Source organism: Xanthomonas sp. LF02-5 (assembly GCF_034105325.1).
Lineage (GTDB): Bacteria > Pseudomonadota > Gammaproteobacteria > Xanthomonadales > Xanthomonadaceae > Xanthomonas_A > Xanthomonas_A sontii.
Map to the genome: position 1 here is coordinate 361,490 of NZ_JAXGGF010000002.1, position 57,671 is coordinate 419,160.

The window sequence follows — 57,671 nt, forward strand, 5'->3', positions numbered from 1 at the left end:
GAACTCTTTCGGTGCCGGCAATGCCTGCGCCCGCACGCTGGCCGCGGTGGCCAGGCCGATGCAGGCCAGCATCGCGGCCACTGCGTATGTGTATGCCTTCACTGCTGCAATCCCCTGGAGTGATCCCCTCACCCGGGTCCCATCCTACCCCGCCACGGCCGGCGTGGACGAGAACGGGTGCAAAAATCGCCGCTGATACAATCGGGGCGATCGCGCGCGGCAGGCGCTGCGCGCCCGCCAGCCTTCCATTTCCGGGCAAGCCATGAACCGCATCGCCGATCCGCGTCCGTCGTCCTCCCTCGCCGCAGCGGCCGCCGACGGCGTGGACACCCGCTATACGCTGGAAGACAAGTACACCCGCACCGATGGCCGCATCTATCTGTCCGGGGTGCAGGCGCTGGTGCGGCTGCCATTGATGCAGCAACTGCGCGACCGCGCCGCCGGGCTGAACACCGGCGGCTTCGTCAGCGGTTACCGCGGCAGCCCGCTGGGCGGTTTCGACCTGGAACTGTGGCGCGCGCGCAAGCATCTGGACGCGGCCAACGTGGTGTTCAAGCCCGGACTCAACGAGGACCTGGGCGCGACCATGGTCTGGGGCACGCAGCAGACCAACCTGTTCCCCGGCGCGCGCGTGGATGGCGTGTATGCCATGTGGTACGGCAAGGGCCCGGGCGTGGACCGCTGCGGCGACGTGTTCAAGCACGGCAACGCCGCCGGCACCTCGCGCCATGGCGGCGTGCTGGCGCTGGCCGCCGACGACCACGCGTGCCGCAGCTCGACCCTGCCGCACGGCTCGGAAGACGAGTTCGTCAGCGCGATGATGCCGGTGCTCAATCCGGCCGGGGTGCAGGACATCCTCGACATGGGCCTGCTCGGCTGGGCGATGAGCCGCTACACGGGGCGCTGGATCGGCTTCAAGACCATCGCCGAGACGGTGGAATCCTCGGCCTCAGTGCAGGTGGATCCGTTCGCGCGGCAGATCGTGCTGCCGGAGGATTTCGACCTGCCGCCGGGCGGCCTCAACATCCGCTGGCCGGATCCGCCGCTGGACCAGGAAATGCGCCTGCATCGCTACGCGGTGCGCGCGGCGCAGGCCTTCGCCCGCGCCAACGGCATCGACCGCACGGTGATGGATGCGCCGCAGGCGCGGCTGGGCATCGTCACCACCGGCAAGAGCTACCTGGACGTGCTGCAGGCGCTGGAATACCTGGGCCTGGACGCGGACGCCTGCGCGCGCATCGGCATCCGCGTGTACAAGGTCGGCATGACCTGGCCGCTGGAGCCGCTGGGCATCGCCGCGTTCGCGCGCGGGCTGCAGGACATCGTCGTGGTGGAGGAGAAGAAGGCCTTCATCGAGCGGCAGATGAAGGAACAGTTCTACAACTGGCCGGCCAGCGCCGGCCCGCGCCCGAGCATCGTCGGCAAGTACGACGAGGCCGGCGAATGGATCCTGCCGTCCACCGGCGAACTGACCCCGGCCACCATCGCCGGGGTGATCGGCCGGCGCATCCTGCGCCTGCCGCAGTCGGCCGCGGTGAACACCGACTCGATCGAACAGCGGCTGCGCTGGATGGAAGCCAAGGAAGCCGAGATGGCGCTGCCGCGCGCCAACTTCCCGCGCGTGCCGCACTATTGCTCGGGCTGCCCGCACAACACCTCCACGGTGGTGCCGGAGGGCTCGCGCGCGCTCGGCGGCATCGGCTGCCACTACATGGTGACGTGGATGGACCGCGCCACCGACACCTTCACGCACATGGGCGGCGAAGGCGTCACCTGGGCCGGGCAGGCGCCGTTCACCGACACCCCGCACGTGTTCCAGAACCTGGGCGACGGCACCTATTTCCACAGCGGCTCGCTGGCGATCCGCCAGTCGATCGCCGCCGGCGTCAACATCACCTACAAGATCCTCTACAACGACGCGGTGGCGATGACCGGCGGGCAGCCGGTGGACGGCACCCTCAGCGTGCCCGACATCGCCCGGCAGATGCGCGCCGAGGGCGTGCACACCATCGCCCTGGTCAGCGACGACATCGGCAAGTGGACGCGACGCCGCGAGCTGTTCCCCAGCGAGGTGGACTTCCACGACCGCAGCGAGCTGGACGCGGTGCAGCGGCGGCTGCGCGAGGTCAAGGGCACCAGCGTGCTGATCTACGACCAGACCTGCGCCACCGAGAAGCGGCGCCGGCGCAAGCGCGGCAAGCTGCCCGATCCGCCCAAGCGCGTGCTGGTCAACTCGCTGGTCTGCGAAGGCTGCGGCGACTGCGGCGAGAAGAGCTTCTGCGTGTCGGTGCTGCCGAAGGAGACCGAATACGGGCGCAAGCGCCAGATCGACCAGTCCAGCTGCAACAAGGACTACTCCTGCGTGTCCGGGTTCTGCCCCAGCTTCGTCACCGTGCACGGCGGGCAGCCGCGCAAGGGCCGCAAGGCCGACGCTGCGGCGCTGCTGGAGCAATTGCCGACACCAAGCTTCCGCAGCGACCTGAGCCAGCCCTGGAACATCCTCATCACCGGCGTCGGCGGCACCGGCGTGGTCACCATCGGCGCGCTGCTGGGCATGGCCGGGCACCTGGAGGGCAAGGGTGCCAGCGTGCTCGACCAGACCGGCCTGGCACAGAAGGGCGGCGCGGTCACCACGCATATCCGCATTGCGCGCCAGCCCGAATACCTGCACGCGGTGCGCATCGCCGCCGGCGAGGCCGACCTGGTGCTGGGGTGCGACATGGTGGTGGTCAACGACTACTGGGCGCTGTCCAAGGTGCGCGGCGATCGCTCGCAGGTGGTGCTGAACAGCTACGAGGCGATGCCGGGCACCTTCACCACGCACCCGGACATGCAGTTCCCGGCCGCCGAGATCATTGCCGGCGTGCGCCTGGCGCTGGGCGGGCGCGATCCGCTGTTGCTCGACGCCACACAGCTGGCCACCGCGCTGCTCGGCGACGCCATCGCCAGCAACCTGTTCATGCTCGGCTACGCCTGGCAGCAGGGCCTTGTGCCCTTGTCGCACGCGGCGCTGATGCGCGCGATCGAACTCAACGGCGCGGCGGTGGCGATGAACCAGCAGGCCTTCGCCTGGGGCCGCCTGGCGGCGCTGGACCTGCCGGCGGTGCGACGCGCGGCGGGTCTCGCCGATCCGGCCGCGGACGAACGCGAACGCCTGGCGCCGGGGCTGCAGCAGCTGCCACCCGGCGAGTGGGAAGGCCACGAGGCCGGCGCCAGCGCCGCGCCGCGCAATCCCGCCAATCCGCGTCCGGCGCGCGAGCTGCCGGCCGCCGCCGACAGCGGCGAGGCCGGCCACGCGCCGCTGGACGACAGCCGCCTGTCGCGCTCGCTGCACGAGTTGGTCGCGCGCCGCCACGCCTTCCTGGTCGACTACCAGGACGCCACCTACGCCGCGCGCTACACCGCGCTGGTGGAGCGCGTGCGCGCTGCCGAGCAGCGCGTGGCGCCGACCTCGACCGCGCTGACCGAAGCGGTGGCGCGCTACGCGTTCAAGCTGATGGCCTACAAGGACGAGTACGAGGTGGCGCGGCTGTACACCAGCGGCGCGTTCGCGCAGCAGTTGCAGGCGCAGTTCGAGGGCGACTACCGCGTGCGCTTCCACCTGGCGCCGCCGCTGCTGGCGAAGAAGGACGCGCAAGGCCGGCTGCGCAAGCGCGAATACGGCCCGTGGATGTTCACCGCGTTCAAGTGGCTGGCCAAGCTGCGCCGCCTGCGCGGTGGCGCCCTCGACGTGTTCGGCTACAGCGCCGAGCGGCGCGGCGAACGGCAGTTGATCGCCGACTACCTCGCCACCGTGGACGAACTGCTGCAGCGGCTGCAGGCGGACAACCTGGCGCTGGCGGTGCAGATCGCCAGCATTCCGGAGCACATCCGCGGCTACGGCCACGTCAAGGAAGCGCACCTGCACGAGGCCAAGCAACAGGAAGCGCGGCTGCTGGCGACCTGGCGCAATCCGAAGGCGCTGCATATCGTGCAGGCGGCCTGAGCGGGAGACGAACGCCTGCCGCCGTGCAGCGGCGGCGCAGTGGCGGCATCGGGGGCGTCTGACCGAACGCGGCGCGGCTGGCGCTGCGCCTGCAGCCTTCCCGCGTTCCCTGGCGTCCATGCATCTGCCGCAGAAGCGGCTGCAGCCGCGACCCGACTCCAGCCGCACGCAGGACAGCAGCATCGCCCAGGGCGCCCAGCCTTGGGCATCATCCGCACGTTGCGTGGATCGCCAGCGATCCACGGCCGCATCACCCTCGAAGGAACATCGCGTGAAGCGTTTGCTCAAACTCGCATGCGTGGCGCTGGTGGGCGCCATCCTGCTGTTCTACCTGCTGGCGGAGCACGCCGGCCCCTGGATCATGCCGCGGTTCATCACGATCCGTGTCGTGGCGGGACCCGATCGGCCACTCTCGGGCGCGAGGATCCGCGTCCAGCAGGACGTGTGGTCGATTCCGTGTCTGAGCTACATGGGGATCTCCGGCGCGAGTTGCGCGTCGGGCAAATGGACGGTCTTCCATGGCCGCCTGGATCGCAACGGCGAAGCGCGGGTGTTGGTCTTTCAGGCAGCCGGGCTGCGGGCGGATTCGTATATCGCCTGCATCAATGGGAACCAGTACGAGGGCTACTTCGCCTACACAGAGTGGCCAGAGCAACAGGACGTGCAGCGTCTCACCCTGGACTACAAGCGCCTGGAGCAGCAACGAACAGGTTGCATGAACGGCTATGGAGAAGAACGGCTGGCGGCGCCGGCCTGGTGGGATGCCGCCTTGAAGGAAGACGCGGAGGCGGAGGCGGACGATTCGTCGCAATCGACGTCTCAACAACCTCCGGATAGCTCACCGACATCGGACGGACCGTAGGAACCAGGCTGCAGGAGCGGCTTCAGCCGCGACCTGCCATGTCACCAGGTGGCGATGCAGCCTATGCCCAACGGTTTGCAGCGCACTACTACCATGCAGATGGATCCCGGTCGATCGCGATGCTGCCGATGACGGAAGGGTCTGCGCGTCGGGATTGAAGTCCCTCCCACACGGTCGCTTGCGTACACTTCGCATACGACACAGCGGCCCTGGGCGAGCGGCCGCTGTGTCGTATCAGGATGCGATTCGATCGAGTGCCAGGTGGCAACTCGACCGAGTGCCATTCAACGCAACGAACGTCGAATCAGACCCGCGGATCAGGCGGGTTGCCGCGGCCCGGGCGATCGTAGCGATCCGAATCGAAGGCCTCGCGTACGGCCGCCTTGGCCTGTGCCCAGCTCAGCCGCGAGCGATCCTTGGCGCGCTCCCAGCCGCTTTCCAGGTCCGTGTCCAGGCGGTCGTCCCAGACCCGGTCGCGGTAGCGGCTGCGCGCCTGCACGCCGTAGCGGTAGGCCGGGCGGTAGTCGTCGTAGCTGCTGTCGGTCTCGCGGTAGTCCACGGTGTCGAAGCGATCGGCGTAGTAGCGGTCGCTGTCCTCGTAGGTGCGGTAAGTGGCGTCGGCACGCTCCCAGGAATCGCGCGCGGCCAGCCGCGCCTCGTCCCACTCCAGGCGCGAGTCGCCGCGGCGCGTGCCCCAGTCGTGAGACAGTTCGCGCTCGTGTTCGTCCCAGGTGCGCGAGGGATACTGCTCGCGCGCCTGCAGGCCGAGCCCATAGGCCGCGGCGTAGTCGCGGTCGTAGTCGTAATCGGCCTTGGCGTAGTCGCGGTTGCGGTATTCCTCGCGCCAATAGGCGTCCTCGCCGGTGGGATCGATGCGCTCGGCCACGCCCTTGCCCGCGGCTGCGCCGGCGACCACGCCCACCGCCGCGCCGATCAAGGTGCCGAGCGGCCCGAACACGGTGCCGGCCAGCGCGCCCGCGGCCACGCCGCCAGCGGTGCCGCCGATGCCGACCCCGACCGGATGCGAACCCGGGGTGCCGGAAATCGGATCGCGATTGAGATCGCGGGCTTTGTCGTTGTTGTCCATGGGTATGCTCCGTGGCGAAGGAAGGAAGCACCGGCTGCAGGCCCGTTCGGCGGCGGCGGGTGTCGGCGCACAGTCGCAAGCGCGCGGTGAATCCGCCGTGGCACGGCGGTGAACCCGTGATGAGGGAGAGAGTGCGGCTTCGTCACCTGGACACAACGCCTACTGCGTCGCCCACCATGCAGCGCAGGCATGCAACCGGCCAAGACAGTGCTGCATCAAGCACGTCGGCGTATTCGGTACGACCACGCACTCCGCGTCGCTGACGCATGCACAGTCACGACATGGCTGACGCAGTCAGATTGGGCGCCCACGGCGTATCCGCCTGCGCGATCGCGCTCCCGCACGGCGCCAAGGCATCGCCGGGTGGCACTGCTGCCTCAGCCGCGCCGCCAGACCAGGCAGCGGTTGTTGGCCGGCATCGCCACGTCTTCCTGCAGCGCCAGTCCCTGCGCCTGCGCCAGCGCGTCCACCGCCTCGGCATCGCGGATGCCGCTGGCCGGGTCGCGCGCCTTCAGCCACGCATCGAAGTCGCGATTGCTGTCGCTGGTGAAGGCGCCGCCGTAGTTGAAGGGGCCGTAGACCACCAGCATGCCGTCAGCGCTGTTTGCCAGCAGTTGGCCGACGCCGGCGAAGAACGCCTGCACAGCGTCCCAGCCCATGATGTGCAAGGTGTTGGAAGTGAACACCGCATCGTAGCCGGTGCGCGGCCACGGCCCCTCGCGCACGTCCAGGGCCAGCGCCGGCGGCGTGTTCGACAGCGCCGCCACCTCCAGCCACTGCGCGATGCCGGGCAGGTGCTCGGCGCGCTCGCTGCATTGCCAGGTCAGCTGCGGCAGCGCCGCGGCGAAATGCACCGCGTGCTGGCCGGTGCCGCTACCGATCTCCAGCACCTGGCGACGATCGGCGAACTGCCGCTGCAGCACCTGCAGGATCGGATCGCGGTTGCGGTCGCAGGACGGGGCGTAGGGTCGATCGCTCATCGTGGCGTGCACCTGTGTGTGCCATTGCGCGCCACGACGGCACGCACCAGTGCGAATGGCAGCGGACGGCTCATCCGCGCGAGCGCACGAAGATGCGCTTGCCGCCGCCCTCGTTGCCACGCTCCTCCAGTTCGAAGTGCGACGACAGCCGGCGCAGCAGGTCGCTGAGCTTCTTGTGCCCGTACAGGCGCGGATCGAAATCCGGCCGCACCTTGTTCAGATAGCTGCCGACGCTGCCGAGCCCGGCCCAGCCCTGGTCGTCGGAGGCCTCCTCGATGGCCTGGCGCAGCAGGGTCAGCGGCGCCTGCTTGGTCTCGGTGGCGGCGGGCACGGGCTCGGGCTTGGCCGGCGTCGCGGCCGGCTTCTTGCGGCCCTTGGCCGCCGGCTTGGCAGCCGCAGCGGCGGGCTTGGCCGGCTCCGCCGAGCTGGCCTCGCTGCGCAGCACTTCGGTGTAGATGAACTTGTCGCAGGCCTGCACGAACGCATCCGGGGTCTTGCGCTCGCCGAAGCCGTATACGGTCGGTCCTTCCTCGCGCAGGCGCTGCGCCAGGCGGGTGAAGTCGCTGTCGCTGGAGACCAGGCAGAAGCCGTCGAAGCGGCCGGTGTAGAGCAGGTCCATCGCATCGATGATCAGCGAGCTGTCGGTGGCGTTCTTGCCGCTGGTGTAGGCGAACTGCTGCACCGGGCTGATCGAGTGCTTCAGCAGCGCCTGCTTCCACTGGGTCATGCGCGTGCTGGTGAAATCGCCATAGATGCGCTTGACGCTGGCCAGGCCGTACTTGGCGACTTCGGCGAGCAGGCCTTCGATCACCGACGGCTGCGCGTTGTCGGCATCGATCAGCACCGCCAGCCGTGGCTGGTCGTCGTCGCTGTCGGAACGGTGGCGGGTTTTCATGGCGTGCACCTGCGGCAAGGAAAGATCGGGAGAAGCGTGGCGGCGGCCACCACTGTGCCAGCGCGCGCTGCCCACAGCCAGCGCAACGCGGCGACCGCCATGGCTCATCGCCCTGCCGGCAACGCCTCGTAGGCCTGGCGCACCGCCGCCTCGCCGTAGCGGCGCTCCAGCCGGCGCACGATGAAGTGGCCGCGCGCCATCGCCTGGAAGTGCGAGATGAACACCGTGTTGAGCAGCGCGCCGCTGGCCGCGCCGACCAGCGGCACCGCCTGCGCCGCCAGCTTCTCGCTGACCGTGACCGAGAACTTGGCGGCGATGCGCGACAGCAGAGACACCAGCACCGGCGCGCCCTTGCTGCCCAGGCCGTGCGCGGCGATGTACTGCGCCGCGGCGCTGAGCTGCTGCGCCATCGCCGCGCGCACCGCGAAGTAGCCCGATTCGCTGCCGTCGTCGCGGTGGCTGCGGCCGCCATGCGCCAGCACCTCCAGACACGCGAGGGCGGTCGCCGGGTCGTCCAGGCGCTCGCCCTCGGCGCGGGCGATGTCGGCGATCGAACGCAGCATCAGGGTCGTGGTCAGCGGCAGTTCCACCACCAGCCCGGGCAGGCCGAAGAAGCCGCCGGCCGCACCGGTCGCCGCCACCGCGGCGCCATGCAGGCGCGGCCGTGCGCGTTCCGGCGCCTGCCCACGCAGGGTCAGCAGCGCCGAGCGCAACGCCACCCGCAGCGCACGCTGGCTGACCGCATCGATGCGCGAGGACAGCAGTTTCGGCAGGCGCTTGTTGATCAGCGCCTCGATCGGCGCGCCCACCGCATTGGCGATCTTCGCCGCCAGGCCGGGGTGTTCCAGCAGGGCGCGCGCCTGGGCCAGGTCGCGGTGGTCGGCGGCATCCATCACGGGGACGGGCAATAGCGAGGTCATGGCCGAAGCTCGTGGCGAGGGAGGCCACAGCATGCACCGGGCCGCCCCGGCATGGTGTCGAGGGACGATGACCGGTGCGGGACGTTAAGGAATCGCGCGGCCGGAACGCGTGATCGGGATTGAGGCAGGCCCCTGCCGCACACCGCGCCTGCGTCTGGCCCACGCGGCGCCGGGCGCGGTCCAGACAGGACGGCCGGTCCACCACCAGGCCAAGCGTGGCGCCCTGGCCCCGGCGACATCGCGCCGGTCCACCGAACTGGCCATGGCCCAAGGTGGCAGGATCGGCGCTGCAGAGGCAGCCGTCATAGCGGCGGTTGCATGCCCCGCGACGCATGCTGTAAACCCGCTTCTCGTATCGCAGGCAACGACTGGCCGGCCAGACCAGCTACCCCTGCACGCACTGAGCCAGGTAGTCGCGCAGGCGCTCCTGCAGATGGGGCACGGCCTGGGGATGGGCGAGAAATTCGGCCACGGGCATCAGCAGCCACCCCCGGCCTTCATCGCCGAAGCGGATGCTGGCGATCTCGACACACCTCAGGCGGCCAACGAACAACCAGCTCGGCAGGGACCCGGGCTGCAGGGACGGATAGCAGCGGCCCCAGGTCAGCCTGTCTTCCTCCAGCACTAGGCCGAACTCCTCCTGCAGTTCGCGCAGAGCGCAGCGCTCGGGGCTCTCGTCGTCCTCGCGGCCGCCGCCAGGCAGGTCCCAGAGTCCCGGCCAGGGAATCTCCGGCTTCACATCGCGCTGGTACACCAGCAGCGCGTCGTCGCACAGCAGCGCCAGCTTGGCGCCGTTGAACGGTTGCATGGCGTCCTCCGCGGTAGGTAAAGGGCCAGTCTGGACGCGATGCACGCCTCGATGTGCGCCAGGCCACTTCGCGCGCGTCTCAACATATCCCACACGCCTAGATCCGCTCCAGCGCGCGCTGGTGGGTGCGCGGTCCGAACCGGCCCACCACCGTGGCGGCCATCAGCAGGCTGGCGGCGATGCAGGCGAGCACGCCGCGGTGGCCGGTGCGCTCCAGCAGCATGCCGATCAGCAGGCTGCTGGCGGCCGTGGACAGGCGGCTGAAGGAGTAGCAGAAGCCGACCGCGCGGGCGCGCAGCGCGGTGGGAAACAGTTCGGCCTGGTAGCCGTGATAGGCGAAGCTCATCCACGCATTGCAGAAGGTGACCGCCGCGCCGCAGGCGATCAGCAGCAGCGGCTGGCTCTGCCAGGCGAACAGCAGGCCGAACAGCATCGCGCCCAGCGCCGACACCACCACCTGCCACTTGTTCTCCCAGCGCTGCGCAACGCCGATCAGCAGCAGCGGCGCCAGTGGATACGCCAACGAGATGGCGAAGGCGTAGCCCAGGCCGTGCACGCTGTCGGCGCCCTGCCGCGCCAGCAGCGCCGGCAACCAGTTGCCGAAACCGAAGAAGCCGATCGCCTGGAAGATGTGGAAGCTCACCAGCATCGCCATGCGGCGCCGGTACGGGGGCTGCCACAGCGCGGACAGTTGCGGCGTCGGCGCGGCCGGCGCCGAGGCCGGCTCGGGCGCGGGCAAAGGCCGCCCCAGGTCGGCGGTACAGCGCGCTTCCAGCCGCTGCAGCACCGCGTCGGCCTCGGCGTGGCGGCCCTGGGTGGCCAGCCAGCGTGGCGACTCCGGCAAACGGCTGCGCAGCCACCACACCGACAGCGCGAAGCCACCGCTGAGCAGCGCCACCCAGCGCCAGCCGCTCAAGCCCAGCGGCGCGTGCGGCACCAGCGCCCAGGCGCTCAACGCCACCGCCGGCACCGCCAGGAACTGCAGGCAGAACGCCAGCGCGAACGCAGCGCCGCGCATCTGCCGCGGCACCATTTCCGACAGATAGGTATCGATGGTGACCAGTTCCACACCCAGGCCGATGCCGACCACGCCGCGCCACAGGATCACCCCCAGCGCGCTGTGCTGCAGGCCCATCGCCACCGTGGCCACGCAGTACCAGAGCAGCGCGAAGGAGAACACCGCGCGGCGCCCGAAACGATCGACCAGCGGGCTGAGCAGGCTCGCGCCGAGGAACAGGCCCAGGAACGTCGCCGAGGCGAACGCGGCCTGGTCGGCGATGCCGAACACGCCGGCCGCGCCCTCGGCGAAGATGCCGTCGCGCAGCAGGCCGGGGCTGAGGTACGCGGTCTGGAACAGGTCGTACAGTTCGAAGAAGCCGCCCAGCGCCAGCAGCGCGACCAGGCGCCACAGGCTGCGGGTGGGCGGCAGGCGTTCCAGGCGCGCCGCCACCAGGGCGACGGGATCGGAAGCGGCAACGGCGGCATCGCGCATGCGGGTGGGTCCTGGGGGGAGGAAACGCGCCGCCGCATGCTGCCCGATCCGCCGCCGCGCGCGCCACCGCGTCGGGTCGAAACTGCCGACCGCGCCGGATCGGCGTTCAGCCGGATGTCGGCTTCGACGCGACCGGCCGCTGCGGGCGCCGATTACGCGTCAGCGCAGGAACAGGATGTCCAGGTCGCGGTCGGGCACGAAGTCGCGCTGGCGAAATTCGAAAGTGAGCGCATCGGTGCGCTGCAGGTCGCCGTCGAAGCACAGGCTAAGCAGGTCGCCGGGGGCGCGCTTCTTCAGGGTCAGGTGGAAGTCCTGGATCGGCCCCTTCCAGTTGGCGCCGGTGCGCAGCACGTAGCGCAGGTTGCTCCACTGCAGGCCGTTGGCGCCGGCGCGGCGACGCAGGCGCTGCTGGGTGGCGGCGTCCAGGCAGGTGGATTTGGCGTACTCGCCGATCAGGTCGCTAGCCGGCATCGGCACGCCGGTGGCGACGCTGGGCACGTAGCTGTGGCGGATCGCCACCGTGCCGCCGGCGGGAAAGCGCTGCTGCCAGACGAAGTACTCGCTGAGGGTGAAGCGCGGCTGCCCATCCGTATCGAACCAGCGCGCGGGCAGCGGCTTGCGGCCGGCCGGGACGGTGCCGCCCTCGACATACTCGGCCAGGTCGTCCGGCGTCCAGCCGCTGGCCGCCCAGGCGCGCGAGATGTCGCTGCCGTCCAGCTTCGCCACCAGCTTGCGCTCAGTGCGCACCGGCTTGCCGTCCACCCACAGCCTGAAGTCGGTGAGCGCGCTGTGGTCGGCCATGCCGAAGTACATCGGCGGCATCGGGAAGGCGATCGGCACCAGCAGCTCGCGCGTGCTGGTGTTGGTGAACACGTAGTCCACCTGCACCCGCTCCTCGCTGATGAACAGGTCTTCCTTGCTCATGCGGATGTCCGGCTGGCGGATCAGTTCGATGGAGCCATTGGCGTCGCCGATGCTGCTGTCGTTGGCGAAGGCGGCAGCGGCCGCGAGCAGCAAGGACGACAACAGCAGGGGCAGCAGGCGGCGCGGCGAGACGTTGGCGGTCATGGAGTCGGCGGTCGGCGAGGGAAGGCGCCGCGGCCGCAGCACGGCAGCGGGGAACGGGCGCGCGCCATGGTAACCGCGGCGGCATGGCCTGCCGCATCGCGCCCTGCCGCTGCGTTTGCTACGGTAGCCGGCGCCGCCACGGGGGGAAGGCCATCGCCATGTTCAGAGCATTCGCAACGCTGGCGCTGCTGGCGTCCGCCGGGCTGGCCGCGGCGCAGGCGCCAGGCCAGCGCAGCTACGCCAATCCGATCGACCTGGATTACCGCTACAACTTCGAGCAACTCAACGAAGGCATTTCCTACCGCACCGGCGCCGATCCGGTGTTCGTGCGCTTCGGCGACGCCTACTATCTGTTCCAGACCCTGGCCGACGGCTACTGGCGCTCCAGCAACCTGCTCGACTGGCAGTTCGTGACGCCCAGCCGCTGGCCGTTCGAGAGCATCGTCGCGCCGGCGGTGGTGGCCGACGGCGACCGCCTGGTGATCATGCAGTCGGCCTTCGAACCGCGCCCGCTGCTGCAGACCCGCGACCCGGCCAGCGGCAAGCTCGACTTCCTGACCCGGCTGCTGCCCAAGCTGCCGCGCGCCCAGCCGATCGGCACCGAGATGAAGGGCCGCCCGCTCAGCGACGTGCCGCCCGGCCCCTGGGACCCGGACCTGTTCATCGACGACGACGGCCAGTGGTACCTGTACTGGGGCTCGTCGGACCGCTATCCGCTGTATGGCATCGCCATGGATCGCAACGCGCAGGGGTTCGCCTTCCGCGGCATGCCGACGCCCTTGCTCGCGCTGGACCCGGCGCAGCACGGCTGGGAGCGCTTCGGCCCCGACCACCGCGGTGCCCGCTTCCCCGACGGCAGCCCGATCGGCAGCTACCTGGAAGGCGCGTGGATGACCAAGACCGGCGGCCGCTACTACCTGCAGTACGGCGCGCCCGGCAGCGAGTACAACGCCTACGCCAACGGCGTGTACGTCGGCGAGCACCCGCTCGGCCCCTTCGTCTACGCACCCTACAACCCGGTGGCGTACAAGCCCGGCGGCTTCATGCAGGGCGCCGGCCACGGCTCCACCTTCCAGGACGCGCACGGTAACTGGTGGAACAGCGGCACCGCCTGGATTGGCGCCAACTGGACCTTCGAACGGCGCATCGTGCTGTTCCCCGCCGCGTTCGCCGCCGACGGACAGATGCGCGTGTCCACCCGCTTCGGCGATTTCCCGCACTGGATGCCGGACGGCCCGGTGGCCGACCCGGAGGCGCTGTTCACCGGCTGGATGCTGTTGTCCTACCGCAAGCCGGCCACCGCCTCGTCCACCCTGGACGGCTTCGCCGCCGACCGCGCCACCGACGAGGACCCGCGCAGCTACTGGGTGGCCGCACGCAACACGCCCGGCGAGACCCTCACCGTGGACCTGGGCGGGGAACGCAGCGTGCGCGCGGTGCAGGTCAACTTCGCCGACTACCGTGCCGGCCGCTACGGCGATGCGCCTGACATCTACACCGCGTTCCGGCTGCAGCACTCGCGCGACGGCCGCCACTGGCTGCCGCTGGCCGAGGTCGGCGACGGCGCCGACCGCCGCGACCGGCCCAACGCCTACCTGCAATTGCCCGCGCCGGTGCGCACCCGCTACATCCGCTACGTGCACGGCCACGTCGGCGCCGCCCACCTGGCGATCAGCGACCTGCGCGTGTTCGGCAACGCCGACGGCGCCCCGCCGACGGCGCCGACCGGCGTTGTCGCGCAGCGCGATGCCGACCGCCGCAATGCCCGCGTGCACTGGCAGGCGGTGCCCGGTGCCGTCGGCTACAACGTGCGCTGGGGCCTGCGTGCCGACCGCCTCACCCTCACCTACCAGGTGTTCGCCGACCGCGGCACCGACCTGGAGATCCGGGCGCTGAACCGCGACCAGGACTACGTGTTCGCCGTCGAAGCCTTCGACGAGCGCGGTGTCTCCCCGCTGAGCGCCCGCATCGCCGTGCCATGAAGCCATCACCGCCTTCCCGTATGCTTGGCCCCACCTCGACCGCGCACCGGCGATGCGGCGCGCGGCAGGATCGGCTGCCGATCGAAGGAGAAGGACGATGCACCAGCACCAGGGAACCCAGCACCAGCGCCGGCTGCGCGCCTGGCTGATCGCCGCGATGGTCGCCGGCGTGTGCGGCAGTGCCGCCGCGCAGCAGACCGACCCGCGCGATGCGCAACTGCAGCAACAGCAGCGCCTGCTGCAGCAGCAGGCCCAACAGATCCAGCAGATGCAGCAGCAACTGCAGCAGATGCCGCCGGCCGGCGCCGACGCCGCTGCACCGCGCGATGGCCTGTCCGCCACCTACCACGACTGCCGCAAGCAGGCGCAGGGCCTGGACGAGAGCCGCCGCTGCATCCAGCGCGAACAGCGCGTGCAGCAGGAGCGCCTGGACCGCGCCTACGACAAGCTGCGCTACCGCATCAGCGGTACCGACCGGTCCCGCCTGATGGACGCGCAGTCCACCTGGCAACAGTCCAACGACCAGGCCGCACAGCTCGACCGCGCGTTCGGTGCACGCGGCCAGGAGGCGGGCCTGCAAAGCGCCGAAGCCACCCTGCGCCGGATCAGCTCCCGCGCCGACGAACTGGAAGGGTATACGCGCGGCGGGCGTTGAGGGCAGCGACAGGCAAGCTGTCGGACGATACGCGGCAGCGTGTTGCGGTGCCGAGCGGGCGATTGTCCCCGGCAGCAGCGCACGGTTGAGGTCTTTCAAAGGCGTTGCACGGCGGCCGGAGATGGCAGGCATGGAACAACGGGATCGGATTCGTAAGCGGAGCACGTCGCCACAACTGCCGCACCCTGGCCTTGTCTCATCGTTCAAATGGGCGCACGCGCGCTGGCTCGGCACCCGGTGCCTCGGGGCCCTGTCCGCGATCGTGCTAAGTGGCGCAGTCGCGGCGGCTCCGTCCTTGCCGTCGGGCGCGGAGTTGTTGGCGTTGCAGAAGGACGCGCTGCGTCCGACATATTCGCAGTGTCTCTCCAAGGCGATGCAGCAGGAGGCACGGGAACGCTGCGTGGACGAGGAGTTCGCCTACCAGGACGGCGAGTTGAACAGGATCTACCGCGCCCGCATGGCGGCCCTGCTCTCCGCGAAAGAGCGATCGACGTTGCAAGCCGCGCAGCGCCAGTGGATCGCGCAGATCTACCAGAACCGCTGCAAGCTGCCAGAGCAGGCAAGCCCGGCGATGCGCCTGGATGCCAAGCAATGCAGACTGGCCACGACGATTAGCCGACTGCGCCAACTGAACGATCCGCAGTTCGTCGCTTCGATCAGTGCCGCCAGGCCGATCACGCCGTCGCCCGATGCAGGCTCGGTGGCGAAGGTGTTCACTGCGACTGGGCTGCCGGATGCGGCGGGACAGGTCGCGTTTTCCCTGGGAGATCTAAGCCTGCAGGTCGCAGACGCGCATTGTCGCGACACCGGCGGGCTACTCCTGCGCTGCGCGCCCGCGACGGTCGTGGTGCAGCGTCAAACAGGTAAACAGTCCATCCCTGTCCCTTCGCTGGTCTTTTTGAACAAGACAGCGGATCAGCAGGACTATGTCGCCGCCTATCGCGGCCCCATCGCCCAACAGGGCGAAGAGAGCGAGGGCCTGCGCTATACCGCGATCGTCTCGGACATCAATGGTGACGGTTACGACGATCTGCTGTTGTGGACCGACTTTTCCGGCCGCCTCGGCGCGCCCGCCTATACCTATTATCTATTCGATCCAAAGGCCAAGCGCTTTGTGAAGAGCGAGAAGCTCGCACAGGCGACACGCGGCCTCGCACTCTCCGGCATCAGCGGCACGACCCTGCACCTGTGGTCGGAAGAAGGACAATGCAAACGCACCATGGTGACGCTCGCACTGCACGGAACGACACCGACGCGGCATTCCAGCAAGACCCTCGATTTCTGCGAGTAGCCAGCCAGTACGCCGCAGCCCTCGCACGCCCCAGAGAGACAAGGACTTCCCATGAGCGACGGATACGGCAAGCAGAACGCAGGATTCGGGCTGACACGCGAACAATCGGTCGACCTGATCGTCCGCAGTTGCCTGGATCACGGTGTCACCGACACGCGGCAGATCGCATATGTGCTGGCAACCGCACAGCACGAATCCAGAGACTTCCAGGCACCTGAAGAGGACTGGGGGCGAAAGCAGGCCGTGACGCTGTCCTATCACGGTGGCGAAGCCTATTACGGCCGCGGCTATGCGCACCTCACCCATGTCGAGTTGTACGAAAAGCTTGGCGAGAAGGCCGGGCTAGGCCGAGAACTCGTGCAATCGCCAGGCCGGGCTGCGGAAGCCGCCATTGCGACGAAGATTCTCGTCGCCGGCATGCGCGATGGCGACTTCGTGCCGGGACAAACCCTGGCCGCCCATATCAACGCCGACAAGCAGGATTATGCCGGCGCACGCGCGATCATCAATCCCCGTGATGCGGCAAGCGTGCAAACCATCGCCGGCTATGCGCGCACGTGGGAAGCTTCGGTACCGGCGCTGGTAGAGCGCGCCCAACGCGAAGGCGTGGCGCCCGCGCAAGCGCCGGCTGCATCCAATCCGCCGGTGTCTGTCGGCAAGGGCGATGCGAATCAAACCGTCTTCGAAGCACAGCAGTATCTGGCGGCGTTGGGGATGACCGATGGCAAGGGCAAGGCCATTTCGGCCGATGGTGATTTCGGCGCCGGGACCGAACATGCGGTCAAGCAGTACGAACGCAGCAAAGGCGTGGCAGAGCCAACCGGCCGCGTCGATGCCGCCATGCTGGCCGAACTGCGCGCAGATACCTTGCAGGCACAGCCGCAATTCAAGCGCCAGACCATGACGGACCTATACGGGCCATTGAAGGACGGGGAGCTCCGCCGAGGCGAGAAGGGTGAACCCGTCTATGAACTGCGCCGGCAGTTGCAGGGCCTGGGCTACATCCAGAATGCGCCTCCGAACTGGAGCGGCGACCGCCTTTACGACGAGCACATCGAAACCGGCGTCCGTGCGTTCCAGAAGGCCAATGGGCTACAGGAGACCGGACGCGCCGATACGGAGACGCGGCGACAGTTGAATGCGTTCGCGGTGAGCCAGCATCTAGCGCCGACCACGGAATTCGACCGTCCGGAAAATTGGCCTCCGCAACCGCCGCCGTATACCAGGGCCGAGTACCAGACCCGCCAGCAGACACCAGGCCAACCCGCCCAATCCGCACCTGCAGCGCAAGAACCATCGCCAGATCGCCGACAAGGCCAGGCACCGACGTCGGCAACGCCTGGTGCCATGCACAGTTCGCTGTATCAAGACTGCTCCAACGGCGTGGACGCACTTGACCGGCAACTGGGCCGCGGGTCCGACACGGCGAGCGCATGCATGAAGGCCAGCCTGGCCGAGCTCGCCACGCGCAGCGGCCTCACCCGGGTCGATCATGTGCTGCTCAGCGAACGCGGTCGTCAGGCCGAACCAGGGCAGTACGTCTTCGTCGTCGAAGGCGATCCACGCAACCCCGCCAGCTTGCGCGCGCACATGCCGACCGACCAGGCGATCAAGACACCAGTGGAGGTGTCCTTCGGTGCCCTCGCGCAATCGCAGCAACGCCAAGCCAGCGTGCAGGCCGAGTTGGGCGGCGAGCAACAGCTCGACGCGCAGGTGCGTCAAGCACAAGGCAGAGGCATGGGCTGACACGTCACCCGCCGATGGCGTCGCGACGTTGGACCCTGCAGTCTCACCACACCTTGGAGAACGTTCCGATGCACGCCTACGACATCGAACCCGGAGATTGGCAGGACGGCGCGCCCGCTCCCGACAGCGACGGCTGGTGCTTCGGCCTGCCGCCGGGCATCGCCGCGGCGCAATGGCCGCTGGATCCGTGGAGCGGCTATCCGATGCAGCACGGCTTCACCCTGCGGCTGCCACCGGACTACCGCGTGCACGGCCCGGACATCGTCGCGGTGTCGTTCTTCGCCACCGCGACGGACCATAACGACGGCGGCCCGGCCGGAACAGTGGACGGGATGCACGCCGCGATCGCCACGCCTGCGCAGGCGCTGGCCGACCCGGCGCTGCAACCGTTCCGCGAACGCGCGCTGCAGGCCCACCCGCGGCTGCGGCGCATGCAGGACCTGCTGGACTGCGCCTATGCGCTGATCCTGCTGCGGCAGGAAGAGGTGGATGGCGCGCCATGCAGGCCGCCGCCGCTGGTGGACAGCCCGTTGCTGCAGCGGACGCCGCCGCCGGAATGGTTGCAGGTCGGAAGCGCGACAGTATGCGAAGCGTGGGACGCGCGCAGCGTGCCGCTGCCGCAGGCGCCGGACCGTTTCGCCCTGCATCGTCCGCTGCGGCTGCGCCTGCGCGAGCACGATCCCAATGCCGGCGTACCGCCGCGCGAGACGTTCGGCGACGCGCCCGATCCCGGCGGCTATCAGCCGTTCTACTACTGGCAGGACGGCGTGGTCAGCCGCGAGCACTACCGCGAACACGACTGGGCCGCCGGCCACGCCATCAACCACCTCGGCGGCACCATGCGCCCGATACAGGGCATCCCGGACTTCAGCCCGTACTACATCGAGTTCGACGAGGCCTTCGGCGGCTACAACTTCGGCGGCGGCGTCGCGCAACTGGACATCCAGGACCTGCGATTGGACTGGGCCTGCGGTTGAGGTCGCCGAGGTGGGCGACGCTTGTGCGGCGGCGCGCTCACTGCCCCGCTGCGCAGCCCCCGCCCTGTTCCGCGCACACCTTCATGGCGCGTTGCAGTTCGGCCTCGCTCAGCTGTGGAGGTGGCCGCGCGACGGCAGCCTGGACCTGGTCGGGGCCGCCGGTCAGCGCGTGCAGGCCCTTGGCCGCCTTGCCGGCCAGGTAGTAGACACCGAGCGCGATGTAGCCGCCGCTCTGGCTGACCTGCTCCACCGAGGGCGGCGGACGCCAGTCCTTGTCGAAGCGGTTGGGTGGCGGCGACACCGGATTCTTGAAGCGGTACAGGTCCAGCGGCTCGCCCTCGTCCGGCGGCAGCGCGCGCACTTCGCCCAGGGTCTGGATGTCGGGCTGCGCGGCGGCATCGGATGTGGACGGCGGTGCGACCGAGGGCGGCGGCGGCGCAGCGGCCGGTGCGGCGGGCGCGGCCTGTTGTGCCTGCACATTCGCGCACGTCGCCAGCAAGGCGATTGCCAGCATCGTGCGCAGGCGCCGGCCGGTCGGATCCGCTGTGTGCATGCTGTCCATGACGCCCGAGCTTACGGACGCGGCACGGCCATCTCTAGCGCATCGGCGCCACCGTTCACGTCGCCGACAGCGGGCGCAGGCACAGCCAGATCGCGCACCAGTGCGCCAGTGCGCCGCCCAGCACGTGCGCATGCCAGATCGCGCGGTTGTAGAGCATCGACTTGCGCACGTAGAACGCCACGCCCACCGTGTAGATCGCCCCGCCGGCAGCGATCAGCCACAGCACCGGCGTATCCAGCCCGGCCACGATCGGCTTGACCGCCGCCATGCCCGCCCAGCCCAGCAGCAGGTAGATCGCCACCCAGAAGCCCTTGGCGATGCCGGGCAGGAACAGCTTGGCGAACACCCCGAACAGCGCCACGCCCCACACCGCCAGGGTCATCGACCAGACCCAGGCGCCGGACAGCGCCAGCACGAAGAACGGCGTGTAGGAGCCGGCGATCATCACGAAGATGCCGGCGTGGTCGAGCTTGCGCAGCACCGGCTGGCGCTGCGGCGGGGCGAAGTTGTACGCCGCCGAGCAGGCGAACATGGTCAGCAGCCCCAGCGCGTAGATGCTGGTGGCCACGATCAGCGCGTCGTTGGCATGGGCGCGCCAGACCAGCAGCGCGCCGCCGACCACGGCCAGCAGCAGGCCGGCGGCATGCACGAGCAGATCGGCGCGGCGCGCGGCGGCGGTGCGGTAGTGCGGGGCTGGCGAGGAAGTCGATGCGGACAAGGCGATCTTCGGCACCCCGGGAAGCGGTGCCTTGGTGCTGGGGGACGCACAGGATACGCGCGTAGCGGCTGATCCCTGCATCGCCACGCGCAGCATCCTGCCAACACCGCGCTGGCGATTACCTGCCGAGCGGATAGCGCGTGTCCAGATCGTCGAGTGCGCGCTTGTTTCCTGCCGGCGAAGGATGGCTATCGGCACCTTCGCGCTCCAGTGCCTGCTCCCATTGCCGCACTTGATCCTTCAGCTTACGCGCATAGGTCTTGAGCTGGGACGGGGTGACGCCGCCCTGCTCCTGCCAAAAGGCGGCTTCGACCGACGTGCGGAACGTGCCATCCGCGTACACCCACAGAGCGCGACCGATGCTGCTGTCGTCGCCACTACGTTTGCCCAACGCCTGCGCGTCTGCGTCGACGCGGATAGTGCCGTGGATTTCGAACGCCAGCCGATGCGCATCGGCAAATGTCACCTTCAGATGCGCATGCAGGTTGCCGGAAGACGGCAGCGCCTTGGTGACATCCTTGATGTAGACGTTGGCGTCGACCGACGCCTTGTTGCTGAAGCCGTTATCCTGCAGAAATTCGGCGGTGACCATGGCATTCGCTCCTGAGTGTGTGAACGGGGTCCGTCATTGCACGACGGGTAGCGAAAGCCTCGCGCCACGCGCGGAACACGGCCATCGGCACAAGCCTGATCTGCGCAGTACGCGCTGCCGAGGACGTGTCATCGGCGCAGACGGCCGCTGTGTCGGTACAGACACGCAGGGCCGGCACGCATCGCCAATAGGCTGCCGCATGCAGTGCGAACAGCGATGCGTTCCGCATGCAATCGCCCAGCCTGAATCCGCTCAGCCTGCCCGTCTCGCCTCGGCGCGCCCGGTCTCATACCCTGAGACGCGATTTCGCTTCCCTGTTCCACTTTGAGAGCCGTGCCGATGCCCGCCCACGCCCTAGCCCCGCGCACCGAGGACGCCGAGCGCGCCCTGTCCACCACCGACGGGATGCCCTCGCGCGATGGCGCCCTGCTCAGCGCGCGGCTGGAGCGCCGTTACCACGACCGCATCACCGGTAGCTTCACCATCCCCGGCCAGGCCGGCCGCTACGCGCCGATCCCGGACGACGTGCCGCCGGCGCTGGCCGCCGCATTGCGCGAACGCGGCATCGCGCAGCTGTACAGCCACCAGGCCGAGGCCTGGGACGCGGCGCAGCGCGGCGAGCACGTGGCCATCGTCACCCCCACCGCCTCGGGCAAGTCGCTGTGCTACACGCTGCCGGTGGTGGCCGCGGCGATGACCGCGCAGGCCAAGGCGCTGTACCTGTTCCCGACCAAGGCGCTGGCGCAGGACCAGGTGGCCGAGCTGCTGGACCTCAACCGTGCCGGCGACCTCGGGGTGAAGGCCTTCACCTTCGACGGCGACACCCCCGGCGATGCGCGCCAGGCGATCCGCCTGCACGGCGACATCGTGGTCAGCAACCCGGACATGCTGCACCAGGCGATCCTGCCGCATCACACCAAGTGGGCGCAGTTCTTCGAGAACCTGCGCTACGTGGTGATCGACGAGATCCACACCTACCGCGGCGTGTTCGGCAGCCACGTCGCCAACGTGCTGCGCCGGCTCAAACGCATCTGCGCGTTCTATGGCGTCACGCCGCAGTTCATCCTGTGCTCGGCCACCATCGGCAACCCGCGCGCTCACGCCGAGGCGCTGATCGAGCAGCGTGTGCACGCGATCACCGACTCCGGCGCGCCCAGCGGCGACAAGCACGTGCTGCTGTGGAACCCGCCGGTGGTCAACGCCGACCTGGGCCTGCGCGCCTCGGCGCGTTCGCAGAGCAACCGCATCGCGCGCATCGCGATCAAGTCCGGGCTCAAGACCCTGGTGTTCGCGCAGACGCGGTTGATGGTGGAGGTGCTGACCAAGTACCTGAAGGACATCTTCGACCACGACCCGCGCAAGCCGCCGCGCATCCGCGCCTACCGCGGCGGCTACCTGCCCAGCGAGCGCCGCGAGGCCGAGCGGGCGATGCGCGCCGGCAGCATCGACGGCATCGTCTCCACCTCGGCGCTGGAGCTGGGCGTGGACATCGGCGCGCTGGACGTGGTGGTGCTCAACGGCTACCCCGGCAGCGTCGCCGCCACCTGGCAGCGCTTCGGCCGCGCCGGACGTCGCCAGCAGCCGGCGCTGGGCGTGCTGGTGGCCAGTTCGCAGCCGCTGGACCAGTACGTGGTGCGGCACCCGGACTTCTTCGCCGATGCCTCGCCGGAACACGCCCGTATCGCCCCGGACCAGCCGCTGATCCTGTTCGACCACATCCGCTGCGCCGCGTTCGAGCTGACCTTCGTCGCCGGCGAGGCGTTCGGCCCGGTGGACCCGGCGGTGTTCCTGGAGGCGCTGGCCGAGAGCGAGGTGGTGCACCAGGAAGGCGACCGCTGGGAGTGGATCGCCGACAGCTACCCGGCCAACGCGGTGAGCCTGCGCTCGGTGGCCGACGGCAACTTTGTGGTGGTGGACAAGACCGACGGCAAGCAGCAGATCATCGCCGAGGTCGACTATTCCGCCGCCGCACTGACCCTGTACGAAGGCGCCATCCACATGGTGCAGAGCACGCCCTACCAGGTGGAAAAGCTCGACTGGGAAGGCCGCAAGGCCTACGTCACCCGCACCCACGTGGACTACTACACCGACAGCATCGACTTCACCAAGCTCAAGGTGCTGGACCGCTTCGACGGCGGCGCGGCCGGGCGCGGCGACGCGCACCACGGCGAGGTGCACGTGGTGCGGCGCGTGGCCGGCTACAAGAAGATCCGCTACTACACCCACGAGAACATCGGCTACGGCCCGGTCAACCTGCCCGACCAGGAACTGCACACCACCGCGGTGTGGTGGCAGTTGCCGCAGGCGACCCTGCTCAAGGCGTTCGGCAGCAAGCAGGACGCGCTGGATGGTTTCCTGGGCGCGGCCTACGCGCTGCACGTGGTGGCCACGGTGGCGGTGATGGCCGACGCACGCGATCTGCAGCAGGCGGTGGGCGACGGCGACGGCGCCTGGTTCGCGGTGGCCGACGCCAAGGGCCGCGGCCAGTTGCGCGGTGGCGACAGCGGCGAGCCGGCCAGCGTCGAACTGCAGCAGTTCGTGCCCACCGTGTACCTGTACGACAACTTCCCCGGCGGCGTCGGCCTCAGCGAGCCGTTGTGGCGGCGCCAGGCCGAACTGGTGCAGCGCGCGCGCGAACTGGTGCAGGGCTGCGACTGCGTGGCCGGCTGCCCGGCCTGCGTCGGCCCGGTGCTGGCCGCGCAGGAGGAAAGCGCGACCACGCCGCGGGCGCTGGCGTTGCGCGTGCTGCGCTTGTTGCTCGACGGCGAGGACGACACGGCGCTGGACGCGCACGGCGCAACCACGATCGCCATCGATGCCGATGCCGATGCGCTGCCGGAGTGGAGCGCATGAGCATCAGCCTCGAACGCCTGCGCGCGCTGCGCCGGCAGGCCGGCGACGCCAGCACCGAGCGCGCGCCGGCGTCCTCCGGCCATCGCATCGCAGCCGACGCGTCTGCCGCGCAACGCGCAGGCACTGCCGCGGCGACGTCCACGCAAGCGCCGCGGCAGGCAGCGCCGCAGCCGCGCGAGATCGTATCGCAGGCAACTGCAACGCCGGCCCCACGCACGCCACCCGCTCCCCCGCGCAGCGGCGGCGCCGATACCGCGGTGGCGCCGCCCATCGCCATCGCCCCGTTCGACCGCGGCGGCACCGATGTGTCCGCGCTGCGGCGCCTGCTCGGCCTGCGCGAGCGTGCGGTCGCGCCCACCGCGGCTGCGTCCGCACGCAAACCGGCCGCGGCGCCGGACCGGCACCTGCCCGGCGTGGAGATCGCACCCGGGCTGCACCTGATCGAGGCGTTCCTGCCGCAGCCGATTCCCGCCGGCGCGCTGTCGCTGGCCTTCGCCCGCCGCGAGGATGCGGTGGACCCCACCGACCTGCTGTTCTTCGACACCGAAACCACCGGCCTGGCCGGCGGCACCGGCACACGCGCCTTCATGATCGGCGCGGCCGACTGGAGCGTGCATCCGGCCGACGGCCCGGGCCTGCGCATCCGCCAGTTGCTGATGGCCACGATGGGCGCGGAGAAGGCGATGCTGGAGGCGTTTCGCGCCTGGCTGCGGCCGGGCACCGTGCTGTCCAGCTACAACGGACGCTGCTACGACGCGCCGTTGCTGAAGACCCGCTACCGGCTGGCGCGCTGCGCCGATCCGCTGTCGGCGCTGGACCACGTGGATCTGCTGCATCCCACCCGCCGCCGTTACCGCGGCACCTGGGAGAACTGCAAGCTCGCCACCATCGAGCGGCAATTGCTGCGCGTGGTGCGCGAGGACGACCTGCCTGGCTCAGAAGCGCCGGCGGCGTGGCTGGGCTACCTGCGCGGCGGCAACGCGCGCAACCTGCGCCGCGTCGCCGCGCACAACCACCAGGACGTGGTCACGCTGGCGCTGCTGCTGCAGCGCCTGGTCGCCGCCGAGGCCGAGGAACGCGCGCTGGCGGCTGCGGCGTCGGCGTAGGCGCTGCGCACGCCGCCGGCGACATCACTCCAGCCGCTGCGCATTGCCCGCGGCGATGGCGGCATCGAACAGGCGGTCGACCTCGCGATCGATCTGCGCGCTCAATTCGCCCTGACGCGCACCCAGTTCGCCCTGCTGACGGCCCAGCGCGGCCTGCTGTGCGCCGAGCGTGCGCATCTTCGCCGACAGCGCGTCCTGGCGCTGCGCAAGCGCTGCCTGTGCATTCGCCTGCGCCTTGGCAGCGACGGCGTCCATGTCGATGCGCGCCAGCGCCCGCGCTGCGGCCTCCTGCGCCAGCTTGCCCTGTTCACGGCCCAGCTCGCCCTGCTCGCGGCCCAGCGCTCCTTGGCGCTTGCCGAGCTCGCCCTGCTGCGCGCCCAGCTTGCCGATCGGCTCGAACAGCGCGTCGAAGCGGGCCAGCAGCGCAGGATCGTGCACCACGTAGCGCTTGCCGCCGCGGCGGAACCACAGACCATCGCCCTGGGTCTCGCGCTTCATGCTGGCGAGCTCGTCGCTGCTGCCGCTCATCGTCGAATGGTTGCCCTTGACCCGGACATACGACTGTTCGAGTTGACCGTTGCGGGTCTTCTGCACCGACCGCGTGCTGATCCGCGAGCCGATGGCCGGCGGCGGCGCCGGGACCGCCGGGACCGCCGGGACCACCATTGCAGGCCGCGCAGGCGGCGCGGGCGGCGGCGGCGGCGGCGGTACTGCGGGCACGTTGGCGGCGCGGGCGGCGGCACCGGCGTCCCCCATGTCGACCGCCTCCGCGGCCTCCGCGGCCTCCGCGGCCGCCGCGTTCGCGGCTTCCATCTCAGGCTCCTGCGCCGCTGCGCTCGCGTCGGCTGCCTGCTTCGCTGCATCTGCAGCCGCCATGGCAGCCTGCGCCTCCGCCGCCGCAAGCGCCGCTTCGCGGGCCGCGTCATCGGCAGTGTATTCGCTCGGTGGCGCCGCGGCCTGCGCCTGGGAGGCCGGAGCCGGCTTGCCGGCGGCAGGCAGCGCATGGCCGGGCTGGGCCACCAGGCGCAGCGGCGCCACGCCGAGCACGGCCACCGCGGTCAGGATCAGGGCCGCGCCCAGGCGCGGAAAAGCGGACGTGGTCTGCAGCATCTGCAATCTCCGTTTCAGGCTCAGGAAGGTCGGCGAAGCGCTGGCCAGGCCGGCGCTGGGCCGCGGTGCCACGCCCAGCTGCACCAGCAGCCGCGCGTAGTCGTGACGGCAATGCCGGTGGCCTGCGACCACCGCGGCGTCGCAGGCCGCCTCGCGGGCCAGGGCGTACTCGCGGTTGGCCAGGTGCACCAGCGGATGGAAGAAGAACAGGTGCTGCGCCACCGCCGGCAGCAGCCCCCACCACAGGTCGCGGCGCTGCAGGTGCACCAGTTCATGGGTCAGCGCCATGTCCAGATCGTCGGCGCGCAGGCTGTCCATGCGCCGCGCCGGCAGCAGCAGCACCGGCTGCCACGGCCCGATCAGTTGCGGCGAATCGGTGCGCGCACACAGCCGCAGCTGCGGCGGCTGGCGCAGGCCGTGGGCCTCGGCCGCCAGGCGCAGCGCACCGAGCAGGGCGGTGTCGGTGCACGGCGCCGCCTCGCGCGCACGCTGGCGGCTGCGACGGTAGGCCAGCACGCTGTGCGCGGCGCAAACCAGCACGCCGGCCAGCCACAGCGCCACCAGCGCCTGCGCCCACGGCCAGGCGGCCAGGGATGTCGTGGCCGGGGGGGCGGCGATCGCCGCGGTGGCAGCGGTGGCGTTGACGTTGATCTGCGCAGGCATCGCAGCGGACACGCGCGGCATCGCAGCGCCTGACGGCGTCGCCGACACCGTGGCGACGGCCGCCGGTGCTGCCGCCACCGGCGCCGGCGCGGCCGGCAGCACCGGCAACTGCACCGCACCGGCCCACAGCAGGCCCAGCACGCTCTGCGCGGCGACCAACCACCACAGCCGGCAACGCGTCGCCGCCGGCAGGGTCGGCAGCCAGCGGCACAGCGCCCAGATCAGCGCGACCAGCACCAGCGTCTGCACGCTGGTCGCCAGCAGCCGCGACAGCAGGCTCTCGAACACGTCCGTCCCCACCAGGCTGTGCATGGCTCAGTCCTCCCGCCGTTGCGATTGCAGTTTGGCCACCAGGGCCTCCAGTTCGGCCAGTTCCGTGTCGCTGACCTCGGCGCGCTGCGACATCCAGGCCACGAACGGCGACACCGAGCCCTGCAGGGTCTTCTCGACGAAGCTGCCGACCGCGCTGCGCACCACGTCGTCCTGGCCGCTGGTGGCGGCATAGCGGTACACGCCCTGCACCTGGCGGCGACGCAGATAGGCCTTGGCGCGCAGGCGCTCCATCATGGTCAGCACGGTCGAGCGCGCCAGCCCGCGCGCCTCGCCGAACCCGGCGGCGACCTCCCCGACACTGGCATCGCCGTGTTCGGCGATGTACTGCAGCAGGGCCAGTTCCTGGTCCCCGATCGATTTGCGGCGCATCCGCCCACTCCGATGACTACACGTGTCGGCAAAACTACCCGTGGCGACACGTGTCGTCAATAGGTCGCAGGTCATGGCCGACGGTCGGTAGGAGATTTGCATCGCAGGATTCCTTTCAGAGGGCGGCGCCTCCGCAAAGGGCTCGCCGGCGATACGCAGAGCGTCTTCTCGTTGTAATGTAGGCTAAAACGTGAAACGCATTAGCGATGTCCACCGATTTGCGTCAGCCATGGGAACGGCGACCTCTGGGGAAGAGGAATGATACGAACCGTCAATATTCAAGATTTCAGAAGCTTCGATCCCGCGTCGAACACTGTGATTTCCTTTGATCCGGACAAGCGCGTCGCTTACTTTTATGGCCTCAATGGCGCGGGAAAATCCGCAATCAGCGAAGTCATACAGCGATGTGGAACGGGCCAAAATCCCGTACCCAACTGCACTTTAAGTGTATTTCCCCAAGACACAAAGTACGAGTATCTGGTTTACAACGACCATTTCGTCGAAACTAATTTTCGCAACCGGAGCGACATGCCTGGGATCTTCACTATTGGTGATCCTGAGTCATCCGCACTGGAGGCCATTGAGGTCTTAGAGCAAGAGATTGCAACGTGGCGTGGGCAACATGACAACTTGGTAAAGCAACAGGAACTTCGCCAGGCGGAGGCAACCAATGCTCATGAAAGCGCGATTCGCGGAGTGTGGAAGAACTACACGGCACTGAAAGACGGCCCATTCAAGCGCTGGCTACCATACGGAAATTCCAAACAGCGCTTCTTTGATGCGCTCCAGGCCAAGGCAAAGTTGGCCTATGATGGGGAGCCGCCGGACCTGGATAAGCTTGAGCAGTTGCTCATCGAGCTTGGCGACAGCAACTCGATGCCCAAGCCTAGGGTTGATGTTGATCTTCCCAACTTCAATCGTATTGAACAGGACGAGATTTGGGCCGAGCCAATCATCGGCTCAAGCGACAGCGCTCTTTCGGCGATGATCAAGGACATCGCTAACTTCGACTGGGTCAGCCAAGGACGATCCTACGTAGAACGAAGCCATGATCTCTGTCCGTTCTGCCAGCAGAGCCTTCCACCGGCGTTCCCACAGGAACTTGCCAAGCTATTCGATGAAAGCTTTGAGAGGCGCGTAGAACGGGCAAGGCAGCTTGCGTCTTCCTATGCTTCCAGTCTCGCTGGCCTTGAGCACGCAATTGCTAGCCTTTTGGAATCGGAAGCTTTTGCCTCTGAGACCGATGCCATTCGATTGGCTTGGGCAAACGCAAGTCGCCTTCTAAGCGAGAACGCCCAACGTATGGCAGCGAAGTCGGGGTCGCCACAGAGTGCTATCGAACTACACTCCACCCAGGCGCCGATGGCGATGCTCGAAGATGCGATCAATGAGGTCTCCAAGCGTGTCGATGAGCACAATCGCCGTTTGAGCCGTCGGCAATCCGAACTGAACCGAATCGAGAATGGATTCTGGGCTCGCCTTCGCGAAGACAATGAAGGCATTCTGACCCTCTACAAGACCACATCAAGAAGTGCTGCGGATGCACTCGAGGCGATCCGCGAATCGAGAGCCAAGCTTCAATGGCAGATCAGCCAAGCAGAGCTGCGGCTAGTTGAGCTTCGTGCGACCAGCGGTGGAACCGAAGAAGCGGTTGTCGCGATCAACACCCGACTGCAATCGCTAGGGGTCGACTCATTCAAGATCGAACGGCGTGAGGACGATCTGTACCAGCTGGTGCGCCCTGGTAAAGGACCGGATACGTACGGCTCACTGAGTGAAGGAGAAAAGACCCTTATCACTTTTCTTTACTTCGTCGAGCTGATCACGGGATCGCCCGCTTCAAGTATGTCCTCCCCCTTGGAAAGGAAGATCGTTGTCATTGATGATCCAATTTCAAGCCTTTCACATAACTTTGTGTACGACATTGCAGCCACGATTTCCCGGGACATTATTGGGCTGAAGAACTCGCAGGAAAAGCGTGTGAAGCAGGTGATTGTGCTTACACATAGCCTATTCTTCCTCAATGAACTCATCAAGGTCAGCAAAAAGGCAGATCCTGCACAGCTGCAGCGCGTCATCAAGAAGCGCTACTCGGCGATCGTGCCAATGAAGATCGACGATCTCAAGAATGACTACGAATCCTGGTGGCAGGTGGTGAAGGATGCCTATCAGGACCTGGTGAGCTCTGCCACAGTCGCCAATGCGATGCGGTGCATCTTGGAACGGTTTTTCTACTTCACCAAACGGCAGGATTCATTCAGTACAGTGATGGATAAACTCGCCGCACAGGATCGCAGCTTCTTTGCCCTAAGCCGCTACCTAGCACATCACTCCCATGGTGATGCCAACACGTTGACAGACTTCGGCGAGTACGACGTCACCTACTGCCTCATCAAGTTCAAAGCGATCTTTGATGAACTGGGCTTCTCTGAACACCATCGTGTGATGGCAGGACTTCCGGACGCGGCTGCAGAGTAGGAGCTACCATCTCTCGCTGCGGCCCGCCGTTCTGGCATCGCTCGAACAATCTCTAGTACCTCATGGCAATCCGCTAGATATCGCGAGAAAGCCTCTATGCGCGAGCATTGCTCCACGCAGCTAGCCAATTTTCTTGACGGTAGCGAGTGGGACGAGTCCCCACCACATCCACTGTAAATGCACTCGGCGTAGAAGCACCCTGGGATCAGACGCTGTCACTGCAGCGGCACCAACACCTATACCCAGGTATCGCATCGCATACGCGCAGCAGGCAGCGCTGTACCAACGCGCAATGGTGCAAGCGCACATGCGATGCAAGAATTACCTGCATCGCTTCACGCCGCTGTATTCACCGCGGGAAGCGCGCTGCCGCAGCTGCGCCGTTCGCCTCCATCGATCCGGAGCGGGCCGCCGCACCTGCCGCGCGCCATCTTCCCTGTTCCGCGCCGCAGCGCCGGCGCACTGTCATCGCAAACGCACAGCCAGCCGGACGCCGCCGCGAACAGGCGGCCCTGCGCTGGGTGCGCGCGTGCGCCACCGCTTCCCACTCCACGCCGGATCCGACCATGCACGCGACCTCCTCCCGTCTCCGCGCCACCGCCTTGCCGATCTCTGCACCGCATCGCCGCATGCGCGCGTGCACGCCGTCGTTGTTGTCCGCGACGCTGACCGCCTGCCTCGCAGCATCCCCGGCGCACGCTGCGGACGCGGCCGCCGGCACCGATGCGGACACCACGCCGACCACGCTGTCCGCGCTGGACGTGGTGGCCTCGCCGCATGCGGCGGCGGTGGCGCCTACGCAAGTGGTCGGCCCGAACCGCTATGTCATCAATGCCGGCGACATGGACGCCGACATCGCCGGCAGCAACGGCCTGGCGCGGCTGAAGACCGTGCCCGGCGCCAGCTACACCACCACCGACGGGCTGGGCCTGGACGTCTCCGCCACCAGCCTGTTCGTGCGCGGGTTCCGCATGAACGAAATGGGCATCAGCTTCGAAGGCGTGCCGTTGAACGACAGCGGCTTCCTGTCGTTGACCGGCACCAGCGTGGTCAACGTGGGCGTGCCGGACGCCATCGGCACCATCACGGTCAGCCCCGGCGCGGCACCGGTGAGCGTGTTCTCCAGCAGTGCCAACGGCGGCGCGCTGGAGTACCGCCTGGGCGAACCGAAGGACACGCCCGGCCTGCGCGTCAAGCAGGGCGTGGGCAGCGACGCGACCCGGGTCACCACGGTCTCCGCGCAGAGCGGGCAACTCGGCGCCAACGGCCCGAAGCTGCAGGTGGACCTGCAACGGCTGGGCGCGGACAAGTACCAGGGCGGCGGCACCCAGCGCTTCCTGCGCGGCGACCTGAAGGCGACGCAGGACGTGGCCTGGGGCACGTTCACCGTGTTCCTGTCGGCCAGCCACGCCGCGATGTGGGGCTACAACAACCTGTCCTTCGACATGCTCGGCAAGCTGGGCTGGCGCGCCGACAGTCTCTATCCCGACTACGCCAGGGCCTATGCCATCGCCTTGCCGCAGAACGCCGGCGCATCCTGCGGCGTCTACCACTGCGGCACGCTGGCCGGGCTGTTGCCGTACGACACCGGCCAGGTCACCGACGACCGCATCGCCTCGCTCGCGCACGACTTCCACATCTCCGACGCGCTCAGCGGACATGTGCAGGTCTACAGCGCGCGCAGCCGCACCCACGCCACGCTGAGCGATCCGACCACGCCCTCGCCCGACGCTGCGCCGTTCTCCGAGCAGGTGCAGGCGCCGCACCTGCAGCGCAGCGGCGCCCTGCTCAGCCTGAGCTACCTGCTCGGCCGGCACACCCTCAGCGCCGGCCTCTGGCAGGAGCACAGCAGCGCCGACGCGGCGACGTCCTGGTACACCGAGCCGCTGCTGGGGCAGGGCCGGCCGCTGCGCACCACCGGGCCGTGGGATGTGTACGGCCCGGCGTTCAAGACCGACAACGTCTCGCAGTGGACCACCCGCGCGCGCCAGGTCTACCTGCACGACGACATCGCGCTGAGCGACACTCTGGTGCTGGGCCTTGGCGCCAAGGCGGTGGATTTCCGCACCAGCGGCGGCGGTGTCGGCGATGCGCCGGACCGGCCGGCGGCCGGCACGCTGCGCGCGAAGAGCGCGTTCCTGCCGCACCTGTCGCTGTTCTGGAGCCCGACCGCGCAGACCGACGGCTTCATCGACCTGGGCAGCGCGATGAACGGCTTCCGCGTCGCCCAGCGCGGCAACATCGGCTATACCGCCTCGGCCTGGACCGTCCCCGACCAGGCCACGTTCGACCGCCTCGCCCGCCACCTGCAGCCGGAACAGGACTGGAACCTCACCCTCGGCGGCACCCATCGCTTCGACCGCGCCACCGTCACCGCGGACGTGTTCTACGGCGACATCCGCCATCGCCTGCTGTCGGCCGCGGTCGGCACCCAGTTCGCGCAGGTCAACACCGTGCAGGTGATGCCGAGGATGCACACCTTCGGCGCCGACCTGGGCGTGACCGCCGACCTCACCCCGCACCTGCAGTTCTACCAAGGCGTGGCGCTGGCGCGCTCGGTCTACGACCGCGACGTGGTCGTCGACGGCAACGTCTATCCGATCCAGGGCAAGGCGCAGCCGGGCTATCCGCAACTGTCGCTGGTCAGCGACCTGTCGGCGCATGTGCGCCACTGGCGCTTCGGCGCCACCAGCACCGAGTACCTGCATCAGCCCTTCACCTACGAGAACGACCTGCGCGTGCCGGCGTTCTGGCAGGTCAACACGTACACGGCGTACACGCTGGGGCCCGACAGCCCGCTACCCGGCCTGGAACTGCGCCTTGACGTCAGCAACCTGCTCGACCGCCACAACATCGGTACCGCCAACATCGCGGGCTCGGCCTTTGCCGGCGACTACCAGACGCTGCAGCGCAGCGCACCGCGGCAACTGCTGTTCAGCACCTCGCTGGCGTTCTGAGCGGGAGGCGCGCATGCATGGGGCAGACGCGGCGTTCACGGCGGTGCCACGCCGGCGCGACTAGAAGTTTCCGCACCGGTCCGCCGACGCATGCCGCGTCCGTTGGACCTCGCCGACACACGCGGCGCCCCACGACCGCAGCGGCTTATGGACAGGACATCGGCATGAGCGACGACACCCGCAACACCGGTTCGCCCGATCGCGACCGCATCAACCTCCACGAAGACGGCGAAGTGCGCGACTGGACGCAGGCACTGGGTGTGTCCGCCGACGAGCTGCGCGCCGCCGTACAGGCCGTGGGCAGCAGCGCCGCGGCGGTCCGCGCGCACCTGCGCACGTGACGCGGGCCGGGCCCGCGCCATGAGCCTCGCCGACTACCGCCGCAAGCGCCGCTTCGACAAGACCCGCGAGCCGGAGCCGGGCAAGCCGGTGCCGGCTGAGCAGCGGCCGATCTTCGTCGTGCAGCTGCACCACGCCAGCCGCCGCCATTACGATTTCCGCCTGCAGGTCGGCGATGCGCTGAAGAGCTGGGCAGTGCCGAAAGGGCCGAGCTACGACCCCAAGGTCAAGCGCATGGCGGTGGAAGTGGAAGACCATCCACTGGACTACGCCACGTTCGAGGGCGAGATCCCGCAGGGCGAATACGGCGGCGGCCACGTCGCCCAGTTCGATCACGGCGTGTGGAGCAGCGCGGACGATCCGGAGGCGCAACTGGCCAAGGGCCATCTGCGTTTCGAACTGTTCGGCGACAAGCTCAAGGGTGGCTGGCACCTGGTACGCTCGGGCAAGCCGGCGCGGCAACCGCAGTGGCTGCTGTTCAAGGAGGACGACGCCTTCGCCAGCGACCTGGAGGCCGACGACCTGCTGGCCGATGTCACTGCGGCGCCGGCGCAGGACGTCAAGCGCGCCGGCGCCGGCAAACCGGACAAGCGCAAGGTCACGGTGGTGGCGCCAGTGCGCAAAGGCCGCCGGACGAACTGGGCCAAGTTGGCCGAGGCGCTGCCGGGCGCGATGCGGGCGGCGGCGCCGGACGGACCGTTCGCGCCGCAGCTGGCCCGGCTGGGCGATGCCCCGCCGCAGGGCGCGCACTGGATCCACGAGATCAAGTGGGACGGCTACCGGATCCTGGCCACTGTCGCCGACGGCGTGGTGCGGCTGTGGTCGCGCAACGCGATCGAGTGGACCGACAAGATTCCCGAGATCCGCGATGCCATCGCCGCGCTGGGCCTGCGCTCGGCGGCGCTGGACGGCGAACTGATCGCCGGCAAGGGCACCAAGGAGGACTTCAACCTGCTGCAGGCGGTGCTGTCCGGCGAGCGCCAGGGCACGCTGGCACTGGCGCTGTTCGACCTGCTGCACCTGGACGGCATCGACATCGCCGCCGCACCGCTGTCCGAGCGCAAGGCGTTGTTGCAGCGGCTGCTGCAGGGCGCCGATACGCACTTGGCCTTCAGCTCGCATATCGACGGCGACGGCGAAGCCGCATTTCAGCTCGCCGGCGCGCAGCACTTCGAGGGCATCGTCTCCAAGCGCGCCGACCGCGGCTACCACGGCGGCCGCAGCGACGACTGGCGCAAAACCAAGCAGCTGCGCTCGGACGAATTCGCGGTGGTCGGCTACACCACACCCAAGGGCAGCCGCAGCGGCTTCGGCTCGCTGCTTCTGGCGCGGCCGGATCCCGAGCATGGCTGGCTGTATGTCGGGCGGGTCGGCTCCGGCTTCTCCGATGCCTTGCTGCGCGAGCTGACCGCGATGATCGGCAAGGCCGGCAGCGCCACGCCCAGCGTGCACGTGCCCACTACCGAGACCGACCTGCGCAGCGCGCGCTGGTTCGCGCCGCGCTTCGTGGTGGAGGTGTTCTACCGCGGCATCGGCGGACAGCAGTTGCTGCGCCAGGCCTCGCTGAAGGCGGTGCGTCCGGACAAGGACATCACCGACTTGGGCGATGCCGACGCACCGGCACCGCGCGCGGCGGCGGCGCGCGCGGCGCCGTCGGCCAGGAAAGCCAAGGCAGACGCAACGGCCAAAACAACGAAGGCGACCAAGGTGGCGAAGGCGGCGAAGTCGAGCGAGAACAAGACCGGCGGTCCCCGGCGCAGCAAGCGCGATGTCGCGGCCACGGGCACCGCGCGCACGCCGCCGACCCTGTCCAGCCCGGGCCGCGTGGTCTTCCCCGACATCGGCGCGACCAAGCGCGAGGTCTGGGACTACTACAGCGCGGTGATGGATCACCTGCTGCCGGAGATCGCCGGCCGCCCGCTGTCGATCATCCGCTGCCCCGCCGGCGCCGAACGCGCGTGCTTCTTCCAGAAGCACCACACCGCCGGGCTGGAACTGGTGTCGTCGGTGCGGTTGAAAGAAGAGAGCGGCACCCAGGCCGAGTACTTGGTGGTCGCGGATGCGGCTGGGATGCTCGAACTGGTGCAGTTCAATGCCCTGGAATTCCATCCCTGGGGCGCCAAGGCACAGCGCCCGGACGTGGCCGACCGCGTGGTGTTCGACCTGGACCCGGGGCCGGATGTGCCCTTCGCCGAGGTCAAGCGCGCGGCCACCGACATCCGCAAGCTGCTCGCGCAGCTGGAACTGGAATCGTTCCTGCGCGTGTCCGGCGGCAAGGGCCTGCACGTGGTGGTGCCGCTGGCGCCGGGCTGCGACTGGGACCTGACCAAGCGCTTCGCCCACGGCTTCGCCGACGCACTGGCGCAGTCGCAACCCGAGCGCTTCCTCGCCACCGCCAGCAAGCGCCTGCGCAACCAGCGCATCTTCGTCGATTACCTGCGCAACGGCCGCGGCGCCACCGCGGTGGCCTCGTATTCGCTGCGCGCCCGCGCCGGCGCCCCGGTGGCGATGCCGCTGGCCTGGAGCGACCTGCCCAAACTGCACCGCGCCGACGCCTTCAAGCTGCGCGACGTCCCCGCCAAGCTGAAACGGCGACGCAAGGATCCGTGGGCCGGCATCGACGCGCTGAAGCAGAACCTGGCGCGCTGGGCCGAAACGGAGTGAGCAAAGCCCCTCTCCCCCCGGGAGAGGGGTTGGGGTGAGGGTCGGCGCGTAGCGACTCGCTGAGATTGAACGCGAGCGACCGCACCCTCATCCGCCCCTGCGGGGCACCTTCTCCCGGTGGGAGAAGGGGGTCAAAAGCCCCTCTCCCGCCGGGAGAGGGGTTGGGGTGAGGGTCCGACGCGAAGCGACGCGCTGAGATCGAACACGAGCGACCGCACCCTCATCCGCCCCTGCGGGGCACCTTCTCCCGATGGGAGAAGGAGGAGCAAAGCCCCTCTCCCCTCGGGAGAGGGGTTGGGGTGAGGGTCCGACCGCCAGCCAACTCACCCCCTACCCCGTCGGCCCACCCATCACCGGCAGGATCGCGCCATTGATGTAGCTGGCGGTGATCGGCGAAGCCAGGAACACATACGCCGGCGACAGCTCCTCCGGCTGCGCCGGGCGTCCCATCGGGTTCTGCTTGCCGAACTCGGCCACGTCCTCGGCGGGCTTGTCGGCCGGATTGAGCGGCGTCCATACCGGCCCCGGCGCGACCGCGTTGACGCGGATGCCGCGCGGCTGCAACTGGCTGGCCAGGGCCATGGTGAAGGCATGGATCGCGCCCTTGGTCGCCGAATAATCCAGCAGCGACTTGCTGCCGAACAACCCGGTCTCCGAGCCGCTGTTGACGATCGCCGAGCCGCGCTTGAGATGCGGCAACGCCGCGCGCGCCATGTGGAAATAGCCGGCGATGTTGGTCTGCAAGGTCTCCTGCAGGTGCGCCTCGCTCAGGTCCTCCAGCGCATCGCAATGCAGCTGGAACGCGGCGTTGTTGACCAGCACGTCGAGCCCACCGAAGGCTTTGACGGTCTGCGCCACCGCGTCCTCGCAGAACGCTGGATCCTTCACGTCGCCGGCGATGGTGATGCAGCGGCGGCCTTCGTTCTCGACGTGCTGGCGGGTGACCTGCGCATCCTCGTGTTCGTCCAGGTACAGCACCGCCACATCCGCGCCCTCGCGCGCGAACAGCACCGCCACCGCGCGGCCGATGCCCGAATCGGCACCGGTCACGATCGCGCTCATGCCACGCAGCTTGCCGCTGCCCACGTACTCCGGCGCCTCGAAGCGCGGCTGCAGCGCCAGCTCGTGCTCGTTGCCCGGCTTGGCCAGGTGCTGCCTGGGCATGCGCTGCGGCTGCTTGCGCGGCCCGGCCTGGCCGGCGTCGCCCGGCTTGGCGCGCTTGGGCTTGGGCTTGGCGTCGCCGGCATCGACCGCGCGCTGCAGTGCGCGTTGCTGCTGCACGGTCTTGGCGCTGGACGACGCCACGGCGCCACCGCGCTTGGACGGGGCGGACTTGGTGGCGGCAGGACGCTTGCGGGAGGCCATCGGCAATACTCCGGATGCGGGAGGAGGACGCAATCGCGCAGTCCCCCTCGAAGGGAAGGAACGGGCGTCGCTCAGGCGCGGTCGGCGAGACCGCTGACGCCGGCGTGCTGGGCGCAGTGCGCGCAGCAGAACATGCGCTCGCCGGCCTGCACGCCGTGGCCGACGATGCGGCACTCGCAGTGGCTGCAGCGCGGGGCGAAGGCGTGGATGGCGCACTCGAACGAATCGAAGGTACCGCTGCGCGCGCCCTGGGTCAGGGTGAAGGCCTGGTCGTAGTCGTTTCCGCAGACATCGCAGGTGGCCATGATCGGCTCCGGTTGCTGGGGGAATCCCGAGTCTGGCCCCGGCGGCGGCCACGACCGGTGAAACCGCCGGCGCGATCTCTTCATGCGGCGCAAACATGCGCCGCGACAGGCTCGCGCCATCGATCAAAGGAGACGCCCCATGATCCGCCACCCGCTCGCCCGCCTCGCCCCGTTCGCCGCCGTGCTGTTGCTCGGCGCCTGCAGCACCACCCAGGTGGCGCAGGTGCAGCCGATCGACGGCGTCATCTCCGGCCAGTGCCATATCGACAAGGTCCGCGGCGCGGTCGGCCTGGCCGCCTCGCGCATGACCGTCGAACGCGCCCGCGTCGACAGCGACAGCCTCAAGGTGCAGGTAGTCAAGAGCAGCGTCAGCGACAACGGCGCCACCTCCAGCGGCGTGGACAGCGCCAACCGCGGCGCGCGCGAGACCGGCGGCGACCGCCTGACCGTCGAGATCGGCCCGACCAACAACATCACTACCGTGTATTGCGGCTGATCCGCGTCGCCGGGCCCGCCCGCCGCGCCCGCGGCGGCGCGGTGCTCAGGCGCGCTTGCGTGCGGGAGTTGCGGTCTTGCGCTTGGCGCGGGTACCGCTGCCCTGCGCGCCCGCCGCAGCGCCCTTGCGCGCAGCACGTGCGCCCTTGCGCAGCGGCGGCGCCTTGGCCGAGCTGCGATCGGCGGCCTTGGCCGCCTTGCGTGCCGCGGTGCGTGCCCGCCCCAGGTACTTCAGCGTGATCAGATCCCACTGCCGTTCGCCGCGCACGCCCTCGCACAGGCCGTGCAGGCGCCCGCAGCGCCAGCCGTCGAATACGCACGGGTCGATATAGGCCTTGCGGCACACCGCCGGGGTGTTGCCGAGCGCCTCGGCCACCTCACGGATCACCGCGTTCTGCGCCTGCGCCAGCGCGCGCTCGCCGCCGGTGTCGGGCAGCGGCAGCGCGGCCAGCCGTTGCAGCGCGGCGCGGGTGCCGCCCCAGGTGCGGAAGTCCTTGGCGGTGAAGCTCTCGCCCATCGCCTCGCGCAGGTAGTCGTTGACCTCGCCGGAGTCCACCGGCTGCAGCTGGCCGTCGTCGTCGCGGTACTGGAACAGCGCCTGCCCCGGCAATTGCTGGCAGCCACGGATCAGCTTGACCAGGTGCACGTCGTCGACCTCGATGTCGTGCTCCTGGCCGCCCTTGCCGCGGAACTGTAGCCGCGCACGGCCGCCCTTCACGAACGCCAGGTGGCGGTTGCGCAGCGTGGTCAGACCGTAGGAGCGGTTGCTGCGCGCGTATTCGGCGTTGCCCACGCGCACCAGGGTCTCGGCCATCAGCGCCACCACCATCGCCAACACCTTGTCGCGCGGGTAGCCGGGCAGCGCCATGTCGCGACGCAGGCGCCGGCGCAGCCGCGGCAGGGCCTGGCCGAAGGCGACGATGCGCTCGAACTTGCCGTCGCCGCGCACCTGCGCCCAGTCGACGTGGTAGCGGTACTGCTTGCGCCGGCGCGCGTCGCGGCCGGTGGCCTGCAGGTGGCCGTTGTCGCGCGTGCAGATCCACACTTCGGTGTAGGCCGGCGGGATCGCCAGTTGGCGGATGCGCTGCAGGGTGGCCGCATCGCGCACCGCGCTGCCGTCCGGCAGACGGTAGCCGAACCCCTTGCCGGCGCGGCGGCGGACGATGCCCGGCTCCTGGTCGCTGACATAGACCAGGCCCGCGCTGCTGGCGGCCTGGCGGGACTGGCGGGCACGCGCCGCCTCGGCCGCGGCGGTGGAACGGGACGCGTTGGACATCGGACCTCCGGAAGCCGGAACCGCGGCCCGCGCCGCCGGTTCCACGAGCATCGATTGTCGGCAGTGCCGCGGCTAGGCCGCGTGAGCGATTGCCGCCTGCGGCATATCGGTCCACCGCTGCGGAAGTACTGCGGTCCTTGTGGGAGGGACTTCAGTCCCGACGCCCGACGCGGTCGGCGCGCCTTGGACATCACGCGTCGCAGCTCAAGTCATTCCCGCAAGGCGTGTCAACGTGCCGGTTAACGCCTGGCGAACGCGCGGTGTCCGATCCTGTCGCCACCGGAACCTGCGCTGCGCCGGCGCCTGCCGTCGCCCGGCGAGACGACGGCAACGCAAAGCGCATCACACGCTCTATGCTTCACCCCTCTTCCCTCCAGCCATAGGAGCCCCGATGAGCAACCTCCTTTCCTCCCGTGCGTCCACGCGTGCCGGCCTGCTCGGCACGGCCTGCCTGGCGCTGGCCCTGGCCGCCTGCGGCGCGCCGCCGCCGGACGAGCAGGAACAGGTGAGCGCCAAGGCCCAGGCCGCCGCGCAGCAGGCCGCCGCGCCGGACCCGGCCAACGCACCGGACGCCCCGCCGGTGGGCACCTGCGATGCCTCGCAGGCGCAGGGCCTGGTCGGCCAGACCTTCGCGCCGGCGCTGCTGGACCAGGCGCGCAGCGACACCGGCGCCAAGACCGCGCGCGTGCTCAAGCCGAACCAGGCAGTGACCATGGAGTTCAACGGCGAACGGCTCAACATCGAGGTCGACGAGAAGAACCAGATCACCGGCGTGCGCTGCGGCTAGGGCCTGTCCTCATTCCCGGGCAGGTCGCGCCACCCTTGCGCGCGCCCGGGGCAAGGAAGTGCGAGGGAGTGGACGTCTGTCCATGACGGGCAATGACACAGTCCCGGGCACGCACAAGGACAGGCCCGGGGGCGCCGCCAGGACGCCCGGCGCGGCGGCGGCGACAGCGCCGCCGCCAGCGCTGAAGTTGCAGGTGTAACGGTGTATTGCGGCACCGCACCAACTATGTTTTAGTCGGGATTCCGGTGACCTCAAGAAGCGCTCCAGGACAGAGCGGGGGCGAGTGTCGCCGCGTTCCTTCGGATCGCTTTCAGAGGCAGACATGGCCCCCCGCAACCGCCACGGGCTCTACGACCCCCAAGACGAGCGCGATGCCTGTGGTTTCGGCATGGTCGCGCAACTCGACGACCAACCTTCGCGGGCGCTGGTGGATACCGCCATCGCCGCCCTGTCGCGCATGACCCATCGCGGCGGTGTCGCCGCCGACGGCCTCACCGGCGACGGCTGCGGCCTGCTGATCCGCAAACCCGAGCCGTTCCTGCGCGCGCTGGCGCGCGAGGCCGGCATCGCGGTCGGCGCGCGCTTCGCTGCCGGCAACGTGTTCCTGCCGCGCGACGATGCCGATGCCGCCGCGCGCTGCCGCCAGGTGCTGGAAGAAGAACTGCGCCGCGTCGACGTGCAGCCATGCGGCTGGCGCCTCACCCCCATCGACGATGCGGTGTGCGGGCAACTGGCCAAGGACACCCTGCCGCGCATCGAGCAGGTGTTCGTCGACGCCGGCGCCGAGCAGAGTGAAGACGCGTTCGCCCTGGCCCTGTTCCTGGCCCGCCGCCGCGCCGAGCAGCGCCTGCGCGAGGTCGCCGATTTCTACGTCACCACGCTCTCGCCCAACGGCATCAGCTACAAGGGCATGGTGCTGCCGGACAAGCTCAGCACCTTCTACCCGGACCTGCAGCGCAACGACCTGGCCTCCAGCGCCATCGTGTTCCACCAGCGCTTCTCCACCAACACGCTGCCGCGCTGGCCGCTGGCGCACCCGTTCCGCCTGCTCGCGCACAACGGCGAGATCAACACCATCGAGGGCAACCGGCACTGGGCGCAGGCGCGCAGCAAGGTATGGAAGACCCCGCGTTTCGACATCGCCGAGCTGGACCCGGTGATCTCGATGCATGGCTCCGATTCGCAGAGCCTGGACAACATGCTCGAGCTGCTGGTCGCCGGCGGCATGGATCTGCTGCAGGCGCTGCGCATCCTGGTGCCGCCGGCCACCCAGTCGCTGGAGTTCAAGGACGCCGACCTGGCCGCCTTCTACGAGTTCTACGGCCTCAACACCGAGCCGTGGGACGGCCCGGCCGGCATCGTCGCCTGCGACGGCCGCTACGCCGCATGCATGCTCGACCGCAACGGCCTGCGCCCGGCGCGCTGGATGCTGACCTCCGACCGGCATTTCCTGGTGGCCTCCGAAGCCGGCGTGTGGGAACTGCCGGCCGAGCGCGTCACCCGCAAGGGCAAGCTCGGCCCCGGCGAGATGATGGCCATCGACCTCAAGCGCGGCGACCTGCTCGATTCGGACGCCATCGACCGCATCAACCGCGGCCGCGCCCCGTACAAGCAATGGCTGCAGCAGGGCGTGACCTACCTGCAGACCGAACTGATCGACCCCTCGCTGGTCGAGGAGCCGTTCGACGAGCGCACCCTGCGCAGCTACCACAAGCTGTTCCAGCTCAGCACCGAGGAAGTGGAGCAGGTGCTGCGGCCGCTGGCCGAGACCGAGCAGGAAGCCACCGGCTCGATGGGCGACGACACGCCGATGGCGGTGCTCAGCCGCCACACGCGGCCGCTGTACGACTACTTCCGCCAGGCCTTCGCCCAGGTCACCAACCCGCCGATCGACCCGCTGCGGGAAGACTGCGTGATGTCGCTGACCACCCAGCTCGGCAAGGAGACCAACATCTTCCATGCCGGCCCGGAGACGGTGAACCACGTCATCCTCAACTCGCCGGTGCTCAGCCAGCGCAAGCTGCGGCAGTTGCTGAAGATGCCGCAGTACCTGACCCGCAACGCGCAGATCGACCTGTCCTACAGCGTCGAGGAAGGCCTGGAGGCCGGGCTCAAGCGCATCTGCGCCGAGGCCGAACAGGCCGCGCGCGACGGCAAGGTCATGCTGCTGCTGACCGACCGCTACCCGGTGCCGGAGCGGCCGATGGCGCATGCGCTGCTGGCCACCGGCGCGGTGCACCACCACCTCTCGCGGGTGGGCCTGCGCTGCGACGTCAACCTGATCATCGAGACCGGCACCGCGCGCGATCCGCACCACATGGCCTGCCTGCTCGGCTTCGGCGCCACCGCGGTGTATCCGTACCTGGCCTACCAGACCCTGTTCGACCTGGGCCGGCGCGGCATCCTGCTGCTCAAGAGCGGCGGCGAGCAGACCCAGATCGGCCGCAAGTACCGCAAGGGCATCTACAAGGGCCTGTCCAAGATCATCTCCAAGATGGGCATCTGCACCATCGCCAGCTATCGCGGCGCGCAGCTGTTCGAGATCGTCGGGCTGGATCCGGACGTGGTGGCGCTGTGCTTCCCGGACACCGCCGCGCGCATCGGCGGCGTCGGCCTGGCGCGGCTGGACACCGAGGCGCGGCAGCTCGCCGCGCGCGCCTGGAACGACCTGCTCAAGCCGGAAGTGGGCGGCCTGCTCAAGTACGTGCACGGCGGCGAGTACCACATGTACAACCCGGACGTGGTGCTGACCCTGCAGCGCGCCACCCGCAGCGGCCTGCAGGCCGACTGGGACGCCTACGCCGCCGCGGTGCACGGGCGCCCGGCCTCGGCCCTGCGCGACCTGCTGCAACTCAAGCGCGCGGCCACGCCGACGCCGCTGGACGAGGTCGCCCCGGCCGAGGACCTGCTGCGCCGCTTCGACACCGCCGCGATCAGCCTCGGCGCGCTGTCGCCGGAGGCGCACGAGGCGCTGGCGATCGCGATGAACCGCCTCGGCGGGCGCAGCAATTCCGGCGAAGGCGGCGAAGACCCGGCGCGCTACGGCACCGAGAAGCGCTCCAAGATCAAGCAGGTGGCCTCCGGCCGCTTCGGCGTCACCCCCGAATACCTAGTCAACGCCGAGGTGCTGCAGATCAAGGTCGCGCAGGGCGCCAAGCCCGGCGAAGGCGGCCAGTTGCCCGGGCACAAGGTCAACGAACTGATCGCGCGGCTGCGCTACGCCAAGCCGGGCATCGGCCTGATCTCGCCGCCGCCGCACCACGACATCTACTCGATCGAAGACCTCGCGCAGCTGATCTACGACCTCAAGCAGGTCAATCCGAGCGCGCTGGTGTCGGTGAAGCTGGTCAGCCATGCCGGCGTGGGCACCATCGCCGCCGGCGTGGTCAAGGCCGGCGCCGACCTGATCACCGTGTCCGGCCACGACGGCGGCACCGGCGCCAGCCCGGTCAGCTCGATCCGCTACGCCGGCGTGCCGTGGGAACTGGGCGTGGCCGAGTCGCACCAGGCGCTGGTCGCCAACGACTTGCGCGCGCGCACCATCCTGCAGACCGACGGCGGCCTGAAGACCGGCCTGGACGTGGTCAAGGCCGCGATCCTGGGTGCGGACAGCTTCGGCTTCGGCACTGGGCCGATGATCGTGCTCGGCTGCAAGTACCTGCGCATCTGCCACCTCAACAACTGCGCCACCGGCGTGGCCACCCAGGACGAGCGCCTGCGCGCCAACCACTTCGTCGGCCTGCCCGAGCGCGTGGAGAACTTCTTCCGCCTGCTGGCCGAGGAAGTGCGGCAATGGCTCGCGTACCTGGGCGTGCGCTCGCTGGACGAGATCGTCGGCCGCACCGAACTGCTGCAGCAACTGGACATCTGCCCGCGCGAAGGCGTGCGCGTGGATCTGTCGCGGCTGCTCAAGGACGTGCGCCACGACGGCGGCCACTGCGCCGCGCAGCGCCTGTACGAATCGCCGGACAGCCTGGCCACGCAGATGGACGGCCTGCTCGCCGACGCCATCGCGCACAAGCGCGGCGGCGACCATCGCTTCCTGATCCACAACACCGACCGCTCGATCGGCGCGCGCCTGTCCGGCGCCATCGCCCGCGTCCACGGCAACCACGGCATGGACGATGCACCGCTGACCCTGCGCTTCCGCGGCTCGGCCGGGCAGAGCTTCGGCGCGTTCAACGCCGGCGGCCTGCACCTGGAGCTGGAAGGCGAGGCCAACGACTACGTCGGCAAGGGCATGGCCGGCGGCCGCCTGGTGGTACGTCCGCCGCGCGGCGCGCGTTTCGAGGCGCGCAGCACCGCGATCATCGGCAACACCTGCCTGTACGGCGCCACCGGTGGCGAACTGTACGCCGCCGGCCGCGCCGGCGAGCGCTTCGCGGTGCGCAACTCCGGCGCGCTGGCGGTGATCGAGGGCGCCGGCGACCACTGCTGCGAATACATGACCGACGGCATCGTGCTGGTGCTGGGCAAGGTCGGCCTGAACTTCGGTGCCGGCTTCACCGGCGGCCTGGCCTACGTGCTCGACGTGGACCGCGACTTCGTCGACCGCTACAACCACGAACTGATCGACATCCACCGCATCTCCGCCGAAGGCTTCGAGAGCCACCGCCAGCACCTGCACAAGCTGATCAGCCGCCACCGCGAACTGACCGGCAGCATCTGGGCGCAGCAGATCCTCGACGAGTTCCGCGACTACGTCGGCAAGTTCTGGCTGGTCAAACCGAAGGCGGCGAGCATCGAGTCGTTGACCGAGTCGCTGAGGCGCGCCGCCTAGTGGCGGCGCGTCGGGAATCGGGAATGGAGAATCGGGAATGGTAAAAGCCCGGCTCTCCCAGTTTCCGATCGCGCGCGCAGATTCGCTTTTGCCATTCCCCATTCCCCATTCGCGATTCCCAGCCCTATGAGCCGCAAGCACGCCTTCCAGTTCCTCGACCTGCCGCGGCAGATGCCGCAACGCATTCCGGTGGAACTGCGCACCTCCGGCGACTGGAACGAGCTGTACGGCAAGTTCGACAAGGCCGATGCGCAATACCAGGCCGGGCGCTGCCTGGATTGCGGCAACCCGTACTGCAGCTGGAAGTGCCCGGTGCACAACGCCATCCCGCAGTGGCTGCAGCTGGTGCAGGAAAACCGTATCGAAGAGGCCGCGGCACTGTGCCACAGCACCAATCCGCTGCCGGAGGTGTGCGGCCGGGTGTGTCCGCAGGACCGCCTGTGCGAAGGCAGCTGCACGCTGGAGGAATTCGGCGCGGTCACCATCGGCGCGGTGGAGAAGTACATCGTCGATACCGCGCTCAACAACGGTTGGCGCCCGGACCTGAGCCAGGTCGAACCCACCGGCAAGCGCGTGGCGGTGGTCGGCGCCGGGCCGGCCGGGCTGAGCTGCGCCGACCGTCTGGCCCGCGCCGGCATCCAGGCGGTGGTATACGACCGCTACGAGCAGATCGGCGGGCTGCTGCAGTTCGGCATCCCCAGCTTCAAGCTGGACAAGAGCGTGATCGGCAAGCGCCGCGAGGTGCTCGAAGGCATGGGCGTGCAGTTCCGCCTGGGCGTGGAGATCGGCCGCGACGTGAGCCTGGAGCAGTTGCTCGAGGAGTACGACGCGGTGTTCCTGGGCACCGGCGCCTACCGCTACACCGACGGCGGCCTGCCCGGCCAGGACATGCCCGGCGTGCTGCCGGCGCTGCCGTTCCTGGTGCAGAACAGCCGCATCGTCGGCGGCAACGATCCCTGGGGCCGGCCGATCGCCGGCTGGGAAGACAAGATCGCGCTGCCCGACCTGAGCGGCAAGCGCGTGGTGGTGCTCGGCGGCGGCGATACCGGCATGGACTGCGTGCGCAGCGCGATCCGCCTGGGCGCGGCCAAGGTCACCTGCGCCTACCGCCGCGACGAGGCCAACATGCCCGGCTCGGCGCGCGAGGTGGCCAATGCGCGCGAGGAAGGTGTGCGTTTCCTGTTCAACCGCCAGCCGCTGGCGGTGGAAGCCGATGCCGCCGGCAACCTGGCCGGCGTGCGCGTGGTGCAGACCCGGCTCGGCGAGCCGGATGCGCGCGGGCGCCAGGCCGCGGTGCCGGTGGAAGGCAGTGAATCGCTGCTGGACGCGGACGTGGTCATCATCGCCTTCGGCTTCTCGCCGAGCGTGCCGGACTGGCTGGCGGCGCAAGGCGTGGAAGGTACCGCCAACGGCCGCATCCTCGCCGGCGGCAGCGAGCCCGACGGCAGCGGCCGCCTGCCGTACCAGACCACCAACCCGAAACTGTTCGCCGGCGGCGACGCCGTGCGCGGCGCCGACCTGGTGGTGACTGCGGTGGCCGAAGGCCGCGACGCGGCAGCCAGCATCGCCGAATGGATCGGCAACCGCCTGCCGGTGACGACCCAGGCTGCGGCCTGAGCGACGCTGCGAGGCTGCTGCAGCGTTCGGTTAGTTCGGCGGCGACGGCGGCGGCACAACTTGCTCGACTGGGCGATGTGGCCTCCGACCGCATCGCCGAATCGCTGCGCCCTGCATTCGCCGAGAGGCGAGGACGCCTCGAGCGGCCGGCCTCCAGCCACGTCGCCAGCGCCAGCGCTGGCCTCGGCATGGACCTCGTCGAACGCTACCGCCTCGGTACCACCGCCGCCGGCAGCGATCGCCTTCAACGCCACCACCGCCGCGGCGCAGGTAGCGTCACCGGCCTCTAGCGAACACCTTCTCCACCGCTCGTCCTTCGCTGCGCACCCAACCTGGCGCGCCGGCGATGGAAGCATGGCCGCGACCTCGATCACGCCGCTGCCGACGGCTGCACCACGCACCTGATGTGACGCCGCCGACGTCCGCGCGCAGCGTGTCCGCGCCAGGTGAATGCCGGGCTAACACGGGTGCGTGCAGGCTGGCGATCACGGGGGCGATCCTTGCACGCTTGCGCCTGCCGCTCTGCGCTCCCCCGACGCGGACGGCGCCTCCCCTCACTCCAGGAAGCTCCCCCATGCCGCTTTCCTCGTCGTGTTCCCCGCGCTGGCGTTCCCTGCCGCTGGCACTGCTGCTCGCCACCGTCGCCTGCAACGCCGCCGCCGAAGGCCGCAGCGTGCTCAAGTACGCCGGCGTCAACCTGTCCGGCGCCGAGTTCAACTCCGGCAAGAAGCCCGGTGTGCTGTACAAGGATTACACCTACCCGACCGCCAGCGACTACAGCTACTTCGCCAGCAAGGGCATGAACACTATCCGCCTGCCGTTCCTGTGGGAGCGCCTGCAGCCCACCGCCAAGGGCGAGTTCGACCCGGCGCAACTGGCGCTGTTGAAGAAGGCGGTGGAGCAGGCCAAGGCCAACCACCTGTACCTGATCCTGGACCCGCACAACTACGCCAAGTACAACGGCGCGCTGGTCGGCAGCGAGGGCGCCCCCGACGACGTGTTCGCCGACCTGTGGCGGCGCCTGGCCAAGGAGTTCAAGGGCGACGACCACGTCATCTTCGGGCTGATGAACGAGCCCAACGCAGTCTCCTCGACCGACTGGGCCAGCGCGGCGCAGGCGGCGATCGATGCCATCCGCAAGGCCGGCGCCAACAACCTGATCCTGGTGCCGGGCACCGCCTACACCGGCGCGCACAGCTGGCGCAGCACCGCCTACGGCACGCCGAACGCGGTTGCCCTGCAGCCGCTGAAGGATCCGCGCAACCGCATGGCGTTCGAAGCGCACCAGTACCTGGACCGCGACAACAGCGGCACCAAGGGCGAGTGCGTCAGCGCCACCGCCGGCGCCGAGAAGCTGGCCGGCTTCGTCAGCTGGTTGCGCGAGAACAAGAAGGTCGGCTTCATCGGCGAGTTCGCCACCGCGAATACGCCCACCTGCAATCAGGCGCTGGAGAACATGCTCAGCTACATGCAGAAGAACGACGACGTGATTCTCGGTTGGACCTGGTGGGCCGCAGGTGCGTGGTGGAAGCCCGACTATCCGTTCAACGTGCAGCCCGGCAAGGACGGCAGCGAGAAGCCGCAGATGGAGATCCTGTCCAAGTACGCGCGCGAGATCACCGGCAAGAAGTGAGCCGTCGCTGCCGGCGCCGCGTGTCGGCAACGCGGCAACACGCCATGCAACGTGTGCGACGCGCACGCCTGGCATAGCGCATGCAGCGCGATCCAGTACCGGTTCGCGCTGCCAATCGCCGCACAGATCCATGCATGCGCGCACGCAGCGCATCGCCTCGTCCTCGGCAATGCACTACGGTGTCCGCACACCGTAGTCATCAGCCCGGCCTGGCATTTCCTCGGCCGGGTTCCCCCTCTGATGCCGAAGGAGACTCACCATGATCGCGCGCACCTTGCGGCGGCGGTCGCGGCACGCCTGGCGTGCCGCGCTGCTGCTGTGCCTATCCGTTCCACTGTCGTCGCTGCAGGCGCAGCAGTCGCTGCGCTTCGCCGGCGTCAACCTGTCCGGTGCCGAGATCGCGCCGTCGAAGATTCCCGGCATCGTCGGAGTCGACTACACCTATCCGCGCAGCAGCGACTACACCTATTTCGCCGGCAAGGGCATGAACCTGCTGCGCCTGCCGGTGCGCTGGGAACGCCTGCAGCCGCAACCGCGCGGCCCGCTCGACGCCGCGCAACTGGCGCTGATCGACGACGCCGTGCAGCAGGCCAAGGCGCAGGGCATGTACGTGATCGTGGACATCCACAACTACGCGCGCCGCGACGGCCGCCTCATCGGCAGCAGCGGCCTGCCGGTCGCCGCCTTCGTCGACCTGTGGCAGCGTCTGGCGCGCGCCTACGGCAGCGACAATGCGGTGGTATTCGGGCTGATGAACGAGCCGCACGGCATCAGCCCGGCCGCGTGGGCCGCCGCCGCGCAGGCCGCGGTCGATGCGATCCGCGCCACCGGCGCCAGCAACCTGGTCCTGGTACCGGGCGCGCTGTGGACCGGCGCGCATAGCTGGTACACGCCAGTGGACGGCACCTCGAACGCCAGCGCGCTGGCCACGCTGCACGACCCGCTGCAGCGCGTGGCGATCGAAGTGCACCAGTACCTGGACGCCGATTCCAGCGGCACCAGCCCGGTCTGCGTGAGCGACGACATCGGCGTCCAACGCCTGCGCGCCTTCACCGATTGGCTGCAGCAGACCGGCCATCTCGGCTTCCTCGGCGAATTCGCCGCCGCCGACAATCCCACCTGCCGGCGCGCGCTGGACGGCATGCTGGCCGACATCGCGCAGCACCCGACGCTGTGGCTGGGCTGGAGCTACTGGGCCGGCGGCGCCTGGTGGCGCGCCGACTATCCGTTCAACGTGCAACCCGACGCCGACGGCCACGACCGTCCGCAGATGGCGATCCTCGCGCCCTGGGCGCAGCGCATCACGCGCTGAGCGCGGCGCATGCGTGACAACGCCGTGGCGCACGTCGACAACTAGGCACCTCCAAGTCACGTCGGGACATGTCTGCGAGGGACGGCGCGTGCCCTTTCACCGGCTCAGCGGCAGCGGACTTTTGCCTGGGCACGCGCCGTTGCGGGTTTAAGCCTCTCCTACAGAGCGACGTGCATCCGCCGGGTTGTACGCAAGCAGGTGATTGAAGGTGCCCGCATGGCGTGCGACGTGCAATGCGTCGCATATTTCCGATGACCTCGATCGCTCTGGCATGACGGTTGCAGCGTGGTGCACGGCCGCGCACGCCGCATCGTGGCGTCGCCTGCCGCTCTTTCCCCACGAAGGATCCGTCATGCCACGCTATTCCCGTTTTTTCCGCTCCCCGCAATGGCGGCAGCGCGCCGTGTTGTGCCTGCTCGTGGCCGCCTGCGCGCCGTTCGCAAACGCCCAGCAGACGCTGCGCTATGCCGGCATCAACCTGGCCGGCGCCGAGTTCAACTCGGCGAAGAAGCCCGGCGTGCTGTTCAAGGACTATGTGTATCCCACCGACGCCGACTATGCGTACACCGCGACGCAGGGCATGAACATCGTGCGCCTGCCGTTCCTGTGGGAGCGGCTGCAGCCGCAAGCCAACGGCCCGCTCGACCCCGCGCAACTCGACGCGCTGCGCACCGCGGTCGAACGCGCCAGGCGCTACAACCTGCAACTGATCCTGGACGTGCACAACTACGCCAAGTACGACGGCGTGCGCATCGGCGGCGACGCGGTACCGGCGGCGGCGCTGGCCGATCTGTGGCGGCGCCTGGCGCTGGTGTTCGGCAACGATGCCAGTGTGGCATTCGGGCTGATGAACGAGCCCAACGGCCTCGCCTCCGGCGATTGGGCGGCCATCGCGCAGGCGTCGATCGATGCGATCCGTGGCACCGGCGCCGACAACCTGATCCTGGTGCCAGGCACCGCCTTCAGCGGCGCGCACAGCTGGAACAGCACCTGGTACGGCGTGTCCAACGCGCAGGGCTTGCTGACGGTCCACGACCCCGCCGGCAACCTGGCGTTCGAAGTACACCAGTACCTGGATCCCGACTCCTCCGGCACCAGCGCCGCCTGCGTCAGCACCAGCATCGGTGCGGAACGCCTGCAAGGATTCACCCAGTGGCTGCGCGCCAACGGCTATCGCGGCTTCCTCGGCGAGTTCGGCGGCAGCAGCGATCCCACCTGCCTGGCCGCGCTCGACACCATGCTCGGCTACGTCCACGACAACGGCGACGTCTGGCTAGGCTGGACCGCCTGGGCCGGCGGCGCGTGGTGGCGCAGCGACTATGCGTTCAACCTGCAGCCGGACAAGAGCGGCGCCGACAAGCCGCAGATGGACGTACTGGCGGTGCGCGCCCAGCAAGTTACGCAGTGACCGCGGCAACGCCGGGTCCGCAGCAGCGGCCCGGCGATCGCACGGCGATTGAGTCGACACCGCGATCGGGCGCAGACTGTCGCACCTTTCCCGCACGGATCGACGCATGCGCCTGGGCCTGGCCGCCAACCGACTGCACCACCAGGGCAAGGATGCCGCGCTGTTCCGCTGGCTGCGCGCCAGCGAGGCCGGCATCCGCGAGCTACAGCTCGGCCTGCACGCGGTCGGCCGTACCCACGAGGCGATCGTTCGTGCCGGCCTGCTGGCCGGCCATGCCGGCCTCAGGCGCTACCCGTTCGGCCGCGAGGGCGGACTGATGAAGCTGGTGGCCGAGGTCGTGGGCCTGGAAGGCGCCGAGCGGACCCTCGACGGTGCCATCTACCTGATCGATCCGGTCGACCCGTCCTCGATCTTCCCCGAGGCGATCGCGCTCAAGCGCCAGTGCGTGATCCACGGCAAGCCGTTCATTTCCACCGTGGCCAGCGCCCGCGATTGGGTGGAGATGGAGCGCGTCCACGCCGGGCTGGCCGCCGACGCCGGCGCCGACGACCTGTACGCGCTGCAGCGGCAGACCCTGGCGCTGATCGCGCACGATGCGATGAAACCGCAGATGCTGGCCTTCGCCAGCGAACATTTCGATCTGCTGTCGCGCTTCGCCGAGCGCGTGGCCACCGGCACCACCGGGCAGCGGCTCAACGAACTGGCCTGGAGTCGCGGCTGGCCGCAGGGCCAGGCGTGGGTGCACCGCTATCAGAGCGGCCCGATGGGCGGCGACGCGCAGATCGCCGATCGCGTGCTGGAACGGCGCTGCCACCGCGCGATCTTCTTCGAGGATCCGCACGTCGCGCGCCAGCACGAGGCCGACATCCAACTGCTGGAACGCGCGGTGACCACGGTCACTGACAGCGCCGTGTGCATCACCTCGCCGGCGAGCGCCGCACGCTGGGCGCAGGCCGCCGCACGCCGGCTCGGATCGGCCTGAGGTTTTCGACGCGCGCGATCGCGTCGCGCGCGGACCACTGACAGGACACGCCGCGACGCCGCGTTGTCGTGCGTGACCATGCGCACAGTCACTGCGATGTCACGCCGATCGCCAACACTGCCGCGCCTGTCCAGATCCCAGGGGGGATCCCATGTTGCGTTTCACCCTGCGCCTGCTGCTGCTCGGCGCAGCAGCGCTGTGCGCGCTGCCGTCCGCGTCCGCGCAACCGGCCGAGCGCTTGCGCGTACACGGCTCCAACAGCCTCGGCGCGCGGCTGATGCCGGCGCTGGTGGAAGCCTGGCTGCAGAGCATGGGCTACCGGCAACTGCAACGTCGTCGCGTCGATGCGACGACGCTGGAGATCGCCGCGGTGCGCGACGATGCGCCGCTGGTGGTCGAGATCGCCGGCACCGGCTCGGCCGCCGGCATCGCCGACCTGGTGCATGGCGACGCCGAGCTGGCGATGCTGGCGCGTCAGCCCGATGCGCGCGAACGCGAGGCCGCCTGGCAGCTCGGCGACCTGGGCTCGCCGGACCAACAGTTCGTCGTCGCCCTGGATGGCGCGCGGGTGCTGGTCGCCGCCGACAACCCCATCGCCACGCTGAGCGTCGTGCAGCTGCGCGACATCCTGAGCGGCCGGACCACGCGCTGGTCGCAACTCGGCGGCGCGGACCTGCCGATCGCGCTGCACCGCAGTGCCATCCCCGGCGGTCTCGACGACTTCCTGCGCGAACGCCTGGGGCTGCCGGCGGTGCGCATGCCGGGGAACGTCCTGCATGCCGACCTGGCCGAGGCGGCACGCGCCGTCGTCGGCCATTCCGACGCACTGGCGATCGTCGGGTTGACCACGCCGGTGCCGGCCGGCACACGTGCGCTGGCCATCGCCGACGGCGGTATCGCGGTGCTCCCGACGGCAGCAGCCGTGCGCGGCGAGGACTATCCCTTGGTCCAGCGCTATAGCCTGTACGGCGGCCAGATGATGTCGGCGCTCGGCCGCAGCCTGGCCCTGTACGCCCTCGGTCCGCAGGCGCAACAGCTGGTGCGCCGGCTTGGCCCGGTTTCCATGGCGATCGACGTCGATCCGGCCACGCCGCAGAGCGGCGCCACCGCTGCCCGCGCGGATGCTACCTACGCGCAGGCCAGCACCGGCGCCCGGCGCCTGACCACCACGCTGCGTTTCAGCCTGCAGTCGCTCAATGGCATGTACGAAGCGCGCAGCGCCCAGGATCTCGACCGATTGGTCGCCTTCATGCAACAGCCGGCGATGCACGGCCGCGCCCTGGCGGTGATCGGCTTCGCCACGCCGGACAGCGCCAACCGGCTGTACCCGACCATCGCCAGCAACGACCGCGCCGACGTCGTCGCCGCCTACCTGGTGCAACGCGGTGTCGCCGTGGAACGGGTACGCGGTCTCGGCGCACTGCATCCGCTGATCGGCGGCGAAGACGCCGCGGCCAAGGCGCGCAACGAGCGCGTCGAACTGTGGTTGCTGGATCGGGCGCGATAGGGCAGTCGGAGCGTGGTTGCGGCCGGTTGGGCACGACATCGCTCGGCCGCTCGTCCCCTTCGGAACCTTTCCCCCGAAAAGCAGGCCGTGGTCCGGGGAGGAGAAGGGAAGCCAAAGCCCCTCTCCCGTCGGGAGAGGGGTTGGGGTGAGGGTACGCAGCGCGAAGCGCCCTCACCGGCGCAAGCTGGGAGGTTAGCGCGTTGTTAGGCATTGGCAGCCGCGCGCGTGACGCCGCGCTGGCGCCGATACGACCCGTCGCCATCCGCGCATCAGCGAGCGCATGCTGGCGACCGTGCTCCCGGACTCGGGCCATCCGGCGTTCACCGCATCGCGCCTACAGTCGCCCGACACCCTCGCCAGCGCTTCCGGAGATCGCCATGCTTCGCTCATCGCACGCCGGTCTCGGCGTGGTGCTTGCCGGACTCCTGCTGACCCACAGCACGCCTGCCGCCGCGGTGCAGCGGCTGTGGCCGACCGCGGAGCAATGGCAACAGTTGCACGCGTCAGCCGCCACCGATCCGGCCTGGCGGCAGGTCGAGGCGGCGCAGGCCCGGCTGGCCGAGATGGCACGCACGCAGGGCGCGCATCCGCTCGAGAATCTGAGCACCGGCGGCCGCCTGCGCGGCGATCCAGTGAAGGCGGCGACCGAAACCAGCCTGGGCGACATGCCGCGCATCCAGGCGCTGGCGCTGCGCTACGCCCTGGACGGCGAGCGCGCCGACGCGCTGGCCGCCGGCGACCAGCTCGCGCAATGGGCCGCGCGCAATGTGCCCAACGGCAACCCGATCGACGAGACCGGGCTGGAACCGGCGATCTTCGCCTACCGCATCGTCCGCCCGGCGCTGCCGGACGCGCAACGCCGCGCCATCGATGCATGGATGCGCAAGATCGCCGATGCCGAAATCGGCTCGCGCGATCTCAAGCGCAAGACCGCCACCAACAACTGGCACAGCCATCGGCTGAAGACCGTGGGCATGATCGGCGCCGCGCTCGACGACGCCCGGCTGCTGAACTACGCCCGCACCGGCTTTCGTCAGCAGATCGCCGACAACCTGTTGCCCGACGGCCGCAGCATCGACTTCGTCGAGCGCGATGCGCTGTCCTACCACGTCTACGACCTGCGTCCGCTGGTGACGCTGGCACTGCTGTTCTCCGAACGCGGTGAGGATCTGTACCACTGGCGCGCGCCGAACGGCGCATCGCTGGCGCGCAGCGTCGACTGGCTGCTGCCGTATCTGCGCGGCGATCGCAGCCACGCGGAGTTCGTCGGCAGCCAGGTGCCGTTCGACAAGGCGCGCTCGGACAACGGGGAAGCGGGCCACGTGATCGGCAAGCCGTATGCCGCGGAGGGGGCGGAATCGCTGTTGGTGCTTGCTGCGGCCTACGATCCGGCGTGCGTGCAACTGGCGCGGCAACTCGGACACGGGACGCCACCCTGGCGCCTGGCGATCAGCACATTGCCCGATTCACCGCGCTAGCTTCCGTCGACTCCGACGGCATCAGAGTGCAGGTGCTCAGCCACGGCATCACGGAGGGTCCGCGACGCGACAGGTCTCGATGCGAGCCATCGCACATCGCATCGCGCGGCACAGCGGCGCGGGAGGTGGTCCAGCGGTTTGGCCTTATCAGCCCCTGCGGGGCACCTTCCTCCGCAAAGAGGGCCATGGTCCCGGCGGAAGAAGGAAGAACCGAGCCCCTCTCCCCCCGGGAGAGGGGTTGGGGTGAGGGTACGGGGCGCGCAGCGCCTCGCCGATCGGTCATTGCGAGGCTTCGCCCGCCCCCTCATCCGCCCCTGCGGGGCACCTTTCCCCGCAAAGGGGGCCATGGTCCCGATGGGAGAAGGAACAACCGAGCCCCTCTCCCGCCGGGAGAGGGGTTGGGGTGAGGGTACGGGGCGCAGCCCCCGGGTGGCATGTCGCCGCGGGGCGTGCGCCCGGCCTTCCATCGCCTGGGCGCGTCGTGTTGGTTTTTCGCCCGCGCAATAAAAAATCCCCGTCCTTGTGGGACGGGGATTTGGGGTAAAGCCCCTGGCGATGACCTACTCTCGCATGGCTTGAGCCACACTACCATCGGCGCAGCTGCGTTTCACTTCCGAGTTCGGGATGGGATCGGGTGGTTCCACAGCGCTAATTTCACCAGGGAGACGGTTGGAGTGTCGCCGCGTGCGTGTTCTCGGTTGTTGGACCGAGGACGGCAGGGCGCCAGCCTCTCATGGGGTGTGATGTAGCGAGCGAGTGAGAGCGATCGACGTGTGTCGCGCTAAGGGATGCTTATGAGGAAGCATCTTGAGGTTATATGGTCAAGCCGCACGGATCATTAGTATCAGTTAGCTCAATGCATTGCTGCACTTACACACCTGACCTATCAACCACGTAGTCTACATGGTTCCTTTAGGGGACTTGTGTCCCGGGAGATCTCATCTTGAGGCGCGCTTCCCGCTTAGATGCTTTCAGCGGTTATCGCTTCCGAACATAGCTACCCGGCAATGCCACTGGCGTGACAACCGGAACACCAGAGGTTCGTCCACTCCGGTCCTCTCGTACTAGGAGCAGCCCCTCTCAAATCTCCAACGCCCATGGCAGATAGGGACCGAACTGTCTCACGACGTTCTGAACCCAGCTCGCGTACCACTTTAAATGGCGAACAGCCATACCCTTGGGACCGACTACAGCCCCAGGATGTGATGAGCCGACATCGAGGTGCCAAACACCGCCGTCGATATGAACTCTTGGGCGGTATCAGCCTGTTATCCCCGGAGTACCTTTTATCCGTTGAGCGATGGCCCTTCCATACAGAACCACCGGATCACTAAGACCTACTTTCGTACCTGCTTGATCCGTCGATCTTGCAGTCAAGCACGCTTATGCCTTTGCACACAGTGCGCGATGTCCGACCGCGCTGAGCGTACCTTCGTGCTCCTCCGTTACTCTTTAGGAGGAGACCGCCCCAGTCAAACTACCCACCATACACGGTCCCCGATCCGGATTACGGACCTAGGTTAGAACGTCAAGCACGACAGGGTGGTATTTCAAGGATGGCTCCACTGCAGCTAGCGCCACAGTTTCATAGCCTCCCACCTATCCTACACAGACGAACTCAACGTTCAGTGTAAAGCTATAGTAAAGGTTCACGGGGTCTTTCCGTCTTGCCACGGGAACGCTGCATCTTCACAGCGATTTCAATTTCACTGAGTCTCGGGTGGAGACAGCGCCGCTGTCGTTACGCCATTCGTGCAGGTCGGAACTTACCCGACAAGGAATTTCGCTACCTTAGGACCGTTATAGTTACGGCCGCCGTTTACTGGGGCTTCGATCAAGAGCTTCGCCTTGCGGCTGACCCCATCAATTAACCTTCCAGCACCGGGCAGGCGTCACACCCTATACGTCCACTTTCGTGTTTGCAGAGTGCTGTGTTTTTGATAAACAGTCGCAGCGGCCTGGTTTCTGCGACCCTCTTCAGCTATAGCTCGCACGAGCCACCAAAAAGGGTGCACCTTCTCCCGAAGTTACGGTGCCATGTTGCCTAGTTCCTTCACCCGAGTTCTCTCAAGCGCCTGAGAATTCTCATCCTACCCACCTGTGTCGGTTTACGGTACGGTCTGCGTAAGCTGAAGCTTAGGAGCTTTTCCTGGAAGCGTGGTATCAGTGACTTCGTCTAAAAGACTCGTCTCGGTGCTCGGTCTTAAAGGATCCCGGATTTGCCAAAGATCCAAACCTACCGCCTTTCCCCGGGACAACCAACGCCCGGTACACCTAACCTTCTCCGTCCCTCCATCGCACTTACGCGAGGTGCAGGAATATTAACCTGCTTCCCATCGACTACGGCTTTCGCCCTCGCCTTAGGGGCCGACTCACCCTGCGCCGATTAACGTTGCGCAAGGAAACCTTGGGCTTTCGGCGTGCGGGTTTTTCACCCGCATTGTCGTTACTCATGTCAGCATTCGCACTTCCGATACCTCCAGCAGACTTCTCAATCCACCTTCGCAGGCTTACGGAACGCTCCTCTACCGCGCATCGCTTATCGCGATGCACCCCAAGCTTCGGTTCACTGCTTAGCCCCGTTAAATCTTCCGCGCAGACCGACTCGACCAGTGAGCTATTACGCTTTCTTTAAAGGGTGGCTGCTTCTAAGCCAACCTCCTGGCTGTCTATGCCTTTCCACATCGTTTTCCACTTAGCAGTGAATTTGGGACCTTAGCTGTGGGTCTGGGTTGTTTCCCTTTTCACGACGGACGTTAGCACCCGCCGTGTGTCTCCCATACAGTCCGTCTCGGTATTCGGAGTTTGCAATGGTTTGGTAAGTCGCGATGACCCCCTAGCCATAACAGTGCTCTACCCCCGAGAGGATACATATGAGGCGCTACCTAAATAGCTTTCGAGGAGAACCAGCTATCTCCGGGTTCGATTAGCTTTTCACTCCTAATCACACCTCATCCCCTACCTTTGCAACGGGAGTGGGTTCGGGCCTCCAGTCAGTGTTACCTGACCTTCACCCTGGGCATGACTAGATCACCCGGTTTCGGGTCTACTGCCCGCGACTATGCGCCCTTATCAGACTCGGTTTCCCTTCGCCTCCCCTATACGGTTAAGCTTGCCACGAACAGTAAGTCGCTGACCCATTATACAAAAGGTACGCAGTCACTCTTGCGAGCTCCTACTGCTTGTACGCACACGGTTTCAGGATCTATTTCACTCCCCTCTCCGGGGTTCTTT

At 68.6% G+C, this 57,671-nt stretch carries 39 protein-coding genes, 2 rRNA genes and 1 pseudogene (2 of these 42 running past the window's edge); 24 read left to right on the forward strand and 18 right to left on the reverse strand.

All coding sequences use genetic code 11. From position 1 onward, the window contains the following. Positions 1–72: the start of a tetratricopeptide repeat protein gene (locus SLW52_RS07675; RefSeq protein WP_152237351.1), read on the reverse strand. The gene continues 540 nt to the left of window position 1, outside the view; only the first 72 of its 612 coding nucleotides appear in the window; the start codon lies at positions 70–72; its stop codon lies beyond the left edge, outside the window. A 190-nt stretch (positions 73–262) separates the two neighbouring features. Here SLW52_RS07675 and SLW52_RS07680 point away from each other — a divergent pair, with 190 nt between their 5' ends. Together SLW52_RS07680 and SLW52_RS07685 are read left to right on the forward strand one after the other, a co-directional pair. Further along, the gene (locus SLW52_RS07680) at positions 263–3,985 is read left to right on the forward strand and encodes an indolepyruvate ferredoxin oxidoreductase family protein (RefSeq protein WP_320739889.1); all 3,723 of its coding nucleotides are present in this window, start codon (positions 263–265) and stop codon (positions 3,983–3,985) included. Positions 3,986–4,256: 271 nt separating this feature from the next. Then, the gene (locus SLW52_RS07685; RefSeq protein WP_320739890.1) at positions 4,257–4,847 is read left to right on the forward strand and encodes a hypothetical protein; all 591 of its coding nucleotides are present in this window, start codon (positions 4,257–4,259) and stop codon (positions 4,845–4,847) included. A 304-nt stretch (positions 4,848–5,151) separates the two neighbouring features. On the opposite strand, the gene SLW52_RS07690 is transcribed toward SLW52_RS07685, so the two are convergent. From SLW52_RS07690 to SLW52_RS07720, 7 genes are all read right to left on the reverse strand, one after another. Then, complete coding sequence (locus tag SLW52_RS07690) at positions 5,152–5,934, reverse strand: hypothetical protein (protein WP_010340940.1); 783 nt, start codon at positions 5,932–5,934, stop codon at positions 5,152–5,154. A 377-nt stretch (positions 5,935–6,311) separates the two neighbouring features. Then, positions 6,312–6,914 (reverse strand): class I SAM-dependent methyltransferase, encoded by a 603-nt coding sequence (locus SLW52_RS07695; RefSeq protein WP_267117672.1) that lies wholly within the window; start codon positions 6,912–6,914, stop codon positions 6,312–6,314. Between the two features lie 70 nt (positions 6,915–6,984). Further along, on the reverse strand, positions 6,985–7,809 hold the full coding sequence (locus SLW52_RS07700; RefSeq protein WP_043095422.1) for an NYN domain-containing protein: 825 nt from the start codon (positions 7,807–7,809) through the stop codon (positions 6,985–6,987). Between the two features lie 104 nt (positions 7,810–7,913). Next, entirely contained in the window at positions 7,914–8,729 is an 816-nt protein-coding gene (locus SLW52_RS07705) for an EcsC family protein (protein ID WP_173003393.1), read from the reverse strand. 385 nt (positions 8,730–9,114) lie between these two features. Further along, a complete protein-coding gene (locus SLW52_RS07710; RefSeq protein WP_320739891.1) occupies positions 9,115–9,537 on the reverse strand; it encodes an NUDIX hydrolase in 423 nt (140 codons plus the stop codon). 97 nt (positions 9,538–9,634) lie between these two features. Beyond that, entirely contained in the window at positions 9,635–11,029 is a 1,395-nt protein-coding gene (locus tag SLW52_RS07715; RefSeq protein WP_320739892.1) for an MFS transporter, read from the reverse strand. Positions 11,030–11,188: 159 nt separating this feature from the next. Next, on the reverse strand, positions 11,189–12,097 hold the full coding sequence (locus SLW52_RS07720; protein ID WP_267123626.1) for a DUF4424 domain-containing protein: 909 nt from the start codon (positions 12,095–12,097) through the stop codon (positions 11,189–11,191). Between the two features lie 158 nt (positions 12,098–12,255). Here SLW52_RS07720 and SLW52_RS07725 point away from each other — a divergent pair, with 158 nt between their 5' ends. The 5 genes from SLW52_RS07725 to SLW52_RS07745 all read left to right on the forward strand — a co-directional run bounded on the left by SLW52_RS07725 (position 12,256) and on the right by SLW52_RS07745 (position 18,748). Further along, a complete protein-coding gene (locus SLW52_RS07725) occupies positions 12,256–14,079 on the forward strand; it encodes a family 43 glycosylhydrolase (RefSeq protein WP_320739894.1) in 1,824 nt (607 codons plus the stop codon). A gap of 97 nt (positions 14,080–14,176) precedes the next feature. Further along, positions 14,177–14,734: a lysozyme inhibitor LprI family protein gene (locus SLW52_RS07730; protein ID WP_320739896.1), complete on the forward strand. Its 558-nt coding sequence runs from the start codon at positions 14,177–14,179 to the stop codon at positions 14,732–14,734. 130 nt (positions 14,735–14,864) lie between these two features. After that, complete coding sequence (locus tag SLW52_RS07735; RefSeq protein WP_320739897.1) at positions 14,865–16,025, forward strand: lysozyme inhibitor LprI family protein; 1,161 nt, start codon at positions 14,865–14,867, stop codon at positions 16,023–16,025. A gap of 51 nt (positions 16,026–16,076) precedes the next feature. Continuing rightward, on the forward strand, positions 16,077–17,771 hold the full coding sequence (locus tag SLW52_RS07740) for a peptidoglycan-binding domain-containing protein (protein ID WP_320739899.1): 1,695 nt from the start codon (positions 16,077–16,079) through the stop codon (positions 17,769–17,771). A gap of 68 nt (positions 17,772–17,839) precedes the next feature. Beyond that, entirely contained in the window at positions 17,840–18,748 is a 909-nt protein-coding gene (locus tag SLW52_RS07745) for a hypothetical protein (RefSeq protein ID WP_320739900.1), read from the forward strand. Between the two features lie 37 nt (positions 18,749–18,785). On the opposite strand, the gene SLW52_RS07750 is transcribed toward SLW52_RS07745, so the two are convergent. The 3 genes from SLW52_RS07750 to SLW52_RS07760 all read right to left on the reverse strand — a co-directional run bounded on the left by SLW52_RS07750 (position 18,786) and on the right by SLW52_RS07760 (position 20,620). Further along, positions 18,786–19,301: a hypothetical protein gene (locus SLW52_RS07750; protein ID WP_320744238.1), complete on the reverse strand. Its 516-nt coding sequence runs from the start codon at positions 19,299–19,301 to the stop codon at positions 18,786–18,788. Between the two features lie 64 nt (positions 19,302–19,365). After that, a complete protein-coding gene (locus SLW52_RS07755; protein ID WP_153751676.1) occupies positions 19,366–20,028 on the reverse strand; it encodes a hemolysin III family protein in 663 nt (220 codons plus the stop codon). 118 nt (positions 20,029–20,146) lie between these two features. Then, positions 20,147–20,620, reverse strand: coding sequence for a hypothetical protein (locus SLW52_RS07760; RefSeq protein ID WP_267100513.1), 474 nt, complete (start codon positions 20,618–20,620; stop codon positions 20,147–20,149). A 339-nt stretch (positions 20,621–20,959) separates the two neighbouring features. Between SLW52_RS07760 and SLW52_RS07765 the strand changes: the two genes are divergently transcribed. Together SLW52_RS07765 and SLW52_RS07770 are read left to right on the forward strand one after the other, a co-directional pair. After that, positions 20,960–23,473: a DEAD/DEAH box helicase gene (locus tag SLW52_RS07765; RefSeq protein WP_150410059.1), complete on the forward strand. Its 2,514-nt coding sequence runs from the start codon at positions 20,960–20,962 to the stop codon at positions 23,471–23,473. Then, complete coding sequence (locus SLW52_RS07770; RefSeq protein ID WP_320739904.1) at positions 23,470–24,579, forward strand: ribonuclease H-like domain-containing protein; 1,110 nt, start codon at positions 23,470–23,472, stop codon at positions 24,577–24,579. The genes SLW52_RS07765 and SLW52_RS07770 overlap by 4 nt, the downstream gene beginning before the upstream one ends. Before the next feature lie 1,008 nt (positions 24,580–25,587). Here SLW52_RS07770 and SLW52_RS07775 read toward each other — a convergent pair. Together SLW52_RS07775 and SLW52_RS07780 are read right to left on the reverse strand one after the other, a co-directional pair. After that, positions 25,588–26,664: pseudogene (locus SLW52_RS07775) on the reverse strand (M56 family metallopeptidase); the annotation flags it as partial. 3 nt (positions 26,665–26,667) lie between these two features. Continuing rightward, positions 26,668–27,054, reverse strand: coding sequence for a BlaI/MecI/CopY family transcriptional regulator (locus tag SLW52_RS07780; RefSeq protein ID WP_017909741.1), 387 nt, complete (start codon positions 27,052–27,054; stop codon positions 26,668–26,670). 258 nt (positions 27,055–27,312) lie between these two features. Between SLW52_RS07780 and SLW52_RS07785 the strand changes: the two genes are divergently transcribed. The 4 genes from SLW52_RS07785 (at position 27,313) to ligD (ending at position 35,492) form a co-directional block, all read left to right on the forward strand. Beyond that, positions 27,313–29,532: an AAA family ATPase gene (locus SLW52_RS07785; RefSeq protein ID WP_320739906.1), complete on the forward strand. Its 2,220-nt coding sequence runs from the start codon at positions 27,313–27,315 to the stop codon at positions 29,530–29,532. Between the two features lie 629 nt (positions 29,533–30,161). Continuing rightward, positions 30,162–32,489: a TonB-dependent receptor gene (locus tag SLW52_RS07790; RefSeq protein WP_320740082.1), complete on the forward strand. Its 2,328-nt coding sequence runs from the start codon at positions 30,162–30,164 to the stop codon at positions 32,487–32,489. A gap of 164 nt (positions 32,490–32,653) precedes the next feature. After that, positions 32,654–32,830, forward strand: coding sequence for a DUF3606 domain-containing protein (locus tag SLW52_RS07795; RefSeq protein WP_320739907.1), 177 nt, complete (start codon positions 32,654–32,656; stop codon positions 32,828–32,830). Positions 32,831–32,849: 19 nt separating this feature from the next. Further along, the gene (gene ligD, locus SLW52_RS07800; RefSeq protein ID WP_320739909.1) at positions 32,850–35,492 is read left to right on the forward strand and encodes a DNA ligase D; all 2,643 of its coding nucleotides are present in this window, start codon (positions 32,850–32,852) and stop codon (positions 35,490–35,492) included. Between the two features lie 330 nt (positions 35,493–35,822). Here ligD and SLW52_RS07805 read toward each other — a convergent pair whose 3' ends face one another. Together SLW52_RS07805 and SLW52_RS07810 are read right to left on the reverse strand one after the other, a co-directional pair. Continuing rightward, positions 35,823–36,857, reverse strand: coding sequence for an SDR family oxidoreductase (locus tag SLW52_RS07805; RefSeq protein ID WP_320739910.1), 1,035 nt, complete (start codon positions 36,855–36,857; stop codon positions 35,823–35,825). A gap of 71 nt (positions 36,858–36,928) precedes the next feature. Beyond that, a complete protein-coding gene (locus tag SLW52_RS07810; protein ID WP_010342266.1) occupies positions 36,929–37,162 on the reverse strand; it encodes a hypothetical protein in 234 nt (77 codons plus the stop codon). Between the two features lie 139 nt (positions 37,163–37,301). Here SLW52_RS07810 and SLW52_RS07815 point away from each other — a divergent pair, with 139 nt between their 5' ends. Further along, entirely contained in the window at positions 37,302–37,658 is a 357-nt protein-coding gene (locus SLW52_RS07815; protein WP_017909735.1) for a hypothetical protein, read from the forward strand. A 45-nt stretch (positions 37,659–37,703) separates the two neighbouring features. Here the strand turns inward: SLW52_RS07815 and SLW52_RS07820 are convergent, their stop codons facing one another. Further along, positions 37,704–38,933 (reverse strand): DNA topoisomerase IB, encoded by a 1,230-nt coding sequence (locus SLW52_RS07820; protein WP_152237973.1) that lies wholly within the window; start codon positions 38,931–38,933, stop codon positions 37,704–37,706. A 391-nt stretch (positions 38,934–39,324) separates the two neighbouring features. Between SLW52_RS07820 and SLW52_RS07825 the strand changes: the two genes are divergently transcribed. The 10 genes from SLW52_RS07825 (at position 39,325) to SLW52_RS07870 (ending at position 54,437) form a co-directional block, all read left to right on the forward strand. Next, the gene (locus tag SLW52_RS07825) at positions 39,325–39,720 is read left to right on the forward strand and encodes an I78 family peptidase inhibitor (protein ID WP_148829055.1); all 396 of its coding nucleotides are present in this window, start codon (positions 39,325–39,327) and stop codon (positions 39,718–39,720) included. A 322-nt stretch (positions 39,721–40,042) separates the two neighbouring features. Further along, a complete protein-coding gene (gene gltB, locus SLW52_RS07830; RefSeq protein WP_320739913.1) occupies positions 40,043–44,500 on the forward strand; it encodes a glutamate synthase large subunit in 4,458 nt (1,485 codons plus the stop codon). A gap of 126 nt (positions 44,501–44,626) precedes the next feature. Further along, positions 44,627–46,117 carry an FAD-dependent oxidoreductase gene (locus SLW52_RS07835; RefSeq protein ID WP_267103124.1) on the forward strand — a complete coding sequence of 497 codons (1,491 nt, stop codon included), beginning with the start codon at positions 44,627–44,629 and terminating at the stop codon, positions 46,115–46,117. Continuing rightward, entirely contained in the window at positions 46,072–46,407 is a 336-nt protein-coding gene (locus SLW52_RS07840; RefSeq protein WP_152237971.1) for a hypothetical protein, read from the forward strand. Before SLW52_RS07835 ends, SLW52_RS07840 begins: the two co-directional genes overlap by 46 nt. A 284-nt stretch (positions 46,408–46,691) precedes the next feature. Continuing rightward, positions 46,692–47,750: a glycoside hydrolase family 5 protein gene (locus SLW52_RS07845; RefSeq protein WP_320739914.1), complete on the forward strand. Its 1,059-nt coding sequence runs from the start codon at positions 46,692–46,694 to the stop codon at positions 47,748–47,750. A gap of 259 nt (positions 47,751–48,009) precedes the next feature. After that, positions 48,010–49,062, forward strand: a complete 1,053-nt coding sequence (locus SLW52_RS07850) for a glycoside hydrolase family 5 protein (protein WP_320739915.1) — start codon at positions 48,010–48,012, stop codon at positions 49,060–49,062. A 352-nt stretch (positions 49,063–49,414) separates the two neighbouring features. After that, positions 49,415–50,470: a glycoside hydrolase family 5 protein gene (locus SLW52_RS07855; protein WP_320739916.1), complete on the forward strand. Its 1,056-nt coding sequence runs from the start codon at positions 49,415–49,417 to the stop codon at positions 50,468–50,470. Positions 50,471–50,576: 106 nt separating this feature from the next. Beyond that, the gene (locus SLW52_RS07860) at positions 50,577–51,452 is read left to right on the forward strand and encodes a methylglyoxal synthase (protein WP_320739917.1); all 876 of its coding nucleotides are present in this window, start codon (positions 50,577–50,579) and stop codon (positions 51,450–51,452) included. A 151-nt stretch (positions 51,453–51,603) separates the two neighbouring features. Continuing rightward, entirely contained in the window at positions 51,604–52,959 is a 1,356-nt protein-coding gene (locus tag SLW52_RS07865) for a substrate-binding domain-containing protein (RefSeq protein ID WP_320739919.1), read from the forward strand. Between the two features lie 377 nt (positions 52,960–53,336). Beyond that, on the forward strand, positions 53,337–54,437 hold the full coding sequence (locus SLW52_RS07870) for an alginate lyase family protein (protein ID WP_320739920.1): 1,101 nt from the start codon (positions 53,337–53,339) through the stop codon (positions 54,435–54,437). A 547-nt stretch (positions 54,438–54,984) separates the two neighbouring features. Here SLW52_RS07870 and rrf read toward each other — a convergent pair. Together rrf and SLW52_RS07880 are read right to left on the reverse strand one after the other, a co-directional pair. Next, a 5S ribosomal RNA gene (gene rrf / locus SLW52_RS07875) occupies positions 54,985–55,099 on the reverse strand. Between the two features lie 155 nt (positions 55,100–55,254). Further along, positions 55,255–57,671: ribosomal RNA gene (locus SLW52_RS07880) — 23S ribosomal RNA — on the reverse strand (it continues 463 nt past the right edge of the window).

Coding starts and splice junctions, on each gene's coding strand:
- SLW52_RS07680 (WP_320739889.1), top strand. CDS start 263: ATGAACCGCATCGCCGATCCGCGTCCGTCGTCCTCCCTCGCCGCAGCG.
- SLW52_RS07690 (WP_010340940.1), bottom strand. CDS start 5,934: ATGGACAACAACGACAAAGCCCGCGATCTCAATCGCGATCCGATTTCC.
- SLW52_RS07695 (WP_267117672.1), bottom strand. CDS start 6,914: ATGAGCGATCGACCCTACGCCCCGTCCTGCGACCGCAACCGCGATCCG.
- SLW52_RS07700 (WP_043095422.1), bottom strand. CDS start 7,809: ATGAAAACCCGCCACCGTTCCGACAGCGACGACGACCAGCCACGGCTG.
- SLW52_RS07705 (WP_173003393.1), bottom strand. CDS start 8,729: ATGACCTCGCTATTGCCCGTCCCCGTGATGGATGCCGCCGACCACCGC.
- SLW52_RS07710 (WP_320739891.1), bottom strand. CDS start 9,537: ATGCAACCGTTCAACGGCGCCAAGCTGGCGCTGCTGTGCGACGACGCG.
- SLW52_RS07715 (WP_320739892.1), bottom strand. CDS start 11,029: ATGCGCGATGCCGCCGTTGCCGCTTCCGATCCCGTCGCCCTGGTGGCG.
- SLW52_RS07720 (WP_267123626.1), bottom strand. CDS start 12,097: ATGACCGCCAACGTCTCGCCGCGCCGCCTGCTGCCCCTGCTGTTGTCG.
- SLW52_RS07725 (WP_320739894.1), top strand. CDS start 12,256: ATGTTCAGAGCATTCGCAACGCTGGCGCTGCTGGCGTCCGCCGGGCTG.
- SLW52_RS07730 (WP_320739896.1), top strand. CDS start 14,177: ATGCACCAGCACCAGGGAACCCAGCACCAGCGCCGGCTGCGCGCCTGG.
- SLW52_RS07735 (WP_320739897.1), top strand. CDS start 14,865: ATGGAACAACGGGATCGGATTCGTAAGCGGAGCACGTCGCCACAACTG.
- SLW52_RS07740 (WP_320739899.1), top strand. CDS start 16,077: ATGAGCGACGGATACGGCAAGCAGAACGCAGGATTCGGGCTGACACGC.
- SLW52_RS07745 (WP_320739900.1), top strand. CDS start 17,840: ATGCACGCCTACGACATCGAACCCGGAGATTGGCAGGACGGCGCGCCC.
- SLW52_RS07750 (WP_320744238.1), bottom strand. CDS start 19,301: ATGCACACAGCGGATCCGACCGGCCGGCGCCTGCGCACGATGCTGGCA.
- SLW52_RS07760 (WP_267100513.1), bottom strand. CDS start 20,620: ATGGTCACCGCCGAATTTCTGCAGGATAACGGCTTCAGCAACAAGGCG.
- SLW52_RS07765 (WP_150410059.1), top strand. CDS start 20,960: ATGCCCGCCCACGCCCTAGCCCCGCGCACCGAGGACGCCGAGCGCGCC.
- SLW52_RS07770 (WP_320739904.1), top strand. CDS start 23,470: ATGAGCATCAGCCTCGAACGCCTGCGCGCGCTGCGCCGGCAGGCCGGC.
- SLW52_RS07780 (WP_017909741.1), bottom strand. CDS start 27,054: ATGCGCCGCAAATCGATCGGGGACCAGGAACTGGCCCTGCTGCAGTAC.
- SLW52_RS07785 (WP_320739906.1), top strand. CDS start 27,313: ATGATACGAACCGTCAATATTCAAGATTTCAGAAGCTTCGATCCCGCG.
- SLW52_RS07790 (WP_320740082.1), top strand. CDS start 30,162: ATGCGCGCGTGCACGCCGTCGTTGTTGTCCGCGACGCTGACCGCCTGC.
- SLW52_RS07795 (WP_320739907.1), top strand. CDS start 32,654: ATGAGCGACGACACCCGCAACACCGGTTCGCCCGATCGCGACCGCATC.
- ligD (WP_320739909.1), top strand. CDS start 32,850: ATGAGCCTCGCCGACTACCGCCGCAAGCGCCGCTTCGACAAGACCCGC.
- SLW52_RS07805 (WP_320739910.1), bottom strand. CDS start 36,857: ATGGCCTCCCGCAAGCGTCCTGCCGCCACCAAGTCCGCCCCGTCCAAG.
- SLW52_RS07810 (WP_010342266.1), bottom strand. CDS start 37,162: ATGGCCACCTGCGATGTCTGCGGAAACGACTACGACCAGGCCTTCACC.
- SLW52_RS07815 (WP_017909735.1), top strand. CDS start 37,302: ATGATCCGCCACCCGCTCGCCCGCCTCGCCCCGTTCGCCGCCGTGCTG.
- SLW52_RS07820 (WP_152237973.1), bottom strand. CDS start 38,933: ATGTCCAACGCGTCCCGTTCCACCGCCGCGGCCGAGGCGGCGCGTGCC.
- SLW52_RS07825 (WP_148829055.1), top strand. CDS start 39,325: ATGAGCAACCTCCTTTCCTCCCGTGCGTCCACGCGTGCCGGCCTGCTC.
- gltB (WP_320739913.1), top strand. CDS start 40,043: ATGGCCCCCCGCAACCGCCACGGGCTCTACGACCCCCAAGACGAGCGC.
- SLW52_RS07835 (WP_267103124.1), top strand. CDS start 44,627: ATGAGCCGCAAGCACGCCTTCCAGTTCCTCGACCTGCCGCGGCAGATG.
- SLW52_RS07840 (WP_152237971.1), top strand. CDS start 46,072: ATGGATCGGCAACCGCCTGCCGGTGACGACCCAGGCTGCGGCCTGAGC.
- SLW52_RS07845 (WP_320739914.1), top strand. CDS start 46,692: ATGCCGCTTTCCTCGTCGTGTTCCCCGCGCTGGCGTTCCCTGCCGCTG.
- SLW52_RS07850 (WP_320739915.1), top strand. CDS start 48,010: ATGATCGCGCGCACCTTGCGGCGGCGGTCGCGGCACGCCTGGCGTGCC.
- SLW52_RS07855 (WP_320739916.1), top strand. CDS start 49,415: ATGCCACGCTATTCCCGTTTTTTCCGCTCCCCGCAATGGCGGCAGCGC.
- SLW52_RS07860 (WP_320739917.1), top strand. CDS start 50,577: ATGCGCCTGGGCCTGGCCGCCAACCGACTGCACCACCAGGGCAAGGAT.
- SLW52_RS07865 (WP_320739919.1), top strand. CDS start 51,604: ATGTTGCGTTTCACCCTGCGCCTGCTGCTGCTCGGCGCAGCAGCGCTG.
- SLW52_RS07870 (WP_320739920.1), top strand. CDS start 53,337: ATGCTTCGCTCATCGCACGCCGGTCTCGGCGTGGTGCTTGCCGGACTC.